This is a genomic window from Kitasatospora sp. NPDC001309 (assembly GCF_042896295.1).
In the GTDB taxonomy this organism is placed as follows: Bacteria; Actinomycetota; Actinomycetes; order Streptomycetales; family Streptomycetaceae; genus Kitasatospora.
In genome coordinates, this window is the sequence record NZ_JBIAXC010000011.1 from 170,787 (window position 1) to 215,584 (window position 44,798).

Here is a 44,798-nt window from a genome sequence, read left to right on the forward strand (position 1 = left end):
CGAGATCGCCGCCGAGGGGAGCTGCCCTGGCCGGTCGGCCGGTGGTGTGAGCGGCGGAGCCGCGTCCGCGGGTGGTCAGAGGCGGAGTTCCATCCGTTGTTCCACGGTGTCCAGGCCGAACTTGTGGGCGGGCCGGGAGAGGGTCAGCTCGAACCCGGCGGTCGCGTACAGGTGGTGGGCGGCGTCGAGGCCGGTGATCGTCCAGAGCAGCACGCCCTCGTAGCCGCGCTCGCGGGCCTCGGTCAGGGCGAGGTCGAGCAGGCGGCGGCCCAGGCCGCGGCCGCGGGCCGCCGGGTCGAGGACCACCCAGCGCAGCTGGCCCCAGCCGGGGCGCTCCTCGGCGCGGACCAGGCCGACGGCGCCGACGACCCGGCCGTCCAGCTCGGCGACCCACAGGCGGCCGGGTGCCGCGGAGCCCTCGACGGCGCCGGCCAGCACCAACTCGGCCATGCCGGCGGCGACGTAGGCCTCCATGGTGGCGTCCATGCCGTACTCGCGGGTGTACAGGACGCCGTGCAGGGCCGCGACGGCGCCCAGGTCCCCGGGCCGGTCGGCCTCGCGGACGGTCACGGTTCCGGGTGCGGTGGTGGCCATGGCTCCATCCCCTTCCACTGAAACACTCGTTTCAGTGGAACGATAGACCACGTGTCCACCCCAGCCTCCGCACCCAGCCACCCCGCGCCGCGCCGCCCGTCGGTGCGCCGCGAGGACCTGCTCGCCGCGACCGTCCGCTACGTCGCCGAGCACAACGTGTCCGACCTCTCGCTGCGCCCGCTCGCGGCCGGGATCGGCACCAGCCCGCGTGTGCTGCTCTACCTCTTCGGCTCGAAGGAGGAACTGGTCCGGGCCGTGCTGGCGGTCGGCCGGGCCGAGCAACTGGCGCTGCTGGAACGCTCGGAGGAGGAGGGCGGCAGCGCCCGGGAGACCCTCGAACGGCTCTGGGCCTGGCTGGCGGACCCCGGACACCGGGGTGCGCTGCGGCTGTTCTTCGAGGGGTACGTCCGGGCCTTCGGGCAGGTCGAACCCTGGCGGGACTTCGGCACCGCCTCGCTGGCGGAATGGCTCCCCCCGCTGGCCCGGGTGCTCGACGGCACCCGGGCCAACCCCACCGTGGTGCTCGCCGTGCTGCGCGGGCTGCTGCTGGACCTGCTGGCCGGTGAGGGCGAGTCCGACGCGGCACGGGTGCAGGCCGCCTGGCGGGACTTCCTGGACGCGACCCTCGACTGAGGCCGCAGCCGGGGTGCTCAGACCATCCGGGCCGTGGTGGGGGCGTCCGCCCCCTGGCGGCGGGCGTCGCGCCGGGCCAGGCCCGGGGTCGGGCCGGTGCCCAGGACCCGGCCGTCGCCGAGGGCCAGCCAGCTGCCGGGCGGGGTGCCCTCGGGTGCGGGCGCGGCCAGCGCGGCCGCGAGTTCGATGCCGGACGGCTCCGGCGCCGGGCCGGGCCGGCCCTCGCGCCAGCGGGCGGTGGTGCGCTCACCGCCCGAACGCCGCCGCCAGTACAGGTGCTGGGCGACGATCAGCGGCCCGAGCGCGGTCAGCAGCGGGAAGCCGCCGGACAGCGCGCCGAGGGCGAAGCAGGCACTGACGGCGCTGGTCACCAGGACGCCCGTGAGCGCGGCGGACCAGGCCGCCGCCCGGCCGTAGGCCTTCGCCGCGACCAGAGGGAACAGGACCAGCAGCAAGAGGTCACCGAGGCCGAGGCCGACCGGCCGGTCCCCGCCGGTGAGGGCCAGCATCGGCGCGAACGGCCGGTCCTGGACCTGTGCGAAGAAGCGGGCCGTGGTGTCGGTGAGCGTGGTGGCGGCCAGGTCGTACGCGGTGAGTACGGCGGCCAGCGCGGCCGTGTGCCCGGCCCGCAGGCCGCTCTGCGTCCACAGGTTGGCGACCCCGACCACCGCGACGGCGATCAGCAGGCCGCTGCCCGCCCGGGCCCCGCCCGGGTGGCCGGTGAGGGCGGCCAGCGCGGTGGCGGCGGTGCCGGCCAGGGCGGCGGCCCAGGACCACGGCGCGGCCCGCAGCCCGGCGGTGGTGAGCAGCGGGGCGAGGGTGAACTGCACGGCCAGGCACAGGACCAGGCCGAACACGGCGGAGACGGCCGCCCCGGGCAGCGCGGTGTACAGCAGCGGCGCGAGGACCACGCCGGTGCACAGCACGGCGACGTCGCCCCCGGTGTACACCCCGACCGGCGGCCGGGGCATCCGGACCCGGGCCAGGTAGCGGGCCGCGACGGCGATCTCGACGGCGACGGCGGCGCTCAGCGCGGTGAGCGCGAGGGGGCTGACGCTCATCCAACGCCTCCTGGGGTCGGTGGCGCCGGGGCAATGGCGCCCGGTGCCTCGAAGCTGTGCTCGCGCAGGTCGGCGCGGACGGGCGCGGTCGGCGGCATGGTGGCCCGGTCCTCGTGCAGCACGACGGCGGACAGCCGCAGGCCGGCCGCCGCCGCCCGCTCCTCCAGCCGCCCGAGCAGGGCGGTCGCGGGCAGCCGGGGGACCAGCAGGTGCAGCCGGGCCGGGCCGGTCGGCCCCGCGGGCCCCTCGGTGAGCGCGTACCGGGCGGGCAGCGGGACTTCGGGCTCGGCCTCCACCAGGTCGAGCACCTCGCGGGTGGTGACGGCGGTGCTCAGCGGGCCGGACCAGCGGCCGAGGATCCCGGAGGTGGCCGGCAGGTGGGCGAGTTCGCAGTCCGGCGGCCCGTCCGGGAGGCGGACCAGGTCCCCGGTGGCGTACCGCAGCAGCAGGGTGCACTCGCGGTAGGGCACGTACGGGGTGTGCACCACGGTGCCGATCCCGCCCGGGGCGGTCGGTTCCCCGCTGACCGGGTCCAGCACCTCCAGGTGCCCGAACTCGGTGGTGTGGTGCAGATGCCCCTCGGTGCAGGGGCTCGCGCCCGAGGGCAGGATCTCGGTCATCAGGTACGCCGAGGCCACGGCCGCGCCGAACACCGCCTCGGCCCGGCGGCGCAGCGGTGCGGACAGCACCTCGCCGCCGACGCTGATCGACTCCAGCCCGAAGTCGCCGTGCTGCCAATTCTGTTGCTCGGCCTCCTGGACGAGTGCGGCCAGGTAGGAGGCGGAGGTGGTCAGATGGGTGATCTGCGGCGCCCGGCCGGGCAGGCCGAGCGGGGCGGCCAGGCGGTCCAGCGCCAACGCCGGGTCGACGGTGCCGAACTGGACGAAGCCGGCGCCGGCCCGGGTGGTCGACTCCTCGGCGTAGACCAGCGGCAGGGTGGCGCGCGAGCAGCCCGCGTAGGCGACGGTGTGGCGCGGCCGCAGGCCGAGGCCGAGCACGGCGGAGATGGTGCTGAACGCGATGGCGGTCTCGATCTCGGCCCGGGAGAACCACACCGCGGTGGGGGTGCCGCTGGTGCCGGTGGTGAGCGCCATCAGGGCGGGCGAGGCGGCGGCGGAGACGAAGGCGGCGGGCAGCGCTTTCAGCGCCTGCTTGGGGGTGACCGGCACGCGCGACCAGTCCTCGGGCTCCAAGGTCGCCGGATCGAGGTCGAGTTCGGCGAACCGCCGGCGGTAGTAGGCGGTGTGCCGGACGGCGGCGCGGGCGGTGGCGCGCAGGCTGCGCCGGGCCACCTCGCGGCGCAGCTGGGGGTCGACGTGCCCGGCCCGGCCGGGCAGCAGTGCCGAGTCCTCGCCGGGCTCGCCGAACTCGGCGATGGTGTCGACCAGGTCGCGGGCGAGGCGTTCCAGGTCGCCGGGACGGATCCGGCGGTTCGTCAGGATCGCTGCACCGTAGCGCAGTTGACTGATGGCGGTCGCGAACAAGCGGGCTCCCCGGGCCAGGGTCGGACGGTACGCCACCCGGCCCTGGCCGGGGTCGGCCGGATCAGGCCATGTGCAGGAACATCGCGGCGGTGAGGGTGCTGTAGGCGTACTTGAGGTAGTGCTTGACCATGGTCGGTTCCTCCTCCGTGCGGGCGCGCGGCCGTACGGGTCGCGCGCTGCGGTGTCGCCCGCGGCCGAGAAGTGGTCGCCGGGCAGCGGCAGTGTAGGCACGGAGCGGGGTCCCGGAACAGCCCATGTGCATGGGTAATTCCTCGACGATTCACCTCAGTTGTCGGCGGGCGCCGGTGGAGCGGCGCCCGCCGATGATCGACTTCCTGCTGTCACGGCAGAGTCGGTGAGGTCAGAAGTCCAGGTCGGGGAAGTCGTAGCCGTCCCACAGCGCGCGCTCGTCGTCGTGGGGCGCGTACCGGACGCTCGGTTCGAGGTCCCAGATCCGGGTGGCGCGGGAGTCGGGGGTGTAGCACGGCCAGCCCGGCCCGTCGCCGTGGGCGAAGTCCGTCCAGGCCGTCATCATCCGGTCGGACAGCCGGGTGAGCGCGGGCCGCTGCTCGGCCACGGTCTGCGCGCCGCGCGGGAACCGGTCGAGCTGCAGACCGCCGAAGACGAAGGGCAGTTCCAGGGTGTGCGCGGCCCCCAGGTTCTGGGCGGCCGGCAGCCCGGGGACGTACGGCACGTGCCAGTCGAACTGGTAGACGTAGGTGGGCCGCCAGCGGGACTGCGCCTCGGCGAGGCGCAGGGTGGGGATCCGCTCCGTCTGGTCGGTGAGCATCGCGTTGACCACCCGGCCCTCGGGCAGCCCCGGGCGGTTCGCCGCGTACCGGTCGTACATCCGCTGCTTGCGGTCGGCGAGCACGGCGGGGAAGGTCCGGTAGCCGCTCAGCGGCAGGTCCAGCACGGACGGGTTGAACAGCGCCCAGAAGTCGGTCTCGTTCTCGGTGGTGCCGGCCATCACCTCGACGTGGCGGGCACTGCCGGCGGCGACCCGCTCGACCACCGGGCCGGGGATCAGCGAGCCGTCGATCCAGGGGCCGAAGAAGACGGCCGCGGACGGCCCGGACAGGCCGCCCTGGGCGCGTTGCTGGAGTTCCAGGACCTCGCGGGTGGTCAGCCGGTCGAGGTCCGCCACCGCGTGGATGCCGCCGGTCGTGAACACGTGCTCGGCGGCGCGCCGCGCGGAGCCGGCGGTGTGCACCAGGTAGCCCGGGCCGCTCTGCACGACGGCCCGCCGGAACAGCCGCTCCGGGTGGTCGCCCGCCAGCATCGCGCTGATCGAGACGGCGCCCGCGGACTGCCCGAACACGGTGACGTCCGCGGGGTTCCCGCCGAAGGCCGCGACGTGCCGGTGCACCCACTCCAGGGCGGCCAGTTCGTCCCGCAGGCCGTTGTTGCCCGAGCCCGCGTAGGCCGGGTCGAGGCCGCCGAGTTCCGTCCAGCCCAGGATGCCGAGCCGGTAGTCCAGGTTCACCACCACCGCGTCGCCGCGCACCGCCATCCGGCCGCCGTCGAACACCGGCTCCTCGGCGGAGTCCAGTTGGAACGCGCCGCCGTGGAGGAACACCATGACGGGCTTGTGCCCGCCCCCGGTGCGCGGTGCCCACACGTTCAGGTGCAGGCAGTCCTCGACGCCCTCCCCGCCCGCGCCCAGGTCCTCCGGGCAGCCCGGCCTCTCCTCCACCGCCCGCAGCGTGCCGCCCCACGGCTCCTGCGGCCGCGGCGGCCGGAACCGGTTCGCCCCGGTGGGCGCCGCCGCGTACGGAACCCCGAGGAAGGCGCAGCGGCCCTCCTGCGCCACCCCCTCCACCCGGCCCAGCGAGGTCACGGCGCGACACCCGTGCCCCTGCCGGCCGTCGGCCGCCAGGGCCGCCAGGGCCTCCCGGGCCCCCGCCGATCCGGCCGGCGCCAACGCCAGCAGCGTGGCCGCGGCCGTCGCCGCCCACCTCTTCACCCTGTGCACGCGCACCTCCGACTCCGCACCCGCGCCCCCGGCCGGGGCCGCGACGTGACACGGCCCCAGCCTGGCGGGCGGCCTGACGCCGTGTCATAGGCGCGCGGGTGGAGCTGCCCGCTCCACCCCCGGGTGGAGCGGGTGGAGGCCGACCCGGGCATGTCCTCCGGACCCGAAGGGGTGAACGGCGCTAGCGTTCCGTCCGATTCCGATCACGTGCAGCGAACGAAAAGCGAACGAAAAGCGAACGAAAGGGGCCACCGTGTCCGACACCGCGAAGCGCCGGATCTTCTCCATGCTCGACACCGACGGCGACGGCGTCATCTCCCACTCCGAGTACCTGGCCCGGGTCGAGCGGGCCGCCGCGGCCGCCGGTCGCGACCGCCACGACCCGCTGGTCCTCGTCGCGCGGGACACCCACGAGGAGGTCTTCCGGCAGCTGTCCGCCGGCCGGGACCAGGGGGTCACCTTCGAGGCGTACAGCTCCTGGGCCGGCCACGACGCCTTCGAGGAGACCTGCCGGCCCGCGCTCGGCTCCCTGTTCGACCTCGCCGACGCGGACGGCGACGGCCGCCTGGACCGCAAGGAGTTCATCCGGCTGCGCACCGCCTCGGGCAATGCGGAGCAGGACGTCGACGCGGCCTTCGACGTCCTCGACGCGGACCGGGACGGCTTCGTCGACCGCGAGGCCTACCTGCTGGGCATCCGGGACTTCCTCACCACCGGCGCCTCCGCGCTGGCCGGCGCCTACGGCTCCGACTGATCGCCGGCGCCGACGCCGGGGAACGCCGAGCGGCTCCTCCCCAGGGCGGGGAGGAGCCGTGGCACGGGCAACGGCAGCGGGGCGGCTACTCGTGCCGCAGGGCGCCGGGGCCCATCAGGCGCAGCAGCTGCGGCAGCCCCAGGACGGTGGTGAGCAGCACCGCGGCGGCCGCGATCGCGGACATGGTCAGCATCGCGCCCCAGTCCACGGCCGCCGAGACGCCGGCCGAGTACTGCAGCAGCGCCCCCATCAGCAGGCCCGCGACGGCCGCCAGCGCCAGGCCCAGGGCCATCGGGATCAGCGTCTGCCACAGCACCGACAGCCCCAGGACGCGCCGGCGGGTGCCGACCGCGTTCAGCACGCCGAGGACGCGGCGCTGCTCCCGGAAGCGTTCCAGCTGGCCGACCAGCAGGCTGAGGGAGACCAGCAGCAGGGTGATCGCCGAACCGGCCGTCAGCAGCCGCTTGACCGCCAGGTAGGTGGGGTCGAGCGTCCGGTCGAGCGGGAACTCGGCGCGGGCCTGCGGGTCGATCGCCATCACGGCGGTGGTCAGCTGCTCCTCGGCGTCCGGCAGCCCGTCGGCGAGCGACACCAGGACGGTCGCGGGCTGCCCGCGCAGAGCGTCGGCGGGGACGGCGGCCGGGGTGAGGAGCAGCAGGCCGGCGCCGATCCGCCCGTTGGGGTCCGCGCCCTCGACGGCCGGGACGGTGGCGGTCGCGGCGGGCAGCGGGAAGGCGGCCGGTTCGCCCGAGCCGCGGAAGTAGGCGGCGTGGACGAGGGTGCCGGGCCGGACCGGTTCGCCGCCCGGCCGCTCCGGGCCCTGGACGGTGAAGGAGTCCCCGTCCCGGCAGTCCGGCAGGGTGGCGAGCTCGCGCAGCACCGCGCAGGGCGCGATCCGGACCTCGGGCAGCTCCCAGGACTTGGCGGTCGCGCTCTCCAGGGAGAACTCGGTGTACGCCGCGGCGGCCTTCACCCCGGGGCTGCGGGTCAGGCGCTCGGCGAGCTGCTGCGCCCGGGGCGCACCGCCGGGGAAGGCCACCGACTGCTGGTACGCCCCGGCGGTGACCTGCGGCCGCGACCAGGACTCGTAGCGTGCGCCGATGCCGAGGAAGAGGGTCTGCAGGGCGATCGCCCCGGCGACGGCCACCACGATGCCGCTGACCGCCGCGGCGGCCGGTCCGGAGCCCAACTGGAGTCGGCGGACGGCGAGTTGCCAGGACAGCGGGCCGCCGCCGGCCCGCCGGGTGACGGCCTCCACCAGCCAGGGCAGCAGGGTGCAGACACCGACCAGCATCAGCAGCACGCCGAAGGCCACGAGGATCGAGCCCCGGGTGTCGCCCACCGGGTCGAGGACGGCGGTGCGCGGGAGGGCGCCCGGCCTGCTCCCCGCGGGCAGGACCAGGGCGAACACCGTCACGGCCAGCCCGGCGAGCGGCAGCATCAGCCGCCAGCCGATCCGGCGCCGGGCGGGGCCGGAGCGGCGGACCACGCCGAGCGGGTCGACGGTGGCCCGGCGCATGGCCAGCAGGGTGACGCCGATGCCCAGCAGCGGCACGACCACGGCGATCGCGGCGGCGATCGCGGGCTGGGGCGCGACGTCCTCGGGGTAGAAGCTGAACCCGGCCAAGCGGATCCGGCCGATCAGCTGACGGGCGAGCAGGAACAGCGCCACGCCCGCGACCAGGCCGAGCAGCGCGCCCACCAGGGACTCCCCGGCGGCGAGCCGCGCGGTCATCCGGCGGTCCGCTCCGCCGAGCCGCAGGGCGGCGAGCCGGCGGTCGCGCCGTTCGCCGCCGAAGCGCGCGGCGGCGGCGAGGAAGACGCCGACCGGGGCCAGCATCACCGTCAGACCGACGGCGTTGAGCAGGATCAGCTTGGGATCCATGGGCTTGGGCGGCGAGAAGTGGCCGAACTCGGTGATCCGCAGGGCGCCGGTGTCGACCGAGAGGTGGTCGCCGCCGAGCACGTACGCGGCCTGGCCGGGCCCGAGCAGTCCGGCCGCTCCGATGCTGCCGACCACCGGGTGGGGGAGGCGCTCGCGCAGCAGCCGGTTGGCGGGGTCCGCGAGCAGCTCGGCCAGCGCGGGGGAGACGACCATCTCGCCGGGCCGGGGGTAGCCGGCCACGCCCGGCGGGAGCGCCGCGTGCGGCCCCTCGGGCTGGACGATCCGGCCGCGTACGGGCGTGCCGTGGAAGGTGGTGTCGGCGACGGCGATCAGGACCGTCCGGTCCCCGGGGGCCGGCAGCGCCTCGTCGTCGAAGGTGTCGTTCTGGGTGTACAGCCGCTGGTCGCGGTGGTGCACGATGCCGGGGAAGGAGGCGGTGAACAGCAGCATGGCCACGCCCAGCCCGACGCCCAGGGCGGTCAGCAGCAGCCGGCCCCAGCCGTCCCGCCCGCTGGTGACGGCCAGTCGGACGCCCAGGCCCAGCTGGTCCAGGAACGGCGAGCGGACCTTCGGCCCGTCGGCGGCGCTCACCGGGCGGGGGTCAGGTCGAGGGTGCGGCCGTCCCGGACGACGATCTCCCGGTCGGCGTAGGCGGCGACCCGCACGTCGTGGGTGACCAGCACGACGGCTGCGGCGGTCTCCCGGGCGGCGCGGGTCAGCAGCTTCATGACGCGTTCGCCGTTGAGGGAGTCGAGGGCGCCGGTCGGCTCGTCGGCGAACACCGCCTTGGGGCCGGTGATCAGCGCGCGGGCGGCGCCCACCCGCTGGCCCTGGCCGCCGGAGACCTCGCCGGGGCGCTTGGCGGCGAGGTCCGCGACCTCCAGCCGCTCCAGCCATTCGGCGGCCCGGGCCTCGGCGGCCCTGCGGCGCAGGCCGTTGAGGCGCAGTGGCAGCGCGACGTTCTCCAGGCAGGTGAGTTCCGGGACGAGTTGGCCGAACTGGAACAGGAAGCCGAACTCGGTGCGCCGCAGCGCGCTCAGCCGGGCGTCGGAGTGGGCGGTGAGGTCCTGCCCCTGGTAGCTGATGGTGCCTCGGTCGGGGCGGGTGATGCCGGCCAGGCAGTGCAGCAGGGTGGACTTCCCCGAGCCGGAGGGGCCCATCACGGCGACGAGTTCGCCGGCGGCGACGGTGAGGGAGGCGCCGTCGAGGGCCGGGGTGAGGCCGAAGGACTTGTGCAGGTCCCGGGCCTGGAGCAGGGGTTGGTCGGTGGTCAACGCGGCTTCTCCGTCAGGCGGGTGGTGAGGTCGTCGAGCCGGGCGGCGGTCAGCTCCAGCCAGCGCAGGTCGGCCTCCAGGTGGAACAGGGCGTGGTCGCAGATCAGTTCGTCGGTGAGGTCGCCGTCGAGCTTGCGGCGGGTCAGTTCGCGCATCGTCCGCAGGTGTTCGGCCCGCTGGACGTCCAGCACGTCGGTCGCCGAGCGGCCGGTCAGGATGGCGAGCACGACCTTCTGGTACAGCGTGCTCTGCAGGTACGGCTGGGGGTCCTCCGGTTGGGCGAGCCAGCCGGCGAGGTCGGTGACGCCCGCGTCGGTGATCGCGTACCGCTTGCGGTCCGGGCCGCCGCCGGCCTCGACGCCCTCCACAACGACCAGGCCGTTCTTCAACAGCCGGGAGAGGGTGGCGTAGACCTGCCCGTAGTGCAGGGCGCGGTCGCGCCCGAAGTGGTCGTCGTAGAGCCGTTTGATGTCGTACCCGTGGCGGGGCTGGTCTTCCAGCAGTCCGAGGAGCATCTGTCCGAGTGCCATAGTCATCGACTATACACACCAGCTATACATGGTGTGTATAGCGAGGCGTACGACCCCGCACGCGTGCATGCCCCGCCCGGGCGGGGCATGCACGCCGGGGGCGTCAGGCGCGGTCGAGCGCCTCGCCGATCCGGGCGGCCATGGCGGTCATGGCCGGGCTCGCGGGGGTGCGGATCCGCAGCGCGGCCTCCACCGCGACCCGGATGACGGAGCGGAAGTTCTCGGCCTCGCCCGGGTCGGCGTCCCCGAGCAGCGCGGCCGAGGCGGCGAGGGCGGGGAAGACCTGGTCGGCGATGTCGGCGGTCGACTTCCCGCCGAGCTTCAGGCCCTTGGGCTTCTCGGCCAGGACGCGTCCGGTCAGACCGGTGGCGGAGCTGAGGGCCTTCCCGGCGGCCATCCCGGCCCGGGCGGAGGAGAACGCCCCGGGGTCGGCGGCGGCCATCAGGGCGACGACGCCGTGCGCGGCGGTCTGGACGGTCAGCTTCTGGCTCTGGGTGAGGGCGGGCTCGCCGCCGCCCGGCCGGGTGCCCGGCAGCTCGGCGGTCAGCTGTGCGGTCGCCTCGCGCTGGACGGCGGCGCCGGCGGTGAGGAAGCCCGCGATGGTGGCGAGTTCGGTGTCGCTGTAGCGCGCGTACAGCTCCTCCAGGCCGCTCATGAAGTGCTCGAAGTGCGGTGCGAGGGCCTCGGCGGGGGCCTCCGGGGCCTCGATGAGCACGCTGCGCTTGTCGGCGGGGTTGGGGATCCGCCGGGCGAAGCCCTTGCGCTGGAGCCGGTCGACCAGCCCGGTGACCGAGGCCGGGGCGAGCCCGGAGTGCTCGCCGAGTTCGCGCGCGGTGAGCGGGCCGAACCGTTGGAGCAGGTCGATGGCCTTCTCCTCGGTGCTGCTCAGTCCGTGCAGCTGCGCGAGCGCGCTGTGGAACATGACCGCGGCGGTGCTCAGCTCCCGCCCGGCCGTGTTGAGCCGGGCGATGAGCTCGCCGCGCGAGGGCTGGTCGGTGGTCGTCATGCGCTCAGATTAGCAAGCTGCTTCGCTTCGCCGAACTACTTGTTTCGCAGAACCGAACTACTTGCTATGCTTCTTTCGTCCGAACGAAACATCTTGGGCGGTGCGGCCACGGCCGGGGCCCGCCCCCACCCCTCCGAAACCGAACGAAGAAGGCCATGTCCAAGCAGCGCACCCCCATGCCCGGAGGAGCCCAGGCACCCGCCGCCGCCTCCCCGGAGACCCCGCCCGTCCACCGCCGCCGCGGCCTCGCGATGCTCGTCCTGATCGTCGCGTCCTTCATGGACCTGCTCGACACCACCATCGTCAACGTCGGCCTGCCCGCCATCCAGCAGGACGTCCACGCCACCCCCGGCCACCTGGAATGGGTCGTCGGCGGCTACACCCTGGCGTTCGCGATCGTCCTGATCACCGGCGGACGGCTCGGCGACATCATCGGCCGCCGGACGGTGTTCCTCGCCGGGGTCGCCGGCTTCACCGCCGCCTCGCTCGCCGCCGCACTCGCACAGAGCGGCGACGCGCTGGTGGCGGCCCGGGTCGTCCAGGGCGCCTTCGCCGCCCTCATGGTCCCCCAGGTCCTCGCCTCCGTGCAGGCCCTCTACCGGCCCAGGGAGCGCGCCGCGATCCTCGGCATCATCGGCGCCGTCTCCGGGATGGCCGCCGTCGCCGGCCCCCTGCTCGGCGGCTGGCTCGTCTCCGCCGACGCCTTCGGCATCGGCTGGCGCAGCATCTTCGTCATCAATGTCCCCGTCGGCGTCGCCCTGCTCGTCGCCGCCCGGCTCCTGGTGCCCGACACCCGCTCGGCCCACCCGCTGCGCCTGGACGTCCCCGGCCTGCTGCTCGCCTCCACCGGCCTGTTCCTGCTGGTCTTCCCGCTGGTCGAGGGCCGGGAGTCGGGCTGGCCCGGCTGGATCCTGGCCATGCTGGCCGCCGCCCCGGTCGTGCTGGGCGGGTTCGTGGTGAACCAGCGGCGCCGGATGCGCCGGGACGGCTCGCCGCTGGCGCCGATGCACCTGTTCGGCCGGCGGGGCTTCGCCGCCGGCAGCCTCGTCCAGCTGTGCTTCTCCGGCGCCATGGCCGGGTTCTTCCTGATCCTCGCCCTCTACCTCCAGCTCGGCCTGCACTTCTCCGCCATGGCCTCCGGGCTGACGCTGCTGCCGTTCACCGCGGGCGCCTTCCTCGGCTCGGGCGTCTCGGTGCCGCTCGCCCGGAAGGCCGGCAAGCCGCTCGTCGTCCTGGGCGCCCTGATGCAGGCCGGCGGCGCCGCCTGGGTGCGCCAGGTCGTCGACTCCCACGGCGCGGGCCTGTCCGGCTGGGACCTGCTGTGGCCGCTCGCCCTGGCGGGCCTGGGCCTCGGCCTCCTCGTCGTGCCGCTGGTCGACCTCGCCCTGGCGACCGTCGACGTCCGCGAGGCCGGGGCCGCCTCCGGCGTCTACAGCACCTTCCAGCAGTTCGGCGCGGCCCTCGGCGTCGCCGTCACCGGCGTGGTCTTCTTCGGCCGCACCCACGACGGCTACGACCCCACCGTCCTGCGCACCGCCCTGCTGGCCGGCGCCCTGGTCTGCGTCGCCGGCTACCTCCTCGCCGCCCTCGCGGGCCTGTTCCTGCCCGCCAGCCGCCTGGCCCGCCACGAGCCCGCCGACGAGGAGGAGGCCGGCGACCTCCTGCCCGCCGCCCACTGACCGCTCGACCGCTCACAGCCCCTGCTCCACACCGAACCCGGAGAGAAGGAAACCCACCATGTCCGACACCACCGCCGTCCTGACCGCCGACGACCGGCTCACCCTCCAGACCGCCGCCCACGGCGTCGTCGTCCTGATGGCCGCCTCCGACCCGGGCGCGATCTCCTCCGCCAAGGCCGGCATGGCCGCCGGCAAGGCCCTCAGCTCCGCCACCGGCCTCACCGGGCGCGTCCTCGCCGAGAAGCCCAAGGGCCTCAAGCTCGACGGCAGCTCCACCGCCGACATCGCCGACCGGGTCTTCGACGCCATCCGCCGCTCCCTGGCGCTGCTGGACGCCAAGGCCCCCGAGGAGACCGGCAACTTCCGCGCCACCCTGACCGTCGCGATGCGGGCCGCCCAGCACGCCCGCCCCGGCGCCAACCCGGCCCAGGCCGCGATGGCCGACAAGATCGCCGGCATCCTCGACGGCGCCTGACCGCGCGTCGGCCGGGGCGGCTCCGCCCGACCCGGCCGACCCGCCGGACGGCCGCCGCGGTCACCCTTCGCCCCCGCCGTTCACCCCCAGGGGTGAATTCGGGGGCCGTTCGGGGGCCCGGACCAAGCCAGGTGGGCGAGCGTGCCGAACGTCAGGGCAGAGCGGTCCGGCATCCGGCCGACCGCCGGGCCGAGACGGGACATGATGGCCAGCGAGCACATCGACACCCGGCTGCTGGAAGAACTCACCGAGCAGTCACAGGACTTGAACAGCGACGCGTTGCGGATCACCCGCGGAGCGCTGACCGATCTCGCGGAGGGCACCGAGTCCCCGCGCCGGTGGTGGCAGCGCGGGGCGACCCTCGGCGCCCTGGCCGGCGGGGTCGGACTGCTGAGCACCGTGCGCGCCGCGGCGGCCTCGCCGTCGCCGTCGGCCTCCGCGTCCGCCTCCGTCTCCGCCGACGACATCAGGGCGCTGCAGACCGCCGCGTCCCTGGAGAACCTGGCGGTCAGCGTCTACCAGACCGCCGCCGGGCTTCCGTTCATCAAGGACGGCAACAAGACGGTCGCCGCGTTCATCGCCAAGACCACCGAGCAGCACCAGGCCCACGCCAAGGCCTTCAACGCCGCCGCGACCACCGCCGGCGGGCAGGCACAGGACGGCCCGGACCCGAAGTACAAGGCCGTCGTCGACCAGACGCTGCCCACCATCAAGACCCCGGCCGACGTGGTGAAGCTCGCCATCACGCTGGAGGACGTCGCCGCCCAGACGTACACCAAGAACGTCGGCCAGGTGAGCAACGCCGACCTGCGCAAGCTGTTCGCCTCGGTCGCCCCGGTCGAGGCCCAGCACCGTGCCGTCCTGCTGGCCGTGCAGGCGCTGCTCGCGGGCAACGCCGCCGATCTGATCACCATCCCGGTCGACCCGGCGAAGCTGCCCGCGGCCGCGGGCAGCGTGGGCTTCCCCGACGCCTTCTACAAGACCGACAACGCCTCCCCGATCACCGAAGGGGCCGTGAAGTGAGCACCGACCGCACCTGGGAGCCCGCCATCGGCGAGGCCGAACTCGCCCGCCTGACCCGGGACATGGACGAGGCCCACCGCGCCACCCTCCCGGTCATGCGGGAGAGCGCACGAGAGCTGGCCGAGCAGATCCGCGTCACCGGCCAGGCCGAGCTGGCCCGGCGCCGCTTCCTGCTCGGCGCGGGCGGAGTGGCCGCGGCCCTGACACTGGCCGCCTGCTCCAGCGGCAAGGACGTCAAGGACCCGGCGCCGTCCAGCCCGGCCGGCACGATGCCCGGCTCGGCGTCGGCGTCCGGGAGGTACACCGGGGACCTCCAGGTCGTCGCGCTGGCCACCGCCCTGGAGAACCAGGCCGTCGGCGCCTACCAGGCCACCCTGGACGCCGCCAAGGCCGGCAAGCTCGGCACCGTCCCCCCGGCGGTGGCGACCTTCGTCACCACCGCGATGGCCCAGCACGCCGACCACGCCAAGGCCTGGAACGCCGTCCTCACCGGCGCCGGCCTGCCCGCGATCACCGACGTGCCGCTGTCCAACCAGCCGGAGACCCTGGCCGCGCTCGGCAAGGCCGCCTCCGTCGGCGACGTCGCCAAGCTCGCCCTCGACCTGGAGGACCAGGCCGCCCAGACCTACCTCTTCGCGACCTACAACGTCACCAGCCCCGCCGGCATCGCCACCGCGGCCAGCATCGCGCCGGTCGAGGCCATGCACGCGGCCGTCCTGAACTACGTGCTCGGCCAGTACCCCGTCCCGGACGACTTCCTGCCCACCGACAAGGCCGCCAGTCCCACCCTGCTCACCGTCTGACCCGACGACCCCCGGGTCCGATGTCCCCCGGACCCGACGTCCCCGGATCCGACGACCCCAGACCGGGCGCGCGCCCGGCCCACCGGCACCCGACACCCCGCCGGCCGGGCCGGCGCGCGCCCTCCCTCCGGCCACCCGTCGCGGAGAGAGGCCTCCTTCGCCCGGACGGCGCACCCCGGAGTGCCGGTCACCGGGCCCTACGGGCCAATGGTGGTCAGCGGCGCCACCGCCGCACGGAGCGCTGGGAGCCCCCCGATGAACGAGCCGCCGGAGCCCCCGGCCGGGCCGGGGCGCGCCTCCCGGGCGGGGCGGCTGGTCCGGAGCACGGTGTCGGCGGTCCTGATCGCGCTGACCTGCGTGCTGGTGCCGGTGTCGCTGCTCACCGTCTGGGTGCACGACATCGCCCTGGACACCGGCCGGTACGTGGCGACGGTCGCCCCGCTCGCCACCGATCCGGCGATCCAGGACGCGGCGGTCGCCCGGATCACCCAGGCCGTGGACGTACGGGTGGACGGTCCGGCGGTCACCTCCGACCTGGCCGCCTGGCTGCAGGCCCACGGGCTGCCGCCCCGGGTCGCCTCGGCGGTCAAGGCGCTCGGCCCGAAGCTCGACGACGCGGTGAACCAGGTGGTCACCGAGGCCGCCACGCGGGTCGTGCACAGCGACTCCTTCGTCACGGTGTGGACCCAGGCCAACCGGGTCGCCCACACCGCCGTGGTCCAGGCCCTCACCGGTCACGGGCGGGGCGCGGTCGAGGTCACCGACGGCACGGTCACCCTCGATCTCGGCTCGGTCGTCGACCGGCTGAAGGACACGCTGGTCGCCGAGGGGCTGAGCCCGGCCGAGCGGATCCCGGACGTGGACAAGCGCATGGTGCTGTTCCAGTCCGACCGGCTGGCCCGGATCCGCGGCGCCGCACACGCCCTCGACGTGGTCGGCAACTGGCTGCCCGTGCTCACCGTGTCGCTCGGCGCCGTCGGCGTCCTGCTGGCCCGCCGCCGACGCCGGGCCCTGGTGTCCGCCGCCCTCGGAGCGGCCGGGGCCAGCCTGCTGGTGGCCCTCGCCCTGGTGGCCGCCCGCCACTACTACCTCGACCACCTGCCGCCCGCCGTGCAGTCCTCGGCCGCCGCCGCGGCCGTCTTCGACACCCTGCTGCACTTCCTGCGGATCAGCCTGCGCACCGCGACCGTGCTGGGCGTGGCGGTGGCGCTCGGCGCCTACCTGGGCGGCGCGGGACGGCTGCCGCGTGCCGCCCGCGGCCGGGCCGACCGCGCCGCGGACTCCGTCGCCCACTGGGGCGACGCCCACGGCGTGCGCGCGGGCCGGGCCGGCACCTGGACCGCCGCCCACCGCCGGTGGCTCGCCGGCACCGCCGTCCTGGTGCTGGCCCTGGTGTTCGCCCTGTGGGACGACCCGACCGCGCTGACCGTGCTGCTGCTGGTCGCGATCCTGCTCGCGGTGCTCGCCGTCCTGGCCCTGCTCGCCGCGTTCGGCCGGGCCGCCACCGGCGGGCCGGACGGTTCGGTCCTACGGTGAGAGAAGGGCCGCTGCCCGGCCCCTCCGTTCCTTCCCTTCCTCCCGTTCCTTCCTGCCCTCCCTTCCGTCCCGTCTCCCGTCCCCGTCCGCGAACCGGTACGAGGCGGCCGTCGTCGAAGGAGTCCATGCCATGACCAGCCCTGTCACCGAACCGGGCCGTACCGGCCGGCCCGCCGAGCACCGCCCCTTCGCGGCCGGGTGGACCGTCTTCGCCGCGGTCATGCTCATCGCCGCCGGCACGATGGCGGTCTTCCAGGGGATCGCCGCCATCACCAAGGACAGCCTGATCATCGTCACCCGTCACTACGTGTACTCGATGAACACCGAGGGCTGGGGCTGGATCCACGTCATCCTCGGACTCGCCGTCGCCGCCGCGGGCGTGGCCCTCTTCAGCGGCGCCCCCTGGGCCCGTGGCGTCGGCATCGTCGTCGCGGTCCTGGGGATGGTCGCCAACTTCCTGTGGCTGCCCTACTACCCGTTCTGGGCGCTCGTCCTGATCGCGATCGACGCCTTCGTCATCTGGGCGCTGTGCGTCGGACCGGCCGGCCGGAGCGCCGACGACGCCTGAGCCCGGCGCGGACGCTCACTCTTCGTCCTCCTCCGCCGCCGTCGCGACCGGGGACGTGCCCGGAGTCCCCAGCAGCCGGGCCAGCCGGCCCTGGCCGGCCAGCACGTAGCCGATGCTGATGCCGAGCGTGACGGCGGTGAACACCACGATCAGCCAGCTCAGCAGGGTGAAGACCAGACCGAGCGGGCCGAACTGCGCCACACTGCGGTTCAGCGAGCGGGGGATGTACAGCCGCGACCCCCAGGCGAGCGCCGTCAGCGCCGCGCTGGTCAGCACGGCCCCCGGCAGCAGCGGCAGCCAGGGCACCCGGCCGCCGAGCAGCAGGTGCTGGGTCCACCACCAGAGCAGGACGGCGCTGACCAGGTAGAGGAACACCCCGAGGCCGTCGCCCAGACCGAACCCGGTCCGCACCTGGCCCTGGACGATCAGGACGGCGAGCCACACCAGGAGCCAGGCGAGCCACCGCCAGGCCGCCAGGCGTCCGGCCAGGTGGGGGAGGTGCCAGCTCCGTTCGCACAGCCGTTGCAGCACCCGGCTGCAACTGGTGGCCGCGAGCAGGGTCACCACGATGCCGAGGCCGCCGTAGGTCTCGGTGGTGGCGCTCCCGCTGTCCGTCCGGAGCACCTGGGTGACCTCGTCGTAGGCGGCGCCCCGAAGCCCCAGGACGGTGCGCAGGGAGTCGGACACGCTGCTGCGCACCTCGTCGGGCATGAAGGCGGCCAGCACGAAGACCACCGGGATGGCCGTGAGGAACGCCTGGGCCGCGAGACGGGTGGCGGTGTCCAGCACGTGGATGTGGAGCAGCTGCGCCGCGAGTCGGCTGGGGAACGGGGCGTCGCGCAGCGTGGCCGTCCGCCCCCGCAGCCAGGCGGAACCGGTGCGGAACCAGCGATCGCGGCCCGGCCGACCGCGCCGTTCCGCCACCTCGCCCTCCCGTCCCGCTGCCAGCGTCTCGGATTCCGTCCAAGACTGGGCGACGGGGCGCTCACGGGCATCCCGGGCACGCCGCCGTTCGGCGCAACGGCCGGGGGAGGGCGACCGCGCGGGCGCTCAGCCGCCCTCGCGCTTGATCCACTCGCCGCCGCCCAACGGGTAGTCGTAGCCCGGGCGGTTGACGTCGGCGCTGGTGCGGAAGGGCGTGCCGCCGTTGTCGATGCGGACGGTGCCGTGGCGGTCGCCGCTGGACCAGTCCAGTGTGAGGTCCCAGCGGACGTCGTGCGCCTTGGTGTGGGCGGTGACGTAGAAGACCTCGGGGTCGGACTTGCTGACCTTGTACGGGAAGTCGCGCTGCCCGCCCTTGACGGTGATCACGGGACTGCCCCGGTCGAGGTCGATGTCGAAGGACTTGGCGTCGACGCCGCCGCCGCAGCCGACGCCCATCGAGTAGTCGTTCCAGGCCAGCGGCGCGCCCTTGGCGGTGACCCGCACGTGCAGCCCGAGCAGGACGACCGTGTCCGTGCCGGTGCCCTGGACGGTGAGGGCGACCTCCTGCTCGCCGGAGGACACCGCGCCGTAGGCGGCGGCCCAGCGCGGGGCGTCGCGCTCCGGGGCGGGCGGGCCGACCTGGGCGGGCCCGCTGTTCACCAGGAAGTGCTGGCTGCACGGGTCGGCGTAGACGTACGGGCGGGTGCCGACGGTGAGCGGCGCGGGGCCGCTGTCGGTCGAGGTCGGGGTCGGGGTCGGGGCCGCGGTCGGGGTCGGGGGCGTGGCTGAGCTCGGGGCCGGGGTCGTTTCGGCGGCGGCCGTGGGGGTGGTGGGCAGCGGTTCCGGGGCGACGGGCGTGGTGACGCTGTCCGTCGTCGTCGTCGCCGTCGTCGCCGTCGCAGCGGCGGCCTGCTGGTCGCCCTTCGCCTGGCCACCGCCGCCGCCCCAGCCCGTGGGTCGCGCGACCACCAGGACGGCCGCCACCAGGGCGACGGCCGTGGCGGACACGATCAGCGCCGTGCGGCGCCGACGCGGTGGCGCGGGCTCCGCGGACACCACCTCGACCACCGGCTCCGCCTCCGCCGCGGGCAGGTCCGCCGTGCGGGTCTCCGGCGCCCGCTGCTCGGCCCGGCGCCCCCGGGCCGCGTCGGCCAGGATCCAACTCCGGTGCAGCTCCACGAGTTCCTCGGGAGTCGCCCGGCACAACCGTCCGAAGCGCTCCGCGGACGCGAACTCGTGCGGCAGCGCCGTCCCGTTGCAGTAGCGGTGCAGCGTGGAGGTGCTGGTGTGCAGCCGCTTGGCCAGCGTCCCGTAGCTCAGCCCCGAGCGCGTCTTGAGCTCGCTCAGCAGCCGCGCGAACTCCTCCGTCCCCGCAGCCCCAGTCCCGTCCGGCACCCGACGTCTCCCGTTCCCCGCGTCCCGCCCCCGCCGGCCCGGTGCCCTCGCGCGTCACCGCTGTTCAGGGCCCGTTCCGGCGTCCCACCTTACCCATCCCGCTGAGGGACGCGGCCGCCGGCACGGACGGTTGCGCCGGTGCCGGTCGCTCGCGCCCGGTCCGGTCACGGCTGCTCAGTTGCCGTCGGGCCGACGGCTGGTGGACCGCTCCAGGTACCGGGCCGTGATCAGGTGGGAGAAGCCCATGATGGTCTCCTGCGGGCTGACACCGGTGGCGCCCGGCAGGACGCTCGCGTCGCACAGCCGCAGGTTGGTGAAGCCGTGCGGGCGTCCCTGGGCGTCGCACACGCCGCCCGGGGCGGGTGGGCCCATCGGGCAGGACGCCATGGCGTGGACGGAGATCAGGTCCCAGGTCTCGGGCCGGGCGTGCAGCGCGAAGTCGGCCACCTGCGCGGCGGTGGCCAGGCCTGCGGTGGCCGGGCTGGTGGTGGTCGGGCCGGCGGGTGCGGGCGGCAGCAGTTCGACCGCGCCGGCCTCCAGCAGGAGCTCGGCGGTGCGCCGGAAGGCGGAGCGGAGGAGGTCCCGGTCGCTCGCGGTCAGGCGGTGCCGCAGGAGCGCGCCGAGGCCGGGGACCGCCAGCAGCCGTGCGGTGCCCCGGACGCTCACCTGGGTGGTGTAGACGGCGACCCGGTCCAGCTGGGCCAGCATCCGGTCGACGGTCCCGGCGGGATGGGCGGCCAGCGCAGCGGCGAGCGACCCCGGGGTGAGGTTCGCGGGCATCACCCGCACACCCCGGTCGGCGAACTCCTGCAGCTGCGCGGTGAAGATGGTGCCCTCGGTGGCGCGGACGGATTCGCCGAACCGCGCCACGGTACGGAAGTTGACGTGGAACGCGATCGCCCGGCCCGGGCCGCGCCCGCCGATGGCGCTGCGCCGCAGCAGCAGCGCGCTGCCGATCGGGCCGGCGGCCAGGAACACCGTCTGCGGGAGGTAGCGCAGTCGCCGGCCGTCGCGCAGGGCGTGCACGGCCGTGACCCGGGTGCCGTCGTGTTCGAGCCGGACGACCCGGGTGTCCGGTTCGATGACCGCCGCGAGCCGTTCGGCGGCGGGCAGGTAGCTCACCAGCATGCTCTGCTTGGCGCCGGTGGGGCAGCCGGTGACGCACCGGTTGGCGTGCCGGCAGCCGCGCACCGCCCGGCGGGCCGGTGCCCAGCGCCAGCCGAGTCGGTCGGCCGCCTGGCCGAGCAGCACCGAGTCGCGGTTCCCCGGCCCGGGCTGCTGGTCGACGACACCGAGGCGCCGTTCCACCTCGGCCAGGTGGGGGGCGAGGTGGTGGGCCCGGAAGCCGTCGACGCCGGCGGACGCCCAGCACTCCAGCAGGTGTTCGGGAGGTCGCCAGAGCAGCCCGCCGTTGACCACGGTGGTTCCTCCGACGCAACGCCCCTCACCGAAGGGGATGGTGGGCGCGCCGTGGATGGGCACCAGACCGCCCTGGCGGTAGAGCAGGCGCAGGTTCTCCGCCGGGGACGCCCGGGTGATCCGCGTCTGCGGGACGAGCGGGCCCTCCTCCAGGACGTGGACCTCCCGGCCCGCGCCGGCGAGTTCCAGGGCCGCGGTGCTGCCGCCGGCTCCCGAGCCGATCACCAGGGCGTCGCAGCGGACGGTGCGGACGGTCCCGGTCATCGGAGCTCCTGCGGCGGAGCAGCGGAGAGTCCGTCCGGAGGCCCGTCCAGGGCGCCGTGCAGGGCCAACGCCAGGCTCACCCTGAGCAGTTCGGCGCAACCGGGCACCGTGGACAGTCGGTCGGCGACCCGTTGCGGACGGGCCCGGTCCGCGGTGCCCCGGAGCGGGCCCCGCGGGTCCGCGAGGACGACGGCGACCGGGAACACCCGCATCAGCAGGGCGAACACCAGGCGGTACGGCGTCGGGAGGGCGGCCAGGGTGGCGGCCGTGTGCCGGACCGCGGCGGCCTGGCGGGACGGTTCGGACAGGGCCGTGCAGCGGCCCGCCCAGAGCGGCGGGAGCCCGGCGGAGCGTACGCGCCGTTCCCAGACCCGCAGGCGACGGTGCTCCCGCGCGGTACCGGGCCCTGCGGCGGGCGGTACGGGACGCGTCGACGGGGAGCTCATGCGGTGACCTTCTCCCTGGCCAGACCTGCCAGGAGGCGGGGCATTCCCTTGGCCAGCACCGCGTCCAGGGCCGCCAGGAAGAGGTCGACGTCGGAGTCCTCGGCCACCAGGGGAGGCGCGGCGATCAGCGGGAGGTCGTGGTTGGAGCCGTAGTAGGTGAGCACACCGTGGTCGCGGTAGAGGGCGGCGACCACGGCGGCGGTCGCCAGCTTGGCCCCGGCCTGCGGGTCGCGCGCGAAGGAGGACGGCAGCAGGCGCAGCGCGTGGTCGAGGGCGGCCGGACCGTGGCGCAGGACGACGCCCTGGAGGGCCCCGGTGCCGCGCACCTCCGCGATCAGGTGCGGGTGCCCGGCGGCGAGGGCGGTGAGGCCGCGGCGCAGCCGCTCGCCGAGGCGGCGGGCCCTGGCGGGGTAGTCGTCGTCGACCGCGATCGCCACGGCCTCCAGCGCGGTGACCGTCTCCTCGCCGAAGCCGTAGTAGGTGGTGCTGTGCAGGGTGGCGTCGGGGAGCGAGTCGTAGGCCCTGCGGAAGACGGGCTCCCTGGCCACGTAGCCGGAGATGGACGCCTTGCCGCCGCCGAAGGACTTGGAAGTGGTCACCACGTCCGGGACCAGGCCGGGGTGGCGCATGAAGTGGAAGAGCGAACCGGTCCTGCCCCAGGCGGTGTAGACCTCGTCGAAGACCAGGACGATGTCGTGCTCGGTGCACAGTCGGCGCGCCTCGCGCAGGAACTCCTCCGAGCACTCGCGGAGACTGGAGGCGCTGAACGGTTCCAGGACCAGCGCGTAGACGTCGCTCCCGCCCTCGGGCGTGGTGTGCCGGTCCAGGGCCAGTTCGAGGGAGCGGAGGTCGTCGAAGGCGAAGCCGTCCGTGCCGGGGATCCGCGGGAAGGTGAAGTGCACCTCCGGCGAGGCGGTCAGGCTTCCGGCACCGAGCAGCTTGCCGTGGAAGGCGATGTCGCTGTGCAGGACGGTGCCGCGATGGCCGCGGTGGTACTTGTACGCCATCTTGAGGGCGCCCTCGACGGCCTCCGCGCCCGAGTTGGGGAAGTAGCTGACGTCGAGGTCCGCGGGCAGCAGCTGGGCCAGGTTGTGCCCGAGCGCGGCGACGTACGGGGAGAAGTAGTTCTTGTGCACCTCCATCCGCCGCCGTTCCTGGAAGCGCCGGCGGGCGGCCAGGATGCGGGGGTGGTTGTGGCCGTGGTTCAGGACGCCGATCCCGCCGGTGAAGTCCAGGACCCGCCGCCCGTCGCGCAGGGTGATCCAGCAGCCGGAGGCGCTGTCCACGACGTCGCGGCCGAAGCCGAAGGCGGAGAGCAGCGTCACCTGGCCCCGGCTGACATGGCGCCGGTAGAGCTCGTGCACCCGGGCGATGGGCATCCGCTCGCAATCCTCGGTGCTGATCAGGGAGTTCATGGCGTCCCCTCCTCGGGGCCGGACCGCGGACCGGCGCCGTGCCCGGCGACGGGAGGTCGTGGGTCGGGGGCGGTGCGGCGGGCGGTGCGCACCCGGTCGGCGATCAGGCGCCCGGCGTGCCTTCCCTGCCGTAGGGCGTAGTTGGTGCCCCGGTCCTGGGGGTAGACCTGGGCCATGCTGGCCAGGTAGAGCCCCGGCACGTCCGTCTCCATCGCCGGGATGCGGTCGGAGTAGTGCGGGGTGATGACCGGCTGGGCGTGGTCGGCCCGCCAGACGTGGTGGCGCCGGACCCAGTCGCGGTGGAACCGCGGGAACATCCGGCGCAGGTGCGGGAGGCTGGCGTGGAACACCGCTTCGTCGTCCATCCGGTACAGCGCGGCGCTGGTCGGGAGGTAGGCGGACAGGTAGACCAGGTGGCTCCCGGCGTAGGCGTCGGAGGCCTCCAGGTTGGTGTGCTCGATGACGCCGACGTAGGGGAACGAGGGGTCGGTGACGTTGAGCCAGTAGGTGTCCGACAGGGACCGGTCGGTCTGCAGCACCAGGCACAGATTGGCGAGGTAGGGGATGTCGGACAGTCGCCGGCGCACGGCGGGCACGTCCGGGTGGGGCGGTGGTCCGGCGGCGGCGGGGGCGAGGAAGCCGGCGAGCAGGTCCGGTGCCGTGGTGGCCAGGACCCGCCGTGCGGGCAGCACGCCGCTCCCGGTGCGGACCCCGCACACCCCGCGGGCGTCGGTCAGCACCTGCCGCACCGGGGTGTCCGTGCAGATCCGGACCCCCAGTTCGGACAGGCGCGCGACCCACGCGTCCAGCAGGGCGGCGCAGCCACCCCGCAGGTAGTAGAGGACCTCGCGGCCGCTGTGCGACCGGCTGCCACCGCGCAGGTGGAGCTTGGTCCACATCCAGGTGGCGCCGACCTCGGTCGCGTACTCGCCGAACTTGCCCTCCAGCAGCGGGCGCCAGACCGTCTCGTAGACCTGCGGCCCGCTCAGCTCCACCAGCCACTCGCGGGCCGTGAGGTCCTCCAACTCCCGCCAGTGCTTCACCCGGTGGGCCCGCACCGCGGACCGGCCCAGCCGGACCCGGTCGGCCAGCGGGAGGGGGGCGAAGCGCAGCACGTCCCACGGGCTCGACAGGCGGTACACCGAGTTCGCGTAGTAGACGCCGGTCCGGGTCCGGTGCGGCTGGAGCAGGTCGGAGCAGCCGAGTTCCGCGCACAGCCCCTGGACCTCCAGGTCGGAGGAGAACCAGTGGTGGTAGAAGCGTTCGAGCCGGGCTCCCCCGACCTCGAACGAGCCCGCCAGGCCGCCGACGTACGGCTCACGCTCCAGCACCCGGCAGGGCACCCCGGCCAGGGCGAGCTCGTGGGCGGCGGCCAGGCCGGTGAACCCGCCGCCGATCACCAGGACCTCGTCGCCGGGCCCCGGGGTCGCGCTGTTCTCGAGCATCGCTGCTCCCTTCGAATCCTCCGGGGCCGTTCCGTCCGAAGGCGGGCCGTTCCGTCCGAAGGCGATGGGTGTGGGAGGTGCGGGAGGGGTGGAAGGTCGGGCGGCGCGGGCCGGGCCTCGTCGGCATCGGAGGCGTCCGCCGGCCCCCGAAGGGGGCGCCGCCGCAGGGGGGAGGGCAGGGGAACCGCCACAGGCGGTCCGGGCTCCCAGAGGACCGTAGCACCGTACCCGGCGTCCGGCCTGTGGAGGGGCCGCTGACCTGCCGCGATTCATGGCTCTCCGGCTATCGGTCCAGCCGCGGGCGACCGTCGGGGCGGGCGCTCGCCCGACGCCGTTCCGGTTGCCCCGCTCCTCGCGCAGCCGACATCATCGAGGCGGGAACCGGTCGCGTCGGCGACCGTCGTGCCCGATCAGGAAGGCGACGAGCGATGGACGCCATGCCACAGCGGCCCCTGCGGTACGCCGTCGGACTGCCCAACCGGCGCGAGTACGCGGATCCCCGCCTGCTCCGCGAACTGGGAGTGCTGGCGGAACGGTCCGGCTGGGACGGCTTCTTCCTCTGGGACGGCCAGGTCGCGGAGCACCCGGACGAGCACCTCACCGACTCGTGGACCACGCTCGCCGCGATCGCCGCCGACACGGAGCGCCTGCGGCTCGGCGTCATGGTGAGCGTGCTCGCCCTCAAGCGCCCCGCCGAAGTCGCCCGCGCCACCGTCGCGTTGGACCTGCTCAGCGGCGGGCGGCTGATCTTCGGCGCCGGCCTCGGGTCCTCCGAGGCCGAGTTCCAAGCACTGGGCCAGGATCCGGACCCACGGGTGCGCGCGGAGAAGCTGGACGAAGCCCTCCACGTCCTCGACGGGCTGTGGACGGGCCGGCCGTTCACCTTCCACGGCCGCTGGTTCACCGTCACGGACCTCACCTTCCAGCCGGTGAGCCCGCAACGCCCGCGCATCCCGGTGTGGATCGCCGGCACCTGGCCCTCGCGACGCCCCATGCGGCGGGCCGCACAGTGGGACGGCGTCTTCCCCACGCGGGCGGGGGTGGGCCACACCGAGATGATGCCTCCTGCCGACCTGGAAACCGTGGTCTCCTACGTCCGCGCCCAACGGGCCGTCCGGAACGGGCAGTTCGACGCCCCCTCCGACGCCCCCTCCGACGCCTCCTCCGATGCCTCCTTCGACGTCGTCATGGAGGGTCGGACGTCCGGGTTGCGGCGGGACGCCGACGCGATGGTCGTCGCCCCGTACCGGGCGGCCGGCCTCACCTGGTGGGTGGAGAAACTGGGCTGGTTCCGGGGCCCGGTCGAACTCGTCCGTGCCCGGATCCGATCCGGACCCCCCGTTCCCGTCGACCCGGGAGCCGATCCCGTCGGGACCGGGTGCCGGACGGAGCCGGTCGTCGGACGGCCGTGAAAATCGCCTGACAACTGGGCCCGGTTCCCCGATCGTCGCCCGCGACGGGGAGCAGGTCGTCTGGTCGGGCTGGCGCAACTCGGCTACCCGTGGCCGCCGGTCGACCCGGATTTCGGCTGACCGACCGGACCGGGGGCGCGGTCGTCGGCGCGGGCCCCGCCGACGGGCCGCTCACGGCAGCCAGTGCACCGGGGAAGCCCGGCGGACGTGGACCAGGACGTCGAACGCCTCGGCCAGGGAGTCCACGGCGAGGTGCTCGACGGCGTCGCGCTCCGGGGTGTAGAGGCCGCTGACCACCCGGGCCTTGGCCGGGCCGTCCCACTCGCGGCGGACCTCCTCCCGGCGCAGGTCCAGCCAGCGGGCGGGCAGGCCGGGCTCGCCGAGCCTCGCGTCGACCAGGTCCGCGGCCGGTGCGGGGGCGACGGCGGCCCCGAGGTCGCCGTGGTGGAAGCCGATCGCCACCGAGACGTACCGCGCGCCGTAGCGCCCGCGGAGCAGACTGCCGGCAGTGGCCTGCGGGCCCCGCTCGGGTGCGACGCCGAGCACCGCCTCGGTCGCCGCGGTGTGGGCGATGCCGTCCCAGTAGACGGTGCGCAGGCCGGTGCGGTGCTGGAAGGCGGCGATGGCCCCCGCCCACAGTTCGGCCTCGCCCGCGTAGGTGCCGCGCCCGGCGACGCTGCGCTCGTGGAAGTCCACGATCAGCCGCATCCTGGCGAGTGCGTCACCTTCACCTTCGCCGTCACCGGATCCGGCTCCGGTGCCGGGCAGGGACTCGACCAACGCCCGTGCGGCGCGGGCGTGTTCGGCGAAGGGCCGACCGGGGTGGACGCCCCGAGCCCGCTGCACGTGCTCGTCGATCCGATGGGCCGTACGGATCGGCTCCAGGTGGGCCGCCAGTTCCGCGAGCCGCTCCGGCGCCATCGTGCGCACCTGCGCGAGGACGGCGTCGTAGTCGGCGTCCCCGGCCTGGACCGGCTTCACCCCGAGGATCCGGACCGGGTCGTCCGGGTGGTCACGGTTGAAGGCCCGGATCCACTCCAGCGCGCCGGCCATCTCCTCGGTGCGCCCCGGCCGCCAGGCCCCGGCCAGGGCGTCCGCCGTCGAGCCCTCGCCGCCGCGTACGTACGCGTCGAGGGCTTCACCGACTCCCGCGCCGTCCTGGACGGCCAGGGCGCGGAAGCCGCGGTCCCGGACGAGTCGGCGGAAGAGCTGGTCCCGTACCCCGAAGGTCTCCCGGGAGAAGCGGGTGGACTCGCCGAGGCCGACCACCACCGCCCCAGTGGCCAGTCGCCCGGCGATCCGGTCGAGTTCGACGTCGGGCAGGGGGAGGGCGGCGTCGGTGTGCGGGCGGGGAGCTGCGGTGGTGTTCGGCATGGCGATCAGTCTCGATCCTCAAGCTGACTTGAGGTCAAGAGCGGGGTGCGACGGGGTCAGGCCGTGCCGCCGGGGGCCGGGGTGAAGGTGGTGTCGAGCCAGTCGAAGGCGACCTGCTGGAAGCGCGCCATGGCGCCCATGTGGCAGTGCTCGCCCGCGCCTTCGGACTCGGGGAGGGTGATCAGGGTGTGCGGGCAGGTCAGGGCGGCCGCGACCCGCTGGGGCTCGCCGCGGAAGAACTGGTCGTCCTCGGCATCCAGGACGAGGGTGGGGCAGGCGATGAGCGGGGCTACGCCGTCGAGGGTGTAGGCGGCGGTCCGGCGGATGTAGTCCGAGGCGGAGCTCGCGCCGAAGGCCCACACGCCGTTGCGCAGCGCCCAGCGCAGCTGGGTGACCGCTTGCATCATCAGGCCGAGCACCGGGTCGGCGAGGTCGTCGCGCCCGCTCTCGACCCAGTCCAGGAGGAACGGCGGCATGACCCGGGTGTGGGCGTTGTGGTAGTCGTACAGGCCGTCGTCCAGGACGAGGGCGGCCAGCCGGTGTTCGAAAGCGGCGGCGCGGGCGGTGAGGTAGCCGCCGAGGCTGTAGCCGAACAGGGCGATCCGGTCGGGGGCGATCTCCGGGCGGGTGAGGGCGTAGTCGACCACCGGGGTGACCACGGCCTCCCAGTCGGGGCGGAAGGTGAGCCCCTGCTCGCGCAGTACGGCGCCCTGGCCGGGGCCGTCGTAGGCCAGCACGTTGTAGCCGCGGCGCAGTGCGGCCGCGCCGATGACGAAGTAGGCCTCCTCCAGGGTGGAGTCGAAGCCGCTGGTGAAGACGACGGTCGGGCGGGGGAGGCCGGAGTTGTCGACCAGGAAGAGGTACCCGGGGAGGGTGGTGTCCTGGTAGGGGATGCGCACGGCCTCGACGGGGTGGTCCAGCAGTCCGGCGGCGGTGGCGAAGGTCTCGCGGGAGAGCGCGGAGAGGGCCTTGACCTCGGGGTCGTGGGCGGGGTCGTCGCGACGGTAGAACTCGGCGGTGCGGTAGTAGTTCGAGGCGCGCAGCAGGGCCTCGCGGGCGCTGACCCGGTGGCCGGCGGCGAGGGCGGCGGTGCCGATGGCGTGGACGCGCTGCGCGGTCCGCTTCCACTCGCGCAGCCAGGCCTCCTCGTCGCCCGCGGCGACGTTGCGGAGGGTGGTCAGGACCTCGCCCAGGTCGGCGCCGCCGTCGTTGGCGAAGCCGGCCGCGCGCAGGGCCTCGAAGGAGAAGGACTCGTCGTCGTACAGGAACTGCATGGTGCACCCCAGACCGTTTGTCGAGACGGAACGGTTTCGTCTCGCCTTCGAGGTCGACGATAGACCTCGCCCAGTCGAGACGCAACCGTTCCGCCTCGTGTAGGTTCGGGGCATGCCCAGCACCCCCGCGCCCCCGCCCCCGCCCTCGACCCCCGCCCCCGGCCGCGCCCCTGCCCCTGGCCGCGCCCCCGCACGCAGGCTGCCCGGCGGGCCCGTCCTCCAGGACTCGGTGACCGAGGCCATCGCCGAAGCGTTCTTCGAGGAGCTCGCCGCGGTCGGCTACGCCCGGCTCTCCCTGGAGGCCGTGGCCAAGCGCGCCGGCGCGGGCAAGGCGGCCATCTACCGCCGCTGGGCCTCCAAGCTGGAGATGACCGTCGACCTGGTCTCCGCCGTCGCCGTCGCCGAGTCCGGACCTGCCGACACCGGAACCCTGCGCGGCGACGTCCTGGCCTTCGTCACCGAGGTCGCCGACGCGCTCAACCAGCGGCTCCCCGCGCGGATCATCCCCGACCTGCTCGCCGAGGCCGGCCGCACCCCCGAACTGGCCCAGGCCCTGCTCACCAACGTCCGCGACGCGCGTCGCGGCAGGGCCACCCAGCTCCTGGAACGGGCGGTCGACCGCGGCGAGCTCCCCGCCGACGTGGACCGCGAGATCGCCCTCGACCTCCTGGTCGGCCCGCTCTACTGGCGCCTCGCCGTGGTCCACACCCCGACCGCCCCCGACCACCTCGACCGCCTCACCGACAAGCTGCTCGCGGCCTTCCGCGCCTGACGGGGTGCGGCGCGGCGAGGGCCGCCCGCGCGACGGCGGACGGGTGACGGGCGGGGCGGTACGGGCCCGACCTCCCGTCAGGCGGCCCGGCGTGGTGCCACTATCTGGGGCGTATCGGCGCATCCGGCGCGATTCGACCGGTTCCCCCAAGGAGGAGCTCCGCAATGAGCCGTCGCACCCACCGCCCCGCCATGCTCGTGGCCCTGGCGTTCGTCCTCGCCCCGCTCGCCGGCTGCAGCGGCGCCGGCGTCAGCGGCGCGGGCCCGGTGGCCGTCGCGCCCCCGCCGCCGGAGAAGGCCTTCGGTCAGGCGTGCGCCGCGCTGCCCGGCCAGGGTGCCGGCAGCCTGGAGGCGATGGGCGGCACGCCCGTCCTGACCGCGATCGACCAGACCAAGGACCTCTCCCAGCTGTCCACGCTGGTGAAGACCGCCAAGGCCAAGGACATCTTCGACTCGATGGAGAACGTCACGGTCTTCGCCCCGAACGACGCCGCCTTCGCCAAGCTGACGGAGGACCAGAAGAAGGCCCTCGGCACCCAGCAGGGCGCCGGCGACCTGGTCCGCAAGCTCATCGTCGTCCGCGACCTGCGCAAGGACGACCTCCAGGACAAGCAGTACAACTCGCTGCAGGGCGCCGTCATCAAGGCCAGTGGCAGCGGCGAGGACTACCGCATCGGCGGGGCCCAGGTGCTCTGCGGCAGCATCAAGACGGCCAACGCCCGGCTGGCGATCCTGGACACGGTGCCGGCCTTCGGCTGACACCCCTCTCCCGTGGCGGGCCGGTCCCCTGGACCGGCCCGCCTTGCGTTTCCGCTCTCCCGTCCGGCTCCTGTTCGCCCGTTGTCCCGCCGTTGTCCCGCCGTCGTCCGCCCGTCGTCCGCCCCTCCTCCGGCCGCTGCGCCGAACGATGTCCGGCGCTGGGCCGAAAGCGGGCATTCCGGCACGAAAATACGATGACACGATGTCAGGTCATCCGTACCGGGCGTTGACCTCGGCAATTCTCTTGCCCACGCACGCGGGCATTCGCGTGACGGTCCTGTTGTCCGCCCACCCACGTCGTCGTGGGTGGGCGGTCGCGAGAGGAGACGCCGGATGGCTCCGGTGAGGTCGTTGCTCGGCGGTCGGTTCTCGACGGCCATGCGTGGTGTGCTCGCGCTGCTCTGCCTGCTGCCCCAGGGCGGACTGGCGCTGGCCGCCGCCCCGCCCGCGTACGCGCCCCAGGAGCCGTCCGAGGAGCAGCGGGCGCTGGTGGCGTGCACGCCGACCGGCACCTTCACCAACTGCACCCGGTTCACCTACAGCGGCGGCGACCAGACCTTCACCGTGCCGGCCGGTGTCACCAGCGTCTACGCGCGGCTCTGGGGCGGTGGTGGTGGCGGCTCGCCGAGCGCCTACTACACCGGTCAGTTCGGCGGCGGTGGCGGCGGCTACACCACCGGCACCATCGCCGTGACGCCCGGTCAGAGCCTGACCGTCACCTCCGGTCAGGGCGGTCTGATGAACCGGACCACCGCGGTGTACGGCGGCGGCGGTCCCGGCGGCCGGGGCGGGGCCGGCGGAGGCCTGGCGACGGGCGCCAGCGGCGGCGGCATGAGCGCCGTGTGGAACGGCAACTACGGCGGCACCCCGCTGCTGATCGCCGGCGGCGGCGGCGGTTCCTCGCCGGGCGCCGACACCGGCACCCCCGCCGCGGGCGGCGGCGGCGGGACCAGTGGCGGCCAGGACAACCGCCCGGCGAGCTCCGGCCGCGGCGGCACCCAGAGCGCCGGCGGCGCGGCCGCCACCCAGACCAGCTGCGGCAGCGCCACGGCGGGCAGCCGCTTCCTCGGCGGCAGCGGTGCGCCCAACAACAACGAGGGCGGCGGCGGTGGCGGCGGCGGCCTGTACGGCGGCGGTGGCGGCGCCTGCCAGGGCCCGAGCTCCCTGGAGCTCAACGGCATGGGCGGTGGCGGCTCCGGCTACACCGGCGGCACCGGGGTGACCAACGCGCAGACCGCCGCCGGCGCCAACAGCGCCGCCAACGGCCAGGGCGGCCTGGCCGCAGGACGCGACGACGCGCTCTACGGCTCCGGCATCGGCAACGGCGGCGGCACCGCCAACGGCGGCAACGGCGAGGTCACCCTGGAGTGGGTGACGCAGATCGGCCTGTCCATCAGGAAGACGGCCGCCCCGACCACCTACGTCCCGGGCCAGACCCTCACCTACACCGTCGTCGTCAGCAACGCCGGTCCGGCACCCGCCGTCGGCGCGGCGGTCCGGGACGCGCTGCCCGCCGCGCTGTCCGGGTTCACCTGGACCTGTGCGGCCGGCTCCGCGAGCAGCGGCTGCGGCGACGCGAGCGGCACGGGCAGCATCGACACGACGGCGACGGTCGCGGTGAACGACTCCGTGACGTACACGGTGACCGGCACGGTCCCGTCCGGGACCACCGGCACCCTGTCGAACACCGCGACGGTGACCCGCCCCAGCGCCACGACGGACCCGAACTGCGGACCGACCTGCTCCAGCTCCGTCGACACCCCGGGCCGGGTGACCACCGGACTGTCGGTGACCAAGACGCCCGACAAGAACCCGTACGTGCCCGGGCAGCCGCTGACCTACACCATCGTGGTGAAGAACGCCGGCCCCTCGGACGCCGTCGGCACCTCGGTCGCGGACAAGCTGCCCAACGCGATCCAGGGCTTCACCTGGAGGTGCACGGCCTCCAGCGGCAGTAGCTGTGGTGCCACCGCGTCCGGCACGGGCGACATCAACACGACGGTGAACATCCTGGCGGGCGGCCAGGTGAGCTACACGCTCACCGGCACGGTGCCGTCGGACGCGAACGGCTCACTGGACAACCGCGCCACGGTCACCCCGCCCACCGGCGCCACCGACCCGAACTGCTCACCGAAGTGCACCAGCACCGCCAACCCCATCCCGCCGGGCAACCAGGCGAACCTGGTCGTCTCCAAGACCCTGCTGACCAGTCCGGTGGTGCCGGGCCAGCAGGTCAAGTGGCAGGTGAAGGTCACCAACAACGGGCCCTCCCGGGCCCGCAACGTCGTCGTGACCGACCAGGTCCCGGCCGGGGTCACCGGGGCTGCCATGGTCAACGACCAGGACGGCAGCGCCTGCCCGGTCGCCAACGGCACGGCCACGTGCCCCGCCGTCGAGATCCCGGTCAACGGCACCGCCAGCTGGACGCTCAGCGGCACGCTCGACCCCAACGCCACCACCACGCCGACCAACTCCGCCGTCGTCACCGGCGGCCCCGACCCGTCGGCGTCCTCGCGCACCGCGGTCGCCTCGCCGACCGCGACGCCCACGCCGCAGGCCGGCCTGACCATCTCGAAGACGCTGCTGACCAGCCCGGTGGTGCCCGGGCAGCAGATCCAGTGGCGGGTGACGGTCGCCAACAGCGGCCCGTCACGGGCGCGGAACGTGGTCGTGACCGACCAGGTGCCGGCCGGGGTGAGCGGCGCTTCGATGAAGGCCGACGCGGACGGGACCGCCTGCTCGATCAGTGGTGGTGTCGCGACCTGCCCGGCGGTGGAGATCCCGGCGGGCTCGTCCGCGAGCTGGACACTGAGCGGCACGCTCTCGCCCGATGCGACGACGACCCCGACGAACACGGCGGTGGTGACGGGCGGTCCCGACCCGTCGGCGACCGCCCGTACGGCGGTGGCCTCGCCGAGCGCCCTGCCGACGCCGCAGGCCAACCTGATCGTCTCCAAGTCCCTGCTGACCAGCCCGGTGGTGCCCGGGCAGCAGATCCAGTGGCGGGTGACCGTCACCAACAACGGCCCGTCGCGGGCGCGGAACGTGGTCGTGACCGACCAGGTGCCGGCCGGGGTGAGCGGCGCTTCGATGAAGGCCGACGCGGACGGGACCGCCTGCTCGATCAGCGGTGGTGTCGCGACGTGTCCGGCGGTGGAGATCCCGGCGGGCTCGTCCGCGAGCTGGACGCTCAGCGGCTCGCTCGACCCCAACGCCACCACCACGCCGACGAACACGGTGACGGTGACGGGCGGGCCCGACCCGTCGGCCTCGACCCGCACCGCCGTGGCCTCGCCGACCGCCGCGCCCACGCCGCAGGCGGGCCTCAAGGTCTCCAAGTCGCTGGTGACCAGCCCGGTGGTGCCCGGCCAGCAGATCCAGTGGCAGATCAACGTCTTCAACTCCGGTCCGTCGCGGGCCCGGAACGTGGTGGTCGCCGACCAGATCCCGGCCGGGGTCAACAACGCCACCATGACCGGGCCGAACGGCACCACCTGCCCGATCGCCAACGGCGTCGCCACCTGCCCGGCGGTCGAGATCCCGGCCGGCCAGGCGCTGAACTGGACGCTCACCGGGACGCTGGACCCGAACGCCACGGCGACGCCGACGAACACGGTGACGGTGACGGGCGGTCCCGATCCGACGGCTGCCACGCACACGGCGGTGGCGTCCCCGTCCAACTCGCCGGTGCCGCAGGCGAACCTGGCCGTCTCGAAGGTGCTGCTGACGAGCCCAGTGGTGCCGGGGCAGCAGGTGCAGTGGCAGGTGTCGGTGACCAACAACGGGCCTTCGCGGGCGCGCAATGTGGTCGTGACGGATCAGGTGCCGGCTGGGGTGGGCGGTGCGTCGATGGCGGGTTCGGACGGTTCCACCTGTCCGATCAGTGGTGGTGTGGCGACGTGTCCTGCGGTGGAGATCCCGGCGGGGCAGACGATGACGTGGACGCTCTCCGGGACGCTGGACCCGAACGCCACGGCGACGCCTTCGAACACGGTGACGGTGACGGGTGGTCCGGATCCGACGGCTGCCACGCACACGGCGGTGGCGTCTCCGTCCAACTCGCCTTCGCCGCAGGCCAATCTGACTGTGTCGAAGGTGCTGCTCACCAATCCGGTGGTGCCCGGTCAGCAGGTGCAGTGGCGGGTGTCCGTCACGAACAACGGTCCGTCGAGGGCCCGGAACGTGGTGGTGACGGACCAGGTGCCGTCCGATGTCGCCGATGCCTCGATGCGGGCCGATGCGAGTGGGGCTGCCTGCCCGATCAGTGGTGGTGTGGCGACGTGTCCGGCGGTGGAGATTCCGGCCGGTCAGACGGTGACCTGGACGTTGACGGGAACGCTCGCCTCCGATGCGACGGCGACGCCTTCGAACACGGTGACGGTGACGGGTGGTCCGGATCCGATGGCGTCCACGCACACGGCGGTAGCGTCTCCGTCGAACTCGCCTTCGCTGCAGGCGAATCTGTCGGTGTCGAAGGTGCTGCTCACGAATCCGGTGGTGCCGGGTCAGCAGATTCAGTGGCAGGTGTCGGTCACGAACAGCGGGCCGTCGCGGGCGCGGAACGTGGTGGTGACGGATCAGGTGCCGTCGGGGGTGAGCGGTGCGTCGATGGCGGGTTCGGACGGTTCCACCTGTGCGATCAGTGGTGGTGTGGCGACGTGTCCGGCGGTGGAGATCCCGGCCGGGCAGACGATGACCTGGACGCTCTCCGGGACGCTGGACCCGAACGCGACCACCACGCCGACCAACTCCGTGACAGTGACCGGCGGTCCTGACCCGACGGCGTCCAGCCACACGGCGGTGGCCTCGCCGACCTCGTCGCCCACGCCGCAGGCCGGGCTGAGTATCGGCAAGGTGCTGCTGACGAACCCGGTCGTGCCGGGCCAGCAGATCCAGTGGCAGGTGACGGTCACCAACAACGGGCCCTCGCGCGCCCGGAACGTCGTCGTCACCGACCAGGTACCGGCGAGCGTCAACGGCGCGTCGATGACGGCAGACGCCGACGGCGCCAACTGCCCCGTCAGCAGCGGGGTTGCGACCTGCCCCGCTGTGGAGATCCCGGCCGGGCAGGCCCTCACCTGGACGCTCACCGGCACGCTCTCGCCCGACGCGACGACCACCCCGACGAACACGGCGGTCGTCACCGGCGGCCCCGACCCGGCGGCCACGGCCCGTACGGCGGTCGCCTCGCCAAGCTCCTCGCCGACGCCGCAGGCCAAGCTCGTCGTCTCGAAGGCGTTGCTCACCGATCCGGTGGTGCCGGGCCAGCAGGTGCAGTGGCGGGTGACGGTCACGAACAACGGGCCTTCGCGGGCTCGGAACGTCGTGGTCACGGATGCGGTGCCGGCGGGTGTGAACGACCCGAGCATGGTGGCCTCCGACGGGACCGCCTGCCCGATCGCGAACGGGACGGCGACGTGTCCGGCGGTGGAGATCCCTGCGGGCTCGTCCGCGACCTGGACGTTGACGGGCACGCTGGCGCCGGATGCGACCGTGACGCCGACGAACACGGCGGTGGTGACGGGCGGTCCTGATCCGACGGCGACCGCGCACACCGCTGTCGCTTCGCCGACCTCGACGCCTTCGCCTCAGGCGAAGCTCGTCGTCTCGAAGGTGCTGCTCACGGATCCTGTGGTTCCGGGTCAGCAGGTGCAGTGGCGGGTGTCGGTCACGAACAACGGTCCTTCGCGGGCGCGGAACGTGGTGGTGACGGATCAGGTGCCGTCGGGGGTGAGCGGTGCTTCGATGACGGGTTCGGACGGTTCCACCTGCCCGATCGCCAGCGGTGTCGCGACGTGTCCCGCGGTGGAGATCCCGGCCGGGCAGACGATGACGTGGACGCTCTCCGGCACGCTGGATGCGAACGCGACGACCACGCCGACCAACACGGCGGTCGTCACGGGCGGTCCTGACCCGACGGCGACCGCGCACACCGCCGTCGCCTCGCCGAGCACGTCGCCCTCGCCTCGTGCGAACCTCACCGTCTCGAAGTCGCTGCTGACGAACCCGGTGGTGCCGGGTCAGCAGGTGCAGTGGCAGGTGAGCGTCACGAACAACGGTCCTTCGCGGGCGCGGAACGTGGTGGTGACCGATCAGGTGCCGTCCGGGGTGAACGGTGCCTCGATGAAGGCGGATGCTGACGGCTCCACCTGCCCGATCGCCAGCGGTGTCGCGACGTGTCCCGCAGTGGAGATCCCGGCCGGCCAGACGATGACCTGGACACTCTCCGGCACGCTGGACCCGAACGCGACTGCGACCCCCGGCAATACGGTGACGGTGACGGGTGGCCCGGACCCGACGGCGTCCACGCACACAGCGGTGGCGTCTCCGTCCAACTCGCCTTCCCCGCAGGCGAATCTGACCGTGTCGAAGTCGCTGCTGACGAACCCGGTGGTGCCCGGTCAGCAGATCCAGTGGCAGGTGTCGGTGACCAACAACGGGCCGTCGCGGGCTCGGAACGTCGTGGTCACGGATACGGTGCCGTCCGGGGTGAACGACGCCTCGATGCGGGCCGACGCCGGTGGGGTCGCCTGCCCGATCAGTGGTGGTGCGGCGACGTGTCCGGCGGTGGAGATTCCGGCAGGGCAGACGATGACCTGGACGTTGACGGGAACGCTCGCCTCCGATGCGACGGCGACGCCGTCGAACACCGTGACGGTCACGGGTGGTCCGGACCCGACTGCCGCCACGCACACGGCGGTGGCTTCGCCGTCGAACTCGCCGTTGCCGCAGGCGAATCTGTCGGTGTCGAAGGTGCTGCTGACGAACCCGGTGGTGCCGGGTCAGCAGATCCAGTGGCAGGTGAGCGTCACCAACAACGGGCCTTCGCGGGCGCGCAATGTGGTGGTGACCGATCGGGTGCCGGTTGGGGTGAGCGGTGCCTCGATGACGGGTTCGGACGGTTCCACCTGCCCGGTCGCCAGCGGTGTCGCGATGTGTCCGGCGGTGGAGATCCCGGCCGGCCAGACGATGACGTGGACACTCTCCGGGACGCTGGACCCGAACGCGACCACCACGCCGACCAACTCCGTGACGGTGACCGGCGGTCCCGACCCGACGACGACCAGCCACACGGCGGTCGCCTCGCCGACTTCGTCGCCGACCCCGCAGGCCGGGCTGAGTATCGGCAAGGTGCTGCTGACGAACCCGGTCGTGCCGGGCCAGCAGATCCAGTGGCGGGTGAGCGTGACCAACAGCGGTCCCTCGCGGGCCCGGAACGTCGTGGTGACGGACCAGGTGCCGACCAGTGTCAACGGCGCGTCGATGACGGCGGACGCCGACGGTTCCACCTGCCCCATCGCCAATGGTGTGGCGACGTGTCCGGCGGTGGAGATTCCGGCGGGGCAGACGGCGACCTGGACCCTCAGCGGCACCCTCGACCCCAACGCGACGTCGACGCCGGGCAATACGGCAGTGGTGACGGGCGGCCCCGACCCGAGCGCGACGGCGCACACGGCCGTGGCCTCGCCTTCGAACTCGCCGTCGCCGCAGGCCAAGCTCGTCGTCTCGAAGGTGTTGCTCACCGATCCGGTGGTCCCGGGCCAGCAGATCCAGTGGCGGGTGACGGTCACGAACAACGGGCCGTCGCGGGCGCGGAACGTCGTGGTCACGGATGCGGTGCCGGCGGGTGTGAACGACCCGAGCATGGCGGCCTCCGACGGGACCGCCTGCCCGATCGCGAACGGGACGGCGACCTGTCCTGCGGTGGAGATCCCCGCGGGCTCGTCCGCGACCTGGACCCTGACCGGGACGCTGGCGCCGGACGCGACCGTGACGCCGACGAACACGGCGGTGGTGACGGGTGGTCCGGATCCGACGGCGACCGCGCACACGGCGGTGGCGTCTCCCTCGAACTCGCCCGCGCAGCAGGCAAGGCTGACGGTGTCGAAGGTGTTGCTCACCGACCCGGTGGTGCCGGGCCAGCAGGTGCAGTGGCGGGTGAGCGTGACCAACAACGGGCCTTCGCGGGCGCGGAACGTGGTGGTGACGGATCAGGTCCCGTCCGGGGTGAACAGTGCGTCGATGAAGGCGGATGCCGACGGTTCCATCTGCCAGATTGCCAATGGTGTGGCTACGTGTCCGGCGGTGGAGATCCCGGTCGGGCAGACGGCGACCTGGACGCTGTCCGGCACGCTCGATGCGAATGCGACCAGCACGCCGACGAACACGGCCGTGGTCACCGGCGGTCCCGACCCCTCGGCCACGGCGCACACGGTGGTGGCTTCGCCGTCGAACTCGCCTTCGCCGCAGGCGAAGCTGACCGTGTCGAAGGTGCTGCTGACGAACCCGGTGGTGCCGGGTCAGCAGATCCAGTGGCGGGTGTCGGTCACGAACAACGGGCCTTCGCGGGCGCGGAACGTGGTGGTGACGGATCAGGTCCCGTCCGGGGTGAACAGTGCCTCGATGGCGGCGGATGCTGACGGTTCCACCTGCCCGATCGCCAATGGTGTGGCCACGTGCCCGGCGGTGGAGATCCCGGTCGGGCAGACGGCGACCTGGACGCTGACGGGCACGCTGGCGCAGGATGCCACGCTGACGCCGGGCAACACGGTGACCGTGACGGGTGGTCCGGACCCGAGTACGCCGACCCACACGGCGGTGGCGTCTCCGTCGAACTCGCCCTTGCCGCAGGCGAATCTGGTGGTCTCGAAGGTGCTGGTCACTGACCCGGTGGTGCCGGGCCAGCAGATCCAGTGGCGGGTGAGCGTGACGAACAACGGCCCTTCGCGGGCTCGGAACGTGGTCGTCACCGACCGGATCCCCGACGGGGTGCTGAACGGGTCGATGAGCGCGCAGGACGGTACGGCGTGCCCGATCGCGAGCGGGACGGCGACCTGTCCGGCGGTGGAGATCCCGGCCGGGCAGACGCTGACCTGGACGCTCACCGGGACCCTCAGCCCGGACGCGACGATGACGCCGTCCAACACGGCGACCGTGACGGGTGGTCCGGACCCGAGTACGCCGACCCACACGGCGGTGGCGACTTCCTCGAACTCTCCCTCGCCGCAGGCGAATCTGGTGGTCTCGAAGGTGCTGGTCACTGACCCGGTGGTCCCGGGCCAGCAGATCCAGTGGCGGGTGGCGGTCACGAACAACGGTCCTTCGCGGGCCCGGAACGTGGTGGTGAGCGACCGGGTGCCGGCTGGGGTGTCGAACGCGTCCATGGCGGCGCAGGACGGTACCGCGTGCCCGATCACGAGCGGGACGGCGGCCTGCCCGGCGGTGGAGATCCCGGCCGGGCAGACGCTGACCTGGACGCTCACCGGGACCCTCAGCCCGGACGCGACGGTGACCCAGTCCAACACGGTGACCGTGACCGGTGGTCCGGACCCGACGGCTGCCACCCACACGGCGGTGGCGTCTCCTTCCAACTCGCCTGTGCCGCAGGCGAATCTTGCGGTGTCGAAGGTGCTGCTGACCAACCCGGTGGTGCCCGGGCAGCAGATCCAGTGGCGGGTGACGGTGACCAACAACGGTCCCTCGCGGGCCCGGAACGTCGTGGTCACGGACCGGGTGCCGGACGGCGTCAGCGGTGCGGGCATGACCGCCGCCGACGGGACCGTCTGCCCGATCACGAACGGGACGGCCGCCTGCCCGGCGATCGAGCTGGAGGTCGGCCAGTCGCAGACGTACACGCTGAGCGGCACGCTCATGCAGGACGCGACCGTGACGCCGACGAACACGGCGGTGGTGACGGGTGGTCCCGACCCCTCGGCCACGGCGCACACGGCGGTGGCTTCGCCTTCGGCCTCGCCCTCGCCGCAGGCGAAGCTGACCGTGTCGAAGGTGCTGCTGACGAACCCGGTCGTGCCGGGGGAGCAGATCCAGTGGCGCGTTTCGGTGACCAACAACGGTCCTTCGCGGGCCCGGAACGTGGTCGTCAGTGACCGGATCCCGGACGGGGTCTCCGATGCCGTGCTCCAGTCGGACGCCGACGCGAGCCGGTGCCCGATCACCGGCGGGACGGCGGTGTGCCCGGCGATCGAGCTGGAGGTCGGGCAGACCGCCTCGTACACGCTGACCGGGAGGCTGGCGCCGGACGCGACGGTGACGCCGACGAACACGGCGGTGGTGACGGGTGGTCCCGACCCCTCGGCCACGGCGCACACGGCGGTGGCCTCGCCGTCGAACTCGCCCTCGCCGCAGGCGAACCTGAGCATCGCCAAGGTGCTGGTGACCAACCCGGTCGTCCCCGGGCAGCAGATCCAGTGGCGGGTTTCGGTGACCAACAACGGTCCCTCGCGGGCCCGGAACGTGGTCGTGACCGACACGATCCCGGCCATGGTCAACGCCCCCGGGATGACCTCGGACACGGACGGTTCGACCTGTCCGATCAACAACGGCGTGGCGACCTGCCCCGCCGTCGAGATTCCGGCCGGCTCCACCGTGTCCTACACCGTCACCGGGACGCTCGACCCGGCGGCGACCAGCACCCCGGCGAACGTCGCCGTCGTCACCGGCGGGCCCGATCCGACGGCGACGGCCCACACGGCGACCGCGGAGGCCAGTGAGACGGTCGTGCCGCAGGCCCGCCTGACGGTGTCGAAGGTGCTGCTGACCGACCCGGTGGTGCCCGGACAGCGGATCGAGTGGCGGATCAGCGTGACCAACAACGGGCCGTCCCGGGCCCGGAACGTGGTGGTCAGCGACCGGCTGCCGGACGGCGTCGTCGGCGCCGAGCTGACGCCGGACGCGACGCACGCGGCCTGCCCGGTCTCGGGCGGCGTGGCGACCTGTCCGGCGGTGGAGATCCCGGTCGGCGGGACGGCGACGTACACGGTCGCCGGCACCCTCGCCCAGGACGCGACGACGGTGCCCGGCAACACCGCCGTGGTGACCGGCGGACCGGACCCGAGCGCGACGGCCCACACGGCGGTCGCCTCGCCCACCGGCTCGCCCTCGCCGCAGGCGCGGCTGAGCCTGGCCAAGGTGCTGGTCACCGACCCGGTGGTGCCGGGTGGGACGATCCAGTGGCGGGTGACCGTCACCAACCAGGGGCCGTCCCGGGCCCGGAACGTCGTGGTCACCGACCGGGTCCCGGACGGCGTGACCGGCGCCATGATGGTCTCGGACGAGGACGGTACCCGGTGCGCGATCACCAACGGCGTCGCCGGCTGCCCGGCGATCGAGCTGGAGGTCGGGCAGATGGCCTCGTACACGCTGAGCGGGACGCTCGCTGCCGATGCCGTCGTCACCCCGACGAACACAGCGACGGCCACGGGTGGTCCGGACCCGAGCACGCCGACCCACACGGCTGTCGCCTCGCCCACCAACTCGCCGTCACCGCAGGCGAATCTGTCGGTGTCGAAGGTGCTGGTCACCGACCCGGTGGTGCCGGGTCAGCGGATCCAGTGGCGAGTGACGGTGACCAACCATGGGCCTTCGCGGGCGCGCAATGTGGTGGTGACGGATCGGGTGCCGGCCGGGGTGTCGAATGCGTCGATGGTGGCGCAGGACGGTACGGCGTGCCCGATTGCGAGCGGGACGGCGACGTGTCCGGCGGTGGAGATCCCGGCGGGGCAGACGGTGACCTGGACGCTCACCGGGACTCTCAGCGCGGATGCGACGGTGACGCCGTCCAACACGGTGACCGTGACGGGTGGTCCGGACCCGAGTACGCCGACCCACACGGCGGTGGCTTCGCCGTCGAACTCGCCGTCGCCGCAGGCGAATCTGTCGGTGTCGAAGGTTCTGTTGACGAACCCGGTGGTGCCGGGGCAGCAGATCCAGTGGCGGGTGAGCGTGACGAACAACGGGCCGTCGCGAGCGCGCAACGTCGTCGTGACCGACCAGGTGCCGGCCGGGGTGTCGAACGCGTCCATGGCGGCGCAGGACGGTACTGCCTGCCCGATCGGCAATGGTGTGGCGACGTGTCCGGCAGTGGAGATCCCGGCCGGTGACACGGTGACCTGGACGCTTACCGGGACGCTGGATGCCGATGCCACGGTGACGCCGATCAACTCGGTCACCGTGACGGGTGGTCCGGACCCGAGCACGCCGACCCACACAGCGGTGGCTTCGCCGTCGAACTCGCCGTCGCCCCAGGCGAATCTGTCGGTGTCGAAGGTGTTGCTGACGAACCCGGTGGTGCCGGGTCAGCAGATCCAGTGGCGGGTGAGCGTGACGAACAATGGTCCTTCGCGAGCCCGGAACGTCGTCGTCACCGATCAGGTGCCGGCCGGGGTGTCGAACGCGTCCATGGCGGCGCAGGACGGTACCGCCTGCCCGATCGCGAACGGGACGGCGACCTGCCCGGCCGTCGAGATCCCGGCCGGTGGCACGGTGACCTGGACGCTCACCGGGACACTGGACGCCGACGCCACCGTCACACCGACCAACTCGGTCACCGTCACGGGCGGGCCCGACCCGAGCACGCCCGTGCACACCGCCACCGCCTCGCCCAGCGGCACTCCCGAGCCGCAGGTCCGGTTGTCGGTGTCGAAGGTGCTGCTGACCGACCCGGCGGTTCCGGGCCGGCAGATCCAGTGGCAGGTCAGTGTGACGAACGACGGTCCTTCGCGGGCGCGGAACGTGGTCGTGACCGATCAGGTGCCGGCCGGGGTGCTGAACGCCTCGATGGCGGCGCAGGACGGTACGGCGTGCCCGATCGCGAACGGGACGGCGACCTGCCCGGCCGTCGAGATCCCGGTCGGCGGGCTGCTGACCTGGACCCTGACCGGCACGCTCGACCCCGCCGCCACGGTGACGCCGACCAACACGGCCCTCGTCACCGGAGGCCCGGACCCGAGCACCGTCACCCACACCGCGGTGGCCAGTCCCTCGACCGGGCCGGTGGCCGAGGCACGCCTGTCGGTCGCCAAGGTGCTGGTCACCGACCCGGTGGTGCCCGGACAGCGGATCGAGTGGCAGGTGACCGTCACCAACCTGGGGCCGTCCGTCGCTCGTGACGTGGTGGTCACCGACCGGGTGCCGGACGGGGTGTTGAACGCGTCGATGACGGCGGACGACGGTACCGCCTGCCCGATCGCGAACGGGACGGTGACCTGTCCGGCCGTCGGGATCGCCGTCGGCGCCACCCGGACCTGGACCCTGACCGGCACGCTGGACGCCGGTGCCACCGTCACGCCGGTCAACACGGCGACCGTGACCGGCGGGCCCGACCCGGGGACGCCGACCCACACGGCGGTCGCCTCGCCGAGCTCCTCGCCGTCGGCGCAGGCCCGGCTGACCGTCGCCAAGGTCCTCGTCACCAACCCGGTGGTGCCCGGGGCGCCGATCGAGTGGCAGGTGACCGTGACCAACGACGGCCCCTCCACGGCGCGCGGTGTCGGGGTGACGGACCGGGTGCCCGCCGGGGTGAGCGGCGCCTCGATGACCGGGCCCGGCGGTGCGAGCTGCACCGTCGCGGACGGGACGGCGACCTGCCCGGCGGTGGAGATCCCGGTCGGGCGGACGCTGACCTGGACCCTGCGCGGCACGCTCGACCCGGCCGCGACCGTCACGCCCACCAACACGGTCACCGTGACCGGTGGGCCCGACCCGGGTACGCCGACCCACACGGCGGTCGCCTCGCCGAGCTCTTCGCCCTCGGGGCAGGCCCGGCTGACCGTCGCCAAGGTGCTGCTGACCTCCCCGGTCGTCGCCGGGCAGCAGATCCGGTGGCGGGTCACCGTGACCAACGACGGGCCCTCGCTGGCCCGCAACGTGGTCGTCACCGACGAGGTGCCCGCCGGCGTGAACGACGCGTCGATGACGGCCGACGCCGACGGGACGCCGTGCCCCGTCGCGAGCGGGACGGCGACCTGCCCGGCGGTGGAGATCCCGGTCGGTGCGACGCTGTCCTGGACGCTGACCGGCACGCTGGACCCGAACGCCACGGCCGTTCCGGTCAACACGGTGGTGGTGACGGGCGGCCCGGATCCGAGCACGACCGCGCACACGGCGGTGGCGACGCCGACCGAGCCGATCACCGTCCAGCACGACCTGCTGCTCAGCAAGCAGGCGAGCCCGGCGAACCCGAAGGCCGGTGACACCGTGACGTACACGGTCACCGCGACCAACCGGGCCAGCGGCACGTACCTCGGGGCCGTCGTCACCGACGACCTCTCCGGGGTGCTGGACGGCGCGGTGTACGACGCCGACGCCCGTGCCAGCAGCGGACGGACGGCCTACGCGGCGCCGCGGCTGACCTGGACGCTGGACCTCCTGCCGGGGGCGACGGAGACGCTCAGCTACACCGTCACCGTGAAGCCGGACGCGGGCGGCACGGCGCTGGTCAACCGGCTGACCGCCGACGGGTCCAACTGCTCGGGCGGCAACGGGGCCCGCCGGGCGGTGGTGGGCAACTGCTCGACCACCACCACCGTCCGGAACACGCCCAGCCCGAGCCCGACCAGCAAGCCGCCGCTGCCGCCCACCGGGAGCGGGAACCCGTTCGCGGCGCTGCTGGCGACGGTGGTGTTCCTGGTGGTCGGTGGCAGCCTGATCGCGGCCCGCCGCGACCGCCGCTCCCGTCGCTGACCCGCGGTGACCGTCGGGCGGCCGGGTCGACCGGCCGCCCGCCCGCCCCCGGTGACCCCCCCCGGGGCCCCGCGCCGACCAGCTGCGCCAACCGCCCCCCGGGGTCGCCCGGGGCCGCGGGGCCCGGCGCCGCGCTCTA

At 74.0% G+C, this 44,798-nt stretch carries 29 protein-coding genes; 12 read left to right on the forward strand and 17 right to left on the reverse strand.

All coding sequences use genetic code 11. From position 1 onward, the window contains the following. Positions 1 to 75: 75 nt before the first annotated feature. Entirely contained in the window at positions 76 to 594 is a 519-nt protein-coding gene (locus ACFY2K_RS14540) for a GNAT family N-acetyltransferase (RefSeq protein ID WP_387711564.1), read from the reverse strand. A 51-nt stretch (positions 595 to 645) separates the two neighbouring features. On the opposite strand from ACFY2K_RS14540, the gene ACFY2K_RS14545 reads away from it, so the two are divergent. Further along, positions 646 to 1,227 (forward strand): TetR/AcrR family transcriptional regulator, encoded by a 582-nt coding sequence (locus tag ACFY2K_RS14545; protein WP_387711566.1) that lies wholly within the window; start codon positions 646 to 648, stop codon positions 1,225 to 1,227. Between the two features lie 17 nt (positions 1,228 to 1,244). On the opposite strand, the gene ACFY2K_RS14550 is transcribed toward ACFY2K_RS14545, so the two are convergent. From ACFY2K_RS14550 to ACFY2K_RS14565, 4 genes are all read right to left on the reverse strand, one after another. After that, positions 1,245 to 2,288 (reverse strand): hypothetical protein, encoded by a 1,044-nt coding sequence (locus ACFY2K_RS14550; protein ID WP_387711568.1) that lies wholly within the window; start codon positions 2,286 to 2,288, stop codon positions 1,245 to 1,247. Then, positions 2,285 to 3,772, reverse strand: coding sequence for a phenylacetate--CoA ligase family protein (locus ACFY2K_RS14555; protein ID WP_380522999.1), 1,488 nt, complete (start codon positions 3,770 to 3,772; stop codon positions 2,285 to 2,287). Before ACFY2K_RS14555 ends, ACFY2K_RS14550 begins: the two co-directional genes overlap by 4 nt. Positions 3,773 to 3,833: 61 nt before the next feature. Further along, complete coding sequence (locus ACFY2K_RS14560; protein ID WP_380523000.1) at positions 3,834 to 4,034, reverse strand: hypothetical protein; 201 nt, start codon at positions 4,032 to 4,034, stop codon at positions 3,834 to 3,836. A 99-nt stretch (positions 4,035 to 4,133) separates the two neighbouring features. After that, a complete protein-coding gene (locus ACFY2K_RS14565) occupies positions 4,134 to 5,753 on the reverse strand; it encodes a carboxylesterase/lipase family protein (RefSeq protein ID WP_387711570.1) in 1,620 nt (539 codons plus the stop codon). A gap of 247 nt (positions 5,754 to 6,000) precedes the next feature. Between ACFY2K_RS14565 and ACFY2K_RS14570 the strand changes: the two genes are divergently transcribed. Next, on the forward strand, positions 6,001 to 6,501 hold the full coding sequence (locus ACFY2K_RS14570) for an EF-hand domain-containing protein (RefSeq protein WP_380523003.1): 501 nt from the start codon (positions 6,001 to 6,003) through the stop codon (positions 6,499 to 6,501). An 85-nt stretch (positions 6,502 to 6,586) separates the two neighbouring features. Here ACFY2K_RS14570 and ACFY2K_RS14575 read toward each other — a convergent pair whose 3' ends face one another. The 4 genes from ACFY2K_RS14575 to ACFY2K_RS14590 form a co-directional block, all read right to left on the reverse strand. Next, the gene (locus tag ACFY2K_RS14575; protein WP_387711572.1) at positions 6,587 to 8,977 is read right to left on the reverse strand and encodes an FtsX-like permease family protein; all 2,391 of its coding nucleotides are present in this window, start codon (positions 8,975 to 8,977) and stop codon (positions 6,587 to 6,589) included. Beyond that, entirely contained in the window at positions 8,974 to 9,660 is a 687-nt protein-coding gene (locus ACFY2K_RS14580) for an ABC transporter ATP-binding protein (RefSeq protein WP_380523005.1), read from the reverse strand. Before ACFY2K_RS14580 ends, ACFY2K_RS14575 begins: the two co-directional genes overlap by 4 nt. Beyond that, the gene (locus tag ACFY2K_RS14585; protein WP_380400278.1) at positions 9,657 to 10,190 is read right to left on the reverse strand and encodes a PadR family transcriptional regulator; all 534 of its coding nucleotides are present in this window, start codon (positions 10,188 to 10,190) and stop codon (positions 9,657 to 9,659) included. The genes ACFY2K_RS14580 and ACFY2K_RS14585 overlap by 4 nt, the downstream gene beginning before the upstream one ends. 103 nt (positions 10,191 to 10,293) lie before the next feature. Continuing rightward, the gene (locus ACFY2K_RS14590) at positions 10,294 to 11,196 is read right to left on the reverse strand and encodes a MarR family winged helix-turn-helix transcriptional regulator (RefSeq protein WP_380525663.1); all 903 of its coding nucleotides are present in this window, start codon (positions 11,194 to 11,196) and stop codon (positions 10,294 to 10,296) included. Positions 11,197 to 11,351: 155 nt separating this feature from the next. Here ACFY2K_RS14590 and ACFY2K_RS14595 point away from each other — a divergent pair, with 155 nt between their 5' ends. The 6 genes from ACFY2K_RS14595 to ACFY2K_RS14620 all read left to right on the forward strand — a co-directional run bounded on the left by ACFY2K_RS14595 (position 11,352) and on the right by ACFY2K_RS14620 (position 17,280). Next, a complete protein-coding gene (locus ACFY2K_RS14595) occupies positions 11,352 to 12,875 on the forward strand; it encodes an MFS transporter (protein WP_387711575.1) in 1,524 nt (507 codons plus the stop codon). Positions 12,876 to 12,933: 58 nt separating this feature from the next. After that, positions 12,934 to 13,350 carry a hypothetical protein gene (locus tag ACFY2K_RS14600; protein ID WP_387711577.1) on the forward strand — a complete coding sequence of 139 codons (417 nt, stop codon included), beginning with the start codon at positions 12,934 to 12,936 and terminating at the stop codon, positions 13,348 to 13,350. A 141-nt stretch (positions 13,351 to 13,491) separates the two neighbouring features. After that, positions 13,492 to 14,373, forward strand: a complete 882-nt coding sequence (locus tag ACFY2K_RS14605; protein ID WP_387711579.1) for a ferritin-like domain-containing protein — start codon at positions 13,492 to 13,494, stop codon at positions 14,371 to 14,373. Further along, the gene (locus ACFY2K_RS14610) at positions 14,370 to 15,176 is read left to right on the forward strand and encodes a ferritin-like domain-containing protein (RefSeq protein WP_387711581.1); all 807 of its coding nucleotides are present in this window, start codon (positions 14,370 to 14,372) and stop codon (positions 15,174 to 15,176) included. Before ACFY2K_RS14605 ends, ACFY2K_RS14610 begins: the two co-directional genes overlap by 4 nt. 255 nt (positions 15,177 to 15,431) lie before the next feature. Further along, positions 15,432 to 16,712 carry a hypothetical protein gene (locus ACFY2K_RS14615; protein ID WP_387711583.1) on the forward strand — a complete coding sequence of 427 codons (1,281 nt, stop codon included), beginning with the start codon at positions 15,432 to 15,434 and terminating at the stop codon, positions 16,710 to 16,712. Positions 16,713 to 16,842: 130 nt separating this feature from the next. Continuing rightward, the gene (locus ACFY2K_RS14620; protein WP_380525669.1) at positions 16,843 to 17,280 is read left to right on the forward strand and encodes a hypothetical protein; all 438 of its coding nucleotides are present in this window, start codon (positions 16,843 to 16,845) and stop codon (positions 17,278 to 17,280) included. A gap of 15 nt (positions 17,281 to 17,295) precedes the next feature. On the opposite strand, the gene ACFY2K_RS14625 is transcribed toward ACFY2K_RS14620, so the two are convergent. The 6 genes from ACFY2K_RS14625 to ACFY2K_RS14650 form a co-directional block, all read right to left on the reverse strand. Then, entirely contained in the window at positions 17,296 to 18,204 is a 909-nt protein-coding gene (locus ACFY2K_RS14625) for a YhjD/YihY/BrkB family envelope integrity protein (protein ID WP_387711585.1), read from the reverse strand. A 126-nt stretch (positions 18,205 to 18,330) separates the two neighbouring features. Continuing rightward, positions 18,331 to 19,599 (reverse strand): helix-turn-helix domain-containing protein, encoded by a 1,269-nt coding sequence (locus ACFY2K_RS14630; RefSeq protein ID WP_387711587.1) that lies wholly within the window; start codon positions 19,597 to 19,599, stop codon positions 18,331 to 18,333. Positions 19,600 to 19,773: 174 nt separating this feature from the next. After that, positions 19,774 to 21,282 carry a GMC family oxidoreductase N-terminal domain-containing protein gene (locus ACFY2K_RS14635; RefSeq protein ID WP_387711589.1) on the reverse strand — a complete coding sequence of 503 codons (1,509 nt, stop codon included), beginning with the start codon at positions 21,280 to 21,282 and terminating at the stop codon, positions 19,774 to 19,776. Continuing rightward, positions 21,279 to 21,728 carry a hypothetical protein gene (locus ACFY2K_RS14640; protein WP_387711591.1) on the reverse strand — a complete coding sequence of 150 codons (450 nt, stop codon included), beginning with the start codon at positions 21,726 to 21,728 and terminating at the stop codon, positions 21,279 to 21,281. Before ACFY2K_RS14640 ends, ACFY2K_RS14635 begins: the two co-directional genes overlap by 4 nt. After that, complete coding sequence (locus ACFY2K_RS14645; RefSeq protein ID WP_380525675.1) at positions 21,725 to 23,143, reverse strand: aspartate aminotransferase family protein; 1,419 nt, start codon at positions 23,141 to 23,143, stop codon at positions 21,725 to 21,727. The genes ACFY2K_RS14640 and ACFY2K_RS14645 overlap by 4 nt, the downstream gene beginning before the upstream one ends. After that, entirely contained in the window at positions 23,140 to 24,588 is a 1,449-nt protein-coding gene (locus tag ACFY2K_RS14650; RefSeq protein ID WP_387711593.1) for an NAD(P)/FAD-dependent oxidoreductase, read from the reverse strand. The genes ACFY2K_RS14645 and ACFY2K_RS14650 overlap by 4 nt, the downstream gene beginning before the upstream one ends. A gap of 428 nt (positions 24,589 to 25,016) precedes the next feature. Between ACFY2K_RS14650 and ACFY2K_RS14655 the strand changes: the two genes are divergently transcribed. Continuing rightward, positions 25,017 to 26,000, forward strand: a complete 984-nt coding sequence (locus ACFY2K_RS14655; RefSeq protein WP_387711595.1) for an LLM class flavin-dependent oxidoreductase — start codon at positions 25,017 to 25,019, stop codon at positions 25,998 to 26,000. A gap of 171 nt (positions 26,001 to 26,171) precedes the next feature. On the opposite strand, the gene ACFY2K_RS14660 is transcribed toward ACFY2K_RS14655, so the two are convergent. Together ACFY2K_RS14660 and ACFY2K_RS14665 are read right to left on the reverse strand one after the other, a co-directional pair. Next, positions 26,172 to 27,374, reverse strand: coding sequence for an erythromycin esterase family protein (locus tag ACFY2K_RS14660; protein WP_380525678.1), 1,203 nt, complete (start codon positions 27,372 to 27,374; stop codon positions 26,172 to 26,174). Between the two features lie 56 nt (positions 27,375 to 27,430). Then, complete coding sequence (locus ACFY2K_RS14665; protein ID WP_387711597.1) at positions 27,431 to 28,648, reverse strand: alpha/beta hydrolase family protein; 1,218 nt, start codon at positions 28,646 to 28,648, stop codon at positions 27,431 to 27,433. A 112-nt stretch (positions 28,649 to 28,760) separates the two neighbouring features. Between ACFY2K_RS14665 and ACFY2K_RS14670 the strand changes: the two genes are divergently transcribed. The 3 genes from ACFY2K_RS14670 to ACFY2K_RS14680 all read left to right on the forward strand — a co-directional run bounded on the left by ACFY2K_RS14670 (position 28,761) and on the right by ACFY2K_RS14680 (position 44,659). Then, a complete protein-coding gene (locus tag ACFY2K_RS14670) occupies positions 28,761 to 29,420 on the forward strand; it encodes a TetR-like C-terminal domain-containing protein (RefSeq protein ID WP_380525680.1) in 660 nt (219 codons plus the stop codon). A gap of 164 nt (positions 29,421 to 29,584) precedes the next feature. Further along, positions 29,585 to 30,178, forward strand: a complete 594-nt coding sequence (locus ACFY2K_RS14675) for a fasciclin domain-containing protein (RefSeq protein ID WP_380525681.1) — start codon at positions 29,585 to 29,587, stop codon at positions 30,176 to 30,178. Positions 30,179 to 30,511: 333 nt separating this feature from the next. Then, complete coding sequence (locus ACFY2K_RS14680) at positions 30,512 to 44,659, forward strand: hypothetical protein (RefSeq protein WP_387711600.1); 14,148 nt, start codon at positions 30,512 to 30,514, stop codon at positions 44,657 to 44,659. The last annotated feature ends 139 nt before the right edge of the window (positions 44,660 to 44,798 follow it).

Excerpts from the sequence above, each read along its gene's own strand:
- ACFY2K_RS14635 (WP_387711589.1), bottom strand. The coding sequence starts at position 21,282 with ATGACCGGGACCGTCCGCACCGTCCGCTGCGACGCCCTGGTGATCGGC.
- ACFY2K_RS14560 (WP_380523000.1), bottom strand. The coding sequence starts at position 4,034 with ATGCACATGGGCTGTTCCGGGACCCCGCTCCGTGCCTACACTGCCGCT.
- ACFY2K_RS14650 (WP_387711593.1), bottom strand. The coding sequence starts at position 24,588 with ATGCTCGAGAACAGCGCGACCCCGGGGCCCGGCGACGAGGTCCTGGTG.
- ACFY2K_RS14670 (WP_380525680.1), top strand. The coding sequence starts at position 28,761 with ATGCCCAGCACCCCCGCGCCCCCGCCCCCGCCCTCGACCCCCGCCCCC.
- ACFY2K_RS14620 (WP_380525669.1), top strand. The coding sequence starts at position 16,843 with ATGACCAGCCCTGTCACCGAACCGGGCCGTACCGGCCGGCCCGCCGAG.
- ACFY2K_RS14600 (WP_387711577.1), top strand. The coding sequence starts at position 12,934 with ATGTCCGACACCACCGCCGTCCTGACCGCCGACGACCGGCTCACCCTC.
- ACFY2K_RS14595 (WP_387711575.1), top strand. The coding sequence starts at position 11,352 with ATGTCCAAGCAGCGCACCCCCATGCCCGGAGGAGCCCAGGCACCCGCC.
- ACFY2K_RS14540 (WP_387711564.1), bottom strand. The coding sequence starts at position 594 with ATGGCCACCACCGCACCCGGAACCGTGACCGTCCGCGAGGCCGACCGG.
- ACFY2K_RS14645 (WP_380525675.1), bottom strand. The coding sequence starts at position 23,143 with ATGAACTCCCTGATCAGCACCGAGGATTGCGAGCGGATGCCCATCGCC.
- ACFY2K_RS14665 (WP_387711597.1), bottom strand. The coding sequence starts at position 28,648 with ATGCAGTTCCTGTACGACGACGAGTCCTTCTCCTTCGAGGCCCTGCGC.
- ACFY2K_RS14590 (WP_380525663.1), bottom strand. The coding sequence starts at position 11,196 with ATGACGACCACCGACCAGCCCTCGCGCGGCGAGCTCATCGCCCGGCTC.
- ACFY2K_RS14640 (WP_387711591.1), bottom strand. The coding sequence starts at position 21,728 with ATGAGCTCCCCGTCGACGCGTCCCGTACCGCCCGCCGCAGGGCCCGGT.
- ACFY2K_RS14585 (WP_380400278.1), bottom strand. The coding sequence starts at position 10,190 with ATGGCACTCGGACAGATGCTCCTCGGACTGCTGGAAGACCAGCCCCGC.
- ACFY2K_RS14660 (WP_380525678.1), bottom strand. The coding sequence starts at position 27,374 with ATGCCGAACACCACCGCAGCTCCCCGCCCGCACACCGACGCCGCCCTC.
- ACFY2K_RS14655 (WP_387711595.1), top strand. The coding sequence starts at position 25,017 with ATGGACGCCATGCCACAGCGGCCCCTGCGGTACGCCGTCGGACTGCCC.
- ACFY2K_RS14680 (WP_387711600.1), top strand. The coding sequence starts at position 30,512 with ATGGCTCCGGTGAGGTCGTTGCTCGGCGGTCGGTTCTCGACGGCCATG.
- ACFY2K_RS14615 (WP_387711583.1), top strand. The coding sequence starts at position 15,432 with ATGAACGAGCCGCCGGAGCCCCCGGCCGGGCCGGGGCGCGCCTCCCGG.
- ACFY2K_RS14550 (WP_387711568.1), bottom strand. The coding sequence starts at position 2,288 with ATGAGCGTCAGCCCCCTCGCGCTCACCGCGCTGAGCGCCGCCGTCGCC.
- ACFY2K_RS14675 (WP_380525681.1), top strand. The coding sequence starts at position 29,585 with ATGAGCCGTCGCACCCACCGCCCCGCCATGCTCGTGGCCCTGGCGTTC.